The organism is Streptomyces olindensis, assembly GCF_040645895.1.
In the GTDB taxonomy this organism is placed as follows: Bacteria; Actinomycetota; Actinomycetes; order Streptomycetales; family Streptomycetaceae; genus Streptomyces; species Streptomyces olindensis.
Window position 1 is genome coordinate 115343 of record NZ_JBEYZD010000004.1, and the last position, 57671, is coordinate 173013.

Here is a 57671-nt window from a genome sequence, read left to right on the forward strand (position 1 = left end):
TGTCCTCACCGGTGCCCTCCCCGTCGTCGCCGCGCGGCGGGGAGCCGGTGACCAGGGCGTGCAGCGTGGCGGCCAGGCAGAACACGTCCGAGGCGGGCCGGGGCACGTTCCCCCGGGCCAGCTCGGGGGCCGCGTAGTCCGGGGTGAAGCTGTAGGGGCCGTTGGCCGTGATGGTCTCGGTGCCGCCGACCCGGTAGGCGGCCCCGAAGTCCAGCAGCTTCGCGCCGCCGCGCCCGGTGAGGCCGACGTTGGCGGGCTTGACGTCGCAGTGGACGATGCCCGCCCGGTGCAACGCGGCGAGCGCGTCGGCGAGTTGGGCACCGATCCGGGCCACCCGCCCGGGGCTCATGGGCGGTTGCCGGTCGAGACCGCCGCCGGGCACGTACTCCATGACGAACCAGTACGCCTCGCCGGCGCCCCCGCGCCCGTCTCCCTCTCCGTCCTCCTCCGGCGGCACGGTCAGGACATCGAACAGCGTCACGACATGGGGATGGTCCCGAAACTTGGCCAGGGCGCGCGGCTCGCCCAGCAGCCGCCGGACGGCGGTCTCCCGCTCGCCCTCGACCCGCTCGCGCTTCAGCGCGACGTCCTGCCCCACCACCGTGTCGTGGGCCCGCCACACCTCACCGCCCCGCCCTGCGCCGATGACCTCCTCGAGGACATAGCGGCCGGCGAACTCGTCTCCGGGACGCACGTTCTTCTCCCCCTCGCATCGGCCCAGAACGCGCGCGGGCACCGTACGCGCGCGTGGTCGAACCTACTGCGTACAGGAGACGTTACTCACAGTCTCCCCAGAGCCTCCATCAGCCGCACGCATGCGCCTCCCGTCCCAGGGGTACCCCGGGGAACCGGCACCGAGGACCCGGCGCCACTGATCCGGCCCCGGACGAGGAGGGACGTGGACTGGCACCCGCTGCGGCTCACCACCCCCGTGAAGCAGCACGTCTTCGGCGGGCGGGCCATCGCCGAGCGGCTGGGCCGCACCGGCCTGCCCGACGGCCCCGTCGCCGAGACCTGGGAGGTGAGCGACGTCGACGGCGACGCCTCGACCGTCCTCGACGGCCCCCTGGCCGGGCGCACCCTCCGGCAGATCATGGCGGAGCACCCCGAGGACCTGCTGGGGCCCGGCCTCACCCCCGGCCCCCGTTTCCCGCTCCTCACCAAGTTCATCGACGGCCACGGCCCGCTCCCGGTCCACCTGCACGCCGACGACCCCACCGCCCGGCGCCTGGAGGGCGAACCCCACGGCAAGACCGAGGCCTGGCACGTCCTGGACGCCGCCCCGGGAGCCACCGCCCTGGTGGGCGTCCGCCCCGGCGTCGACCGCGCCGGCCTGCACCGCGCGCTGCTCGCACAGGACTTCGACGCCGTCATGCGCCGCCTGCCGGTCCGGGCGGGCGAGACCGTCTACGTCCCCGGCGGCACCCTGCACAGCTTCGGTCCCGGCACCCTCGTCTACGAGATCGAGCAGACCTCCGACATCCAGCAGCACGCCATGCGCAGCCACATGGAGGACGGCTCGCCGGTCCCCGACGCGGAGTGGCACGCGAACCTGGCGAGCCTTCTCGACGAGTGGCGCCCCGAGCACCGCCCCGAGTTCCACCCGGGCCTGAGCGTCGGCGTCGACGACGGGGTACGGCGCACGGTCCTGAGCGCGGGCCCCTACTTCGCCCTGGAACGCTGGACGGCCGGCACCACGGCTCCTCTGGCGTACACCTTCTCCACGGCGCGGATCCTCACCAACGCGGGCGCCCCCGTGACCGTCACCTGCGGACCCTGGACCGGCCGCCTGGACCGCGCCCGCACCCTCCTCCTGCCCGCCGCCCTCGGCGAGGTCCGGGTCCAGGGCCCCGCCGACCTCCTGATCGGCTACGTCCCCGACCTGGACCGGGACATCCGCGCGCCGCTGCTGGCCGCGGGGCACGGCCCGGCCGCGATCGCCGCCCTCGGGGAGGGCCTCGACCCCCTGTAGCCGGCCGGTGACATTCGGGACGGATCCGTAGCAGGCGCACAGGGCAACGCATACGGGCGGTGACGGGTCGTACGACGTGCAGAGACCGAAACCGCGCCGACCCGCGCGTCGATCAGGGGGAAAACACCATGCACGCTCGTGCCCGAAGCACCCGAAGCACCCGAAGCACCCGAGGCATCCGTGCCACCGTCGCCGCGCTGGCCGCCGCGGCCGGTGTCGCCGCGTTCGCCGTCCCGGCCGCCGCCGCGACCACCGCGCCGGCCTCCGCCGAACCCCGGTTCCTGGAGCCGGCCGACCTGCCGCCGCACCCGGCCTCGTCCTGGTACGGCGGCCCCGTCACCGCCGGTCAGCCCGACCCGCTGCCCGTCTGCGTGGGCGAGGCGCTGCCGTCCATCGCCACGCACCGCTCGTACGGGACCGAGTTCGACACCAGCGCCCAGCAGATCACCGTCGTGGAGCGCAGCGAACGCCGGGCCGAGGAGTTCGCGGCCCTGCTCCGCCGCGACCTCGCCGGCTGCGCGAAGAAGCTCATGCAGAAGGACCCCGACCTGACGGCCACGGGGAAGCACTACGGCCGGCTGAACGTCGAGGAGGGCGCCCACGTCTACGGCCTCCACACCGACTCGGCGTGGGGCTCCTCCGACATCAACCTGTTCTCGGTCGGCCGTGACGGCACGACCGTGACGATCGTCCGGTGGAGCCAGATGGGCACCTTCCAGCACGCCCAGGTGGCCGACTTCAAGAAGACGACCGTGACGGCCGTGAACCGGCTGTACTGAGCCCTCAGCCGCCGTCCGGCCCGGTGCCGCCGCCGAGGTCGTCGTACACGAGGAGCCCGTCCTCCCGCAGGCGCGCGCCGGGCGTCGGCGTATGGGCGGCGAGACGCCCGTCGGGCATGAGGTGCCGAGCCGGTACGCCGCGGGCGAGCACCGCGAAGTCGGCGATCAGACGCCGGTGACAGCGCCACCAGACCGCCTCGCTGCACATCACGGCCGTACGGGCGTCCGCGGCCTCCCGCAGCAGGCGGTCCATCGCGGCGACGAAGCCGGGGGAGCGGGTGTGGGCGGCGTAGCCGCGGAAGGAGGCGTTGCGCCAGACGACGTCCGGGCTGTCCGGGGGCGGGGTGCGGAACCCGCCGAGGGCGGGCTCCCACCGGTAGGCGATGCCGCCGCCCGGCAGCCACTCGGCGAGCCGCCGCCGCGCCAGATCGGGGTCGCGGCGGCTGCCGGGAGCGGTGCGCACGTCGACGACGGCCGCGACACCGGCGTGCCGCAGCATCTCGACGATCCGCTCCCGGCCGGCGGTACTGTGCCCGAAGGTCAGCAGAAGCGCGTCCACAATGCCGGACTTTCCCGTTCCGGCGGACACACACCTGCACCCCCGACCGTCCTGGCCGGACCAAGACGATGCGCCGTCCGGCGGCGCCGCGCCTCCTACGGCCTGGGCCCGGGGCGCTCCCCCGAGCCCCGGACGATCAGCCGGGTGGGAACGGTGATGGTGCGGGCCCGGGAGCGGTCGCCGTCGAGCCGGGCCAGGGCGGTGGCAGCGGCGCTGCGGCCGATTTCCTCGGGGTCCTGGGCGACAACGGTCAGGGCCGGTTCCAGAGCCTCGGCGAGCGATACGTCGTCGAAGGCGACGACGGCCACGTCCTTGCGCTTGCTGCGGGCGAGTTCGACGACTATGCCGAGCGCCATGATGTTGTTGCCGGCGAACAACGCCGTGGGGGGATCGGCCAGTTCGAGGAGTCGCGAGGTCGCGGCCTCGGCCCCCTGCTGGTCGTGGGCGTCGGCGACGAGCGAGCGGTCGTAGGGGATGTCGGCTTCTCGCAGGGCCGCGCGGTATCCGGCGAGGCGTTCGCGGCGGGTGTACAGCTTGACGGGGAGGTCGCCGACGAATCCGATCCGGCGGTGCCCGTGGGCGACCAGGTGGGTGACACCGTCCTGGGCCCCCGTGCGGTTGGAGCTGACGATGCTGTCCGTGGGCAGGCCGGCGCCCGGCCGGTCGAGGAAGACGATGGGCAGCCCCGCCGTACGGTGGGCCTTGAGGTGGGAGTGGTGAGATCCGACGGAGGGCACGACGATCAGGATGCTGACGCGCCGGGCGAGGAATTCGGCTGTCAGGGCGCGTTCGCGGTCGGGGTCGTCCGCGGACGAGCCCATGAGCAGCATCAGTCCGCGTTCGCGGACGCCGTCCTCGATGCCCCGTGCCACGGCTGCGAAGAAGGGGTTGCCGAGATCGGGCACGACCAGCCCGACGGTGGTGTCCGGGCCGCCGACACGCATGTTGCGTGCCATGAGGTTCGGCTGGAAGCCCAGCTTGGCCACCGCGGCGAGTACCTGTTCCCTGGTCTGCGCCGAGACGGGCCCGTCTTCGTTGAGGACGCGCGAGACGGTCTTGGCGCTGACGCCGACCTCTCGCGCGACGTCGGCCAGTGTGGGGCGGCGGTTCGCTGCCATGGGAGGAAGCCGTCTCCTCAAGGCTCTCCGTTCCGGCCGCGGCCTTCGGCCGGAAACAGTGAGAGCGGTGTTGTGCTGTCAGGTGGCCTGTACTCCGGCGGCCTTCGCGGCCTCCGAATCCGCTACGACAGTAGCTCCCGCCGCGTCGACGGTGAGCGCGCCGGTCATGATGGCGACGACCTCCGCCATGGAGTAGTCGGACGGCTTGATCACGGCGGCACGCCGGCCCAGCCGGTGGACGTGGATCCGGTCGGCGATCTCGAAGACGTGCGGCATGTTGTGGCTGATCAGCACGACCGGCATGCCCCTGTCACGGACCCGGCGGATGAGGTCCAGCACCTGACCGGACTCCTTGACGCCGAGCGCGGCGGTGGGTTCGTCCATGACGACCACACTGCGCGCCCAGGCCACCGACCGGGCGACCGCCACGGCCTGCCGCTGCCCGCCCGAGAGCGTCTCGACCGACTGCGTCAGCGAGCGCAGACCGATCTTCAAATCCGCCATGTGCTCGGCGGCCTCCTGACGCATCCGCTTCTTGTCCAGCATGCGGAAGACACTGCCGAGCACCCCGGGCCGACGCAGTTCGCGGCCCAGGAACATGTTGGAGGCGATGTCCATGGAGGCGGCGACGGCGAGGTCCTGATACACCGTCTCGATCCCATGGGCGCGGGCGCTCTGGGGACCGGAGAAGGTGATGGGCTGCCCGTTGAGCCGGATCTCGCCCGCGTCGGGGACCAGCGCGCCGGTGAGGGCCTTGATCAGGCTGGTCTTGCCGGCGCCGTTGTCGCCGATGACGGCGAGCACCTCGCCGGGCATGAGGTCGAAGTCGGCGCCGTCGATGGCCGTGACGTGGCCGTATCGCTTGATCAGGCCGCGGGCCTGCAGGACAGGGGTGGGGGAGCCGGTGGCGGTCATCGGGCCTTCTTCCGGGAGATCTGGTCGACGGTCACCGCGAGGATCACCAGGACGCCGGTGATGAGGGTCTGGTAGATGGAGGCGACCCCCATCAGTTGCAGGCCGTTGCGGAAGACGCCGACGATGAGGACGCCGATGAACGTGCCGAGGACCGATCCGCGTCCGCCGAAGAGGCTGGTGCCGCCGAGGACCACGGCGGTGATGCTGTCGAGGTTGTCGGTCTGCCCCGCCTGCGGATCGCCCACCCCGGTACGGGAGATGAGCAGGAGAGCGGCGATGCCGTACAGCAGTCCCGCCACGGTGTAGACGCCGATGGTCAGTCGCGAGGTGCGGATGCCGTTCAGCCGCGCCGCCTCCGGGCTGTTGCCCAGCGCGTAGACGTGCCGGCCCCAGCCGGTGCTGCTCAGCGCGTAGGCGAGGAGGAGGAACAGGGCGATGGTGACCAGGGAGCCGTAGGTGACGTCGGTGTAGCCGAGCGGGAAGGTCTGCCCGAGCGCGGTCAGCGGACCGGGCAGATTGGTGACCGTCTGCTCCTCGGAGTAGATGTGGGTCAGCGCGAACGCCACGTTGAGCATGCCGAGGGTGACGATGAACGGCGGCAGCGGGATCTTCTGTACCAACGCCCCGTTGAGCAGGCCGAATCCACCACAGACGACCAGGCCCAGGGCGATGGCGACCAGCGGTGGCAGGCTGCCCTCGGCCGCCATCTTGGCGATCACGATGCTGCCGAAGGCCATCACGGCTCCGCAGGACAGGTCGATGCCCGCGGTGAGGATGATCAGGGTCTGTCCGATGGCGAGGGTGCCGACGACCATGACCTGCTGGATGATCAGTGAGAAGTTCCCGCCGGTGAGGAACTGGTCGGTGGACAGGGAGAAGAAGACGCAGGCCAGGAGGAGGGCGGCCAGAGGGCCCGTGGTCGGTGCCGTGAGCAGTCTGCGGGCCGTCGTCGGCGCTTTGAGCTCCGCGTACGGTGAGGATGTGCTCGGCGGTGTGGACGTGGCTGTCATGCGAAGTCCTTAGGACGGAGATCCCTTGTCGCCAGGACAAGGGAGGGAGCGGCCGTCCCCGCGGGTCGGGGAGGTGCCGGGCCGGCCGCCCCGCTGAGGGGAGTGGCTGTCTCGTACGGTCCTCAGGGCCGGCTCAGCCCCAGCAGTTCTCCAGGCCGTAGGCGGTGTCCTTCGAGGTGACCCCGTCCTGCGCCTTGTCGGTGATCAGGGTGACGCCGGTGTCGGTGTACCCGGACGCCTTCTTGCCGTCCTTGGCGTACGTCACCACGGCCTTGACGCCTTCGGCGGCCATCTTCAGCGGGTACTGCTGCGAGGTCGCGGCGATCTTGCCGTCCTTCACGGCCTGGGTGCCGGTGCAGCCGCCGTCGACGGAGACGATCAGGACGTCCTTCTCCCGGCCCTTGGCCTTGAGCGCGGTGTACGCGCCGAGCGCGGCGGGCTCGTTGATGGTGTAGACGACGTTGATGCCGGGCTCCTTCTGGAGGCAGTTCTCCATCGCCGTCTGGCCCTTGGCCTGGTCACCGGCGGTGTCCTGGGAGCAGACGATGGAGGGGTCGCCCTCCTCGACGCCGAAGCCCTTCAGGAAGCCGTTGTGCCGCTGGACGCCGACGGAGACGCCCGGCGCGAGGTCGAGGGTGGCTATCTTGGCCGACTTGCCCTTCATGGCGGCCTTGGCGTACTCGCCGATCAGCTCGCCCGCCTTGAGGTTGTCGGTGGCGAAGAGGGCGTCGACGGCGCTCTCCGGTTCGGTCGGGGTGTCCAGGGCGATGACCAGGACGCCCTTGGCCTTAGCCTTCTCGATCGCGGGCACGATCGCCTTGGAGTCGCTGGGAGTGATCAGGATGCCCTTCACACCGGCGGCGACCATGTTCTCGATGGCCGTGACCTGACCGGCGTTGTCGCCGTCGAACTTGCCGGCCGCGGTCATGAGCTTGACGCCCTCGGCCTTCGCCGACTTCTCCGCGCCCTCCTTCATCTTCACGAAGAACGGGTTGGTGTCGGTCTTGGTGATCAGACCTACCTTGACGTCGCCCGAACCGGCGCTGGCAGAACCCGATGCGGAACCGGCACCGGAACCGGGTCCGCAGGCCGTCAGAGCGAGGGTCACGACGCCCGTGGCCGCAGCGGCTCTGAGAAGGGAGGAGGACAGGTGAGCGGTGCGAGACATGATCACTCCTGAGGGATGACGAGCGGCACGGGGCCGGGAGTTCGGAGCATGCCGCCCCGAGGTGTCATCGCTGACTTATGTCATCGTTGACACTGCATGGCGAGGATGATGGACTCCGTGTCCGGGCAACGTCAATGCCTTGCGCCCGTCACAAATTGGCAACGCCCGGGACCGCCGCCCCCGCGCACTGGTCGGTGACTGTGTCACGAAGCGCCCGGTTTCCCCGTCCGTCCGGAGAGAAGAGCAGCCCATGAGCCCGCGCCAGATCACCGTGCTGGGAGAGTGCGTCGCGGACGCCTTCGCCGAATCCGCGACCGCCGCGAACGAACTCGCGCTGCGCGTGCTGCCGGGCGGGGGGCCCGCCAACACGGCGGTGGCCCTGGCCCGGCTGGGCACCCCGGCGCGCTTCCTCGCCCGCCTGTCCGGTGATGTGTTCGGCCGTCTCTTCCGGACCCACCTGGAGGCATCCGGCGTGGACCTGACGTACGCCGTGGCGGCGGCCGAGCCCAGCACGCTGGCTGTGGCGGAGCTGGATGCCCAGGGGCAGGCCGTGTTCTCCTTCCACGCCCAGAACACGGCCGACTGGCAGTGGGCTCCGGGGGAGCTGTCGCGGGTGGACCTGTCCGAGACGGCCTGTGTGCACACCGGGTCGCTCGCGCTGGTCCGCCGGCCCGGCGCGGCGGTGGTCGAGGAGTTCCTGGCGACTGCCGCGCCCCGGGCCACGATCAGCATCGATCCCAATGTCCGGCCGCTGCTGGTGAACCCCGGCGTCTACCGGGACCGGCTCGCGCACTGGTGCGGCCTCGCCGACATCCTGCGGCTGAGCGAAGACGACCTGGAGCTGCTTCTGCCGGGCACCCCGCCGGAGCAGGCGTGCGACCTCTGGCATGCCGCGGGGGTGCGGCTCGTCGTGATCACGCTCGGCGCCGACGGGGCCCTCGCCTCACTCGATGGTGAACGGCTGCGGGTGCCGGCGGTCGCGACGAGGGTGGTCGACACGGTGGGAGCGGGGGACTCCTTCACCGCCGGGCTGCTGCACCACCTCGCGGCACGCGGAGTCCTGGGCGGCCGGCTGGCCGGTCTTGGACTCGACGACGTGGCGGAAGCCTGCGGGTTCGCCGCCCGGGTCGCCGCCCTGACCTGCTCGGTCGTCGGCCCCAACCCGCCCTGGCGGGAGCAGTTGGCGCGGTCGGTGACCGCCGCCGACGCCTGACGGGACCGTACGCCGCCCGGCGCCTCGTCCCCACTCACCCGCATCCCCCCACCTGGCTCCACCCCCCGCATCCCCCACCTCAGTCCAACCACCCACGGACAAGGACACGGAACCATGACGAAGAAGACCCTGCTCGCCGAGTTCACCGCCCGAGAGGGAGCGGAACGCGAGGTCGCCCGCATGATCCAGGAGTACGCCCTGAAAGTGCGCGAAGAGGAAGGCAACCTGGCCTTCGACGTCTACACCAAGGCGGCCAGCCCGCGCGCCTTCTGGATCTTCGAGGTCTACCGGGACGAGGACGCCTTCAAGGCGCATCTGGCCGCCCCGTACGGCGCCCCGTTCAATGCCGCGCTCACCCCGCTGATCGAGGAGGACGCCTCCGTACTGACGTTTCTCGATCCGCTGGCCACGCAGCCGTGATGCGACCGACCGACGTGCAAGGGCCGGCCCCGCTCCGACGCGCCTGACCGGTGCGGCGGAGCGGGGCTCGGCGGCGGCCCCCGGAGGGCGTCACCGCCAGATGGACTTCAGCTGCCAGGCCTGCAGGTGGTCGAGGGTGGTGGTGCCGCCTTCGGCGAAGACCTCGACGCCGGTGCTGGAGGGGTCGGGGAAGATCTGGTCGGTGATCACGGCCTCGCCGTCGCCGCCGAAGACCTCGACGGACGACCAGTCCACGAGGACGCGCAGTTTGACCTTGCCGTCCTTGGCCTTCAGGGGAGCTGTCTGCACTCCGGGGAAGGTGCTGTTGAAGTCCCCGGCGCCGGAGCGGGTGCGGTCGACGTACAGCTCCTGGGTCGTGCTGTCGTAGCCGATGACGGTCTCCTCGCCGCCCGCGCCGGTGCGGACCTTCAGGCCCAGGCGGTCGGCGTCCCCGAGGGAGAAGGTCGCCTCGATGTCGAGTGCCTTGCCCTCGGCCCCGCGGCCGGTCAGGGACCTGGAGGTGTTCTCGACGGTGATGGCGGACGCGGTGGCCGGGCGGTTGCCCCGGAGGGACTCCAGGCTGCCCACCGGCTTGCTCGTCAGCCGGACCTGACCGTCGACGGTGCGCAGGGCCATCTCCCTCGGAACGCTCTGGGCGCCGCGCCAGGGGGAGGTGGGGATGGCGCCGCCATAGTCCCAGTTGTTCATCCAGCCGATCATGTACCGCCTGCCGCCCGGCGCGTTCTCCCAGGACACCGCCGCGTAGTAGTCCTTGCCGTAGTCGGCCCAGTCGGCGCGCTGCAGGACGGACTTGGCGGGCTTCTCGGCGGCGGTGAACCGGTCGGCCAGGACGTGGCCCCAGCCGCCGGTGTTCATGTCGACGACCTGGACGCGCGCCTTCTTGCCGATGTAAGGGCGCATGTCGAAGGACGCCCAGTCCAGGGTCTCGCTGTCGGCGCCGGTGGCGCTGCGGACGACCTGGCCGTCGACGATCAGGTTGACCGAAGTCTCCTGGGAGACGCGCTGGGCCTGTGTGTCGGACATGACGATGTGGTCGACGTTGAGGTGGCCCCAGCCGCCGGTGTTGTCGTCGACGATCTTGATCCGGGCCTTCTTGCCGGCGAGGTCGCTGACGTCCCAGGAGGCCCAGTTGAGCGCTTCGGTGTCCTTTCCGGTGGCGCTGCGGACGACCCGGCCGTCCACGACGAGTTCGACGACGGTGGGGGCGGGGGAGCCCGCGGGATGGTTGCCGCCGCCGATGAGGAAGTTGATGTGCTTCTTGTCGAGGGTGAACTCGGGCGAGGTGAGGGTGCCGGTGGTGGAGTCACCGTTCAGGAAGGTGTTGACCAGGCCGTTCCCCAGGAAGCCGGAAACACCCTGCTGGCCGGGGAGGGTGCCGGTGGCCGGAGCGGTGCCGAAGGCGTCCCCGGTCGCCGTCCAGTCGCCGTACGTTCCGCCTTCGAAGTCGGCGAGGACCGTGCCGTCGGGCGGAGTGCCGTTCAGAACGGTGCCGGCCTCGTGCGGATGCCGCCCGCCGCCGATCTTGAAGTTCAGGTAGGGGCTGTCCACGGTGAAGGCGGGGGAGGTGAGGGTGCCGGTGGTGCCGTCGCCTCCGTGGAAGCTGTTGGCGAGGCCCTTGCCCTCGAAGCCGGCGACGGCTCCCTGCCCGTCCACCGCCCCGGCTGCCGGTTCCTGGCCGAACGCGGTGCCGGTCGTCGTCCACTCACCGAAGTCGGTGCCCTCGAAGTCCTGCATCACCGTGCCGGTGGGCGGGGTGTAGGTGCCCTTGTCGTCGGCGGTGAACTTCTTGCCGTCGAAGTCGCCGACGAAGTACTGGGCGGCCGAACCGCCCGCGATGCCACCGGGGTTGATGTTGACGACCAGCACCCACTTGACGTTGTTCTTGTCGCCGTCGACCGCGAGGGGGAACAGATCCGGGCACTCCCACACGCCGCCTGTCGCACCGGCCGGCCCGAACTCGCTGAGCAGGTCCCAGTCCTTGAGGTTCTTCGACGAGTAGAACTGCACCTTGCGCTCGGCGGACAGCGACACGGTCATCAGCCAGCTCCTGGCCGGCGCGTACCACTGGACCTTGGGGTCGCGGAAGTCCTTGGAGCCGAGGTCGATGACCGGATTGCCCTGGTACTTGGTCCAGGTGCGTCCTCGGTCGGTGCTGTAGGCGAGCGACTGGGCCTGCTTGCCGCTGTCCTTGTAGGCGCTGGTGTAGATCGCCACCATGGGCGGGTTCTTCTTCGTGCCAAAACCGGTGGTGTTGTCCCAGTCGACGACCGCGCTGCCGGAGAACACCATCTCCTCGTCGTCGTGCGACAGGGCGAGCGGCAACTCGTCCCAGTGCACGAGGTCCTTGCTCACCGCGTGTCCCCAGGACATGTCGCCCCAGGAGTTGCCGTTGGGGTTGTACTGGTAGAACAGGTGGTATTCGCCCTTGTAGTAGACGAGGCCGTTGGGGTCGTTCATCCAGTTCTTCTGCGGAGTGAAGTGGAACTGGGGTCTGTAGGTCTCGGTGTGCGCCGGGGTGTCGGCGGCGACTGCCTGGGGGGCCGGCGGGGCTGCCGACAGGGCGCAGACGGTCGCCACCGCCGCCATCATCCGTATGCGGGCATGCCGGGATACGCGTGCAGAGCTCATGGTGTCTCCTAGTCCCGCGGCCCGTCGGCGCAGCACTGACTGCGGCCCGGCGCGGGCGGACCGAAAGTGACATCCCAGGCGGACGGCGACGTCCACGCCGCCGCCCTGGGGTGTCATCGTTGACTTGTGTCATCGATGACATCGGGTGCCCGATTATGAGGCGGAGCCCGGTCGGTGCGTCAATGGTCCGGACGCGATTGGTCTCGCCGTGGCGGGTCCGGACGGGCGAACTGGCAGGTCAGGGCGGAGACTTGGGTGGTGAACCGGCACCCGGGGGCTGGGCGCGGTGTAGGTCGGATCAAGCTGCCGCCGCACGCCGTCCAGACCCGCAGGCGTGCAGGTCGGGCGGCGTGCGGCAGCACCCGCCGGTCAGATGTCCCGGAACGTCTCGATCTGCGCCCCGATGGAGTTCAGCCGCTCCGCCAGGTCCTCGTAACCCCGGTTGATGACATACACGTTGCGCAGCACCGACGTGCCGTCGGCCGCCATCATCGCCAGCAGGACGACCACCGCGGGGCGCAGGGCCGGCGGGCACATCATCTCGGCGGCGCGCCAGCGGGTCGGGCCCTCCACCAGGACCCGGTGGGGGTCGAGGAGCTGGAGGCGGCCGCCGAGGCGGTTCAGGTCGGTGAGGTAGATCGCGCGGTTGTCGTAGACCCAGTCGTGGATGAGGGTCTTGCCCTGGGCGACGGCCGCGATGGCCGCGAAGAACGGGACGTTGTCGATGTTCAGGCCGGGGAACGGCATGGGGTGGATCTTGTCGATCGGCGCCTCCAGCTTGGAGGGCCGGACGGTGAGGTCCACCAGCCGCGTGCGGCCGTTGTCCGCGAAGTACTCGGGCGTGCGGTCGTGGTCGAGGCCCATCTCCTCCAGGACCGCCAGCTCGATCTCCAGGAACTCGATCGGCACCCGACGCACCGTCAGCTCCGACTCGGTGACCACCGCCGCCGCGACCAGGCTCATCGCCTCGACCGGGTCCTCGGAGGGGGAGTAGTCCACGTCGACGTCGATGGTCGGCACGCCGTGCACGGTGAGCGTGGTGGTGCCGATGCCATCGACCTTGACGCCGAGCGCCTCCAGGAAGAAACAGAGGTCCTGGACCATGTAGTTGGAGGAGGCGTTGCGGATGACCGTGATGCCGTCGTGCCGGGCGGCGGCGAGCAGCGCGTTCTCGGTGACCGTGTCGCCGCGCTCGGTCAGGACGATCGGGCGGTCGGGGCTGACCGAGCGGTCCACCTGGGCGTGGTACTGGCCCTCGGTGGCGGCGATGTCCAGGCCGAACCGGCGCAGCGCGATCATGTGCGGCTCGACGGTGCGCGTGCCGAGGTCGCAGCCGCCGGCGTAGGGCAGCTTGAAGTGGTCCATGCGGTGCAGCAGCGGGCCGAGGAACATGATGATCGAGCGGGTGCGGCGGGCCGCGTCCGCGTCGATCGCCGCGAGGTCCAGCTCGGCCGACGGCACGATCTCCAGGTCGACACCGTCGTTGATCCACCGGGTGCGCACGCCGATGGAGCCCAGCACCTCCAGGAGCCGGTACACCTCCTCGATGCGGGCGACGCGACGCAGCACCGTGCGCCCCTGGTTGAGCAGTGAGGCGCACAGCAGCGCCACGCACGCGTTCTTGCTCGTCTTCACGTCGATGGCACCGGACAGCCGGCGCCCGCCGACCACCCGCAGATGCATCGGACCGGCATAGCCGAGGGACACGATCTCGCTGTCGAGGGCCTCCCCGATGCGCGCGATCATCTCAAGGCTGATGTTCTGGTTGCCGCGCTCGATCCGGTTGACGGCGCTCTGGCTGGTACCGAGCGCCTCGGCCAGCTGCGACTGGGTCCAGCCCCGGTGCTGCCGGGCGTCGCGGATGAGCTTGCCGATGCGTACGAGGTAGTCGTCTGCCATGGGGTTGAGGTTATCTCAGATATGAGATGCCGCCCGACGGGGGGTCCGTTCGGGTGACGGGGTGTCAATGACGCCTGGCGGTACGCGTACGACGCCACCCGAAAGGTCCGGGCAAATCCATCGATGTCGTACGACGTCCCGTGCTGCTGCGGGTGTATCGCGGGCCGTTCTTTCCGCCGCCGGTGGTGATGGACCAGGAGCGCTTGTTGATGTTCAGCCGCACCCCCGGAAGGATCCGGAAACTCTTGCGGAACGTGAGCGGCATGCCTGCCTCCTCTCCGTCGTGCGTGGATATCTGGTTCGGATACCCGGGAGGCGGCGGCCGATGCTTCCGGGCATCAGTGCGGCAGGTCCCAGGGCAAAACTCAGTTGATCCGGAACCCGGCGCCTGAATACTGGCTGTCGTCTCAGATGATCTGGATCGCTTCCGCCGTTTCGGACTGGGCCGTCGGACTGGGCTAGTGGAAGGGCCTGCGAAATTGACCATGCACGATGACCAAGTGGACGTGACCACCGACATCGTTGCGGCCTTGATCCGGGAACAGTTCCCGCAGTGGAGCGGCATGCCGATCCGATTCCTGTCGTCGACGGGGACGGTCCACGCCATATTCCGCATCGGGGACGACCTCTCCGCGCGTTTCCCGCTGCGTCCGGCCGATGCCGCGGAGGCGCTGGCGGTCCTGGAACGGGAAGCCCGGGCGAGCGCGGAGCTGGCGCAGGTCTCCCGGTTCCCCGTGCCGGAACCCGTCGCCCTGGGAAAGCCCGGAGCGGGTTACCCCATGCCGTGGTCGGTCCAGACGTGGCTGCCGGGAACGGTCGCCTTCGACGCCGACCCGAGCGGTTCGGACGCCTTCGCCGAGGACCTCGCGGCCTTCATCGCGGCGCTGCGGCACGCCGAGACGCGGGGGCGGCGTTTCAGCGGCGACAACCGTGGCGGCGTTCTCGCTCACCACGACGACTGGATGGCGCAGTGCTTCGAGGAGAGCGAGGGGCTGCTCGACGTGCCCCGGCTGCGCCGGCTGTGGAGCCGGTTCCGGGAGCTGCCGCGCACGGCCGCCGACGTGATGAGCCACGGTGACCTGATTCCGGGCAACGTACTGGTCGCGGGAGGCCGGCTCAGCGGCGTACTCGACACCGGCGGCTTCGGCCCGGCCGACCCCGCGCTGGATCTGGTCAGCGCCTGGCACCTGTTGCAGCCGGGCCCGCGGGAGGTGCTCCGGCAGGCCCTGGCCTGCGACGATCTGGAGTGGGAGCGCGGCAAGGCCTGGGCCTTCGAGCAGGCGATGGGCCTCGTCTGGTACTACGCCGAGACCAATCCGGCGATGAGCGGTCTGGGGCGCCGGACACTCGACCGCATCCTGGAGTCGACGAAGTGATGCCGGTCCAAGACGGCGGACAACTGGGCGCCGGGGCATGACCAACCGCCGCGGGTGTACTAGAGTTATCTCGACATCGAGATATCTGCCGAGCAGCACCGCAGCCGCCACCCCGCTAAGGCTTACCTAACTTAGCCTTACCTTAGCGGATCGGTCGAGATGCCGTGGCGGCAGGATCGTGGTGGTACGCGCACATCAATGAAGGAGACTGTCGTGTCGGCGAACAGCTTCGACGCCCGCAGCACGCTGCAGGTGGGCGACGAGTCGTACGAGATCTTCCGGCTGGACAAGGTGGAGGGCTCGGCCCGCCTGCCGTACAGCCTCAAGGTCCTGCTGGAGAACCTGCTCCGCACCGAGGACGGCGCGAACATCACCGCCGACCACATCCGTGCCCTCGGCGGCTGGGACTCCCAGGCGCAGCCCAGCCAGGAGATCCAGTTCACGCCGGCCCGCGTGATCATGCAGGACTTCACCGGCGTCCCCTGCGTCGTGGACCTCGCGACCATGCGTGAGGCCGTCAAGGAGCTGGGCGGCGACCCGGCCAAGATCAACCCGCTGGCGCCGGCCGAGCTGGTCATCGACCACTCCGTCATCGCCGACAAGTTCGGCACGAACGACGCCTTCAAGCAGAACGTCGACCTGGAGTACGGCCGCAACAAGGAGCGCTACCAGTTCCTGCGCTGGGGCCAGACCGCCTTCGACGAGTTCAAGGTCGTCCCGCCCGGCACCGGCATCGTCCACCAGGTGAACATCGAGCACCTGGCCCGTGTCGTCATGGTCCGCGACGGCAAGGCGTACCCCGACACCCTGGTCGGCACCGACTCGCACACCACCATGGTCAACGGCCTCGGCGTCCTCGGCTGGGGCGTCGGCGGCATCGAGGCCGAGGCCGCCATGCTCGGCCAGCCGGTCTCCATGCTCATCCCGCGCGTCGTCGGCTTCAAGCTCACCGGCGAGCTCACGCCCGGCACCACCGCCACCGACCTGGTGCTCACCATCACCGAGATGCTCCGCAAGCACGGCGTCGTCGGCAAGTTCGTCGAGTTCTACGGCGAGGGCGTCGCCGCCACGAGCCTCGCCAACCGCGCCACCATCGGCAACATGTCGCCGGAGTTCGGCTCCACCGCCGCGATCTTCCCGATCGACGACGAAACGATCAACTACATGCGGCTCACCGGCCGCAGCGAGCAGCAGCTCGCGCTGGTCGAGGCGTACGCCAAGGAGCAGGGCCTCTGGCTGGACCCGAAGGCCGAGCCGGACTTCTCCGAGAAGCTGGAGCTCGACCTGTCGACGGTCGTCCCCTCCATCGCCGGCCCGAAGCGCCCGCAGGACCGCATCGTCCTCGCGAACGCCGCCGAGCAGTTCAAGCAGGACGTCCGCACGTACGTCAACGACGAGTACGAGGCCAGCAAGGAGTCCTTCCCGGGCTCCGACGCCCCGTCGACGATCCCGAACGGCGCCCCGTCCAACCCGGTCACCGTGACCGCCCCCGACGGCACCTCCTACGAGATCGACCACGGCGCGGTGACGGTCGCGGCCATCACCTCCTGCACCAACACCTCCAACCCGTACGTCATGGTCGCCGCCGCCCTGGTGGCCAAGAAGGCGGTGGAGAAGGGCCTGACCCGCAAGCCGTGGGTCAAGACCACCCTCGCCCCGGGCTCCAAGGTCGTCACCGACTACTTCGAGAAGGCGGGCCTGACCCCGTACCTCGACAAGGTCGGCTTCAACCTCGTCGGCTACGGCTGCACCACCTGCATCGGCAACTCCGGCCCGCTGCCGGAGGAGGTCTCCCAGGCCGTCAACGACCACGACCTCGCGGTCACCTCGGTCCTCTCCGGCAACCGGAACTTCGAGGGCCGCATCAACCCCGACGTCAAGATGAACTACCTGGCGTCCCCGCCGCTGGTCGTCGCGTACGCCATCGCGGGCTCCATGAAGGTGGACATCACCAAGGACGCCCTGGGCACCGACCAGGACGGCAACCCGGTCTTCCTGAAGGACATCTGGCCCTCCGAGGCCGAGGTCAACGACGTCGTCGCCAACGCCATCGGCGAGGACATGTTCTCCAAGTCCTACGCGGACGTCTTCGCGGGCGACGCCCAGTGGCAGGCCCTGCCTATCCCGACCGGCAACACCTTCGAGTGGGACGCCGAGTCGACCTACGTGCGCAAGCCCCCGTACTTCGAGGGCATGACGATGGAGACCACCCCGGTCTCCGACATCTCCGGCGCCCGGGTGCTCGCCAAGCTGGGCGACTCGGTCACCACGGACCACATCTCCCCGGCCGGTGCCATCAAGGCCGACACCCCGGCCGGCAAGTACCTCACGGAGCACGGCGTCGAGCGCCGCGACTTCAACAGCTACGGCTCGCGCCGCGGCAACCACGAGGTCATGATCCGCGGCACGTTCGCCAACATCCGCCTGCGCAACCAGATCGCGCCGGGCACCGAGGGCGGCTACACCCGCGACTTCACGCAGGACGGCGGCCCGGTCTCCTTCATCTACGACGCCTCGCAGAACTACCAGGCCGCCGGCATCCCGCTGGTCGTCCTGGCCGGCAAGGAGTACGGCTCCGGCTCGTCCCGCGACTGGGCCGCCAAGGGCACCGCGCTCCTCGGCGTCAAGGCCGTCATCGCCGAGTCGTACGAGCGCATCCACCGCTCGAACCTCATCGGCATGGGCGTCCTGCCGCTGCAGTTCCCGGAGGGCCAGTCCGCGGCGTCCCTCGGCCTGACCGGTGAGGAGACCTTCTCCATCTCCGGCGTCACCGAGCTCAACGACGGCACCACCCCGCGCACGGTGAAGGTCACCACCGACACCGGCGTCGAGTTCGACGCGGTCGTCCGCATCGACACCCCGGGTGAGGCGGACTACTACCGCAACGGCGGCATCATGCAGTACGTGCTGCGCAGCCTGATCCGCAAGTAAGCGGTCCGGCAGGGCAGTCACAGCAGTTCACGGCAGTTCGAGGGCCGCGTTCCCGGGTGACCGGGGGCGCGGCCCGCGCCGTTCCGGGCAGGTCATCGCCAGGGCTCAGGCAGAACACAGGGTTCCCCCAGCGGACGGGGATCCGGTCCCTGCCGGGGTGTGGGGGCTCACCGGGCGTCGGTGACGGGCGCTCGGCGGGGATGGTCGGGCCGGCGCGGGTTCACTCGCCGCGGTACTTCGCCGCCGCTGCCTGGGCGAGGTCCTGGGACTTGTCCAGGGCCGTGTCCACCGACTGATGGCCGGCGATGGCCGCGGCGATCTGCTGGGAGACCGCCGTGCCGAGCACGGCGAACTCGGGGATGCCCACGAAGCCGATGCCGGTGTAGGGGCGGGGCGCGACGCCGGGGTTCCTCGGGTCGGCGGAGTCCGTCGCCGCCGTGTACTCCTGCCGGTACCAGGCGGCCGCCGCCTGCTGGTACTCCGGGTTGGCGTAGAGCGACTTGCGGTTCCCGGCGGGCGCCGCCGTCCAGCCCAGCTCCTGGCCGACCTGCTCCTGGTACTCCTTGGAGGAGGCCCAGGAGATGAACTCCCAGGCGGCGTCCTTGTTTTCGGAGGCCTGCTGGATGCCCCACGCCCAGGTCCAGAGCCAGCCGGCCTTCTCGGTCCGGTCGTGCGGGGCCGGGACGTAGCCCACCTTGCCCTTGACCGCGGAACCGTCGGCCTCGACCGAAGAGGCCAGCGACGTGGCGTCGTACATCATGGCGCACTCGCCCGCGACGAAGCTGTCGAGGATCTCCAGCACGCCCATCCGCTCGGCGCCGGGCTGGCCGTGGGAGCGCAGCAGGTCGACGTAGAACGCGACGGCCCGCCTGAACTCCGGTGAGTCGAGGCGGGCGTTCCAGTCCATGTCGTACCAGGCGCCGCCGAAGGTGTTGACGACCGTGTTGATCGGGGCGAGGTTCTGCCCCCAGCCGGGCAGGCCGCGCAGGCAGATGCCGCTCGCGCCGTCGGTGCCGTCGACCCGGGCGGCGAGGTCGGCGACCTGCTGCCAGGTCGGGTTCGGCGGCATGGTCAGCCCGTCCTTGCGGAAGAGGTCCTTGCGGTACATCAGGAAGGAACCCTCGCCGTAGAAGGGCTCGGCGTAGAGCCTGCCGTCCTTCCCGGTCAGCGACGCCACCAGGTTGGGGAAGACGTCGCCCTGGTCGAAGTCCTCGTCCGCCTTCACATAGGAGTCCAGCGGGGCGAGCCAGCCCTGGTCCGAGTAGATCGGCACCTCGTACGCGCTGAGGCTCGCCACGTCGTAGTTCCCCGCCTGGGTCGCGAACTCGCGGTTCATCCGCTCCCGCGCCTCGTTCTCCGGCAGCAGCGTGTAGTCGACGGTGATGCCCGTCTCCGCCGTGAAGTGCTCCTTGGTGAGCTTCTTCAGGTTCTGCATCTGGGACGCGTCCATCGCGAGCACGCGGAGATCGGCCCGCTCCTCGCCACCGGGCGGATCGGTGTCACCGCACCCGGCGAGGGCCAGGCCCGCGGCGACCGTGGCGGCCACGGCCACCCTGACGAGGCGGCTCGGTTTCATGACACTCCGGCCCCTACCCACCTTTGCCATTTCTTAGGCATATCGGGAAAAAGGGGCAGAGCGGTGGGCGAGCGCGGCTCAGGGGCGGCCGCGCCGGGTCTCCACCCGTCTGGAGAGCGCGTCGGCCGCGACCGCGGCCAGCAGCACCCCACCCGTGATCATGAACTGCACGGCGTCCTCCACCCCGAGCAGGCCCATGCCGGAGGCGATCGACTGGATGACCAGCACCCCGAGCAGCACGGACCAGGGCGAACCCCGCCCGCCGAACAGACTCGTCCCGCCGATGACGGCCGCCGCGATCGCGTTGATCAGCAGCATCCCGGAACCGGCGGCACGGGCCGTCGTGGGGCTCGCCGAGGTCAGCCCCGAGGCCACGAACAGCCCGCCGACCGCCGCCAGTGTCCCCGACACCATGAACATCGCCACCCGCACCCGCTCCACCCCGATGCCCGCCCGCCGCGCCGCCTCGACCCCGCCGCCGAGCGCGTACACCCGCCGCCCGTAGCGGGTGCGGCGCAGCACGTAGTCCGAGACGACCAGGACCACCAGGAAGATCAGCAGCGCGAGCGGCAGCCCCTGGAACCGGTTCAGGGTGTGCGCCGCGGCGAAGGAGACGACCGCGAGGAGAGCGGTGCGCAGCCAGATCTCGCCCATCGGCCGGTACGGCATCCCGGCCGCCCGGTGACGGCTGCGCCGGCGGCGTACGGTCAGCAGGTACCCGGCCGTGCCCACCGCCGCGACCGCGTACGCCGCCACGTCGGCATCGAAGTGCCGGCTGGTCAGGGACGCGACCAGGCCCTCCTCGTCGATGTTGATCGTGCCGCTCGCGCCCAGCAGGTAGAGCGTCAGGCCGTTCCACACCAGCAGGCCCGCGAGCGTCACCACGAACGCGGGCACGCCGAGCCAGGCGAAGAAGAACCCGTGGAAGGCGCCCACGGCCGTCCCCGCGACGACCGCCACGATCACCGCGAGCCACTCCGGCACCCCGTGGTTCACGTTCAGCACGGCGAACGCCGCCCCCGCCAGTCCGCTCACGGAACCGACCGACAGGTCGATCTCCCGGATCAGCAGCACGAACACGATCCCGACGGCGACCAGCCCGGTCCCGACGATGTCCACGCCGAGGTTGGACAGGTTGCGCGGCGAGAGGAACTTGTCGTCCAGCGCCTGGAACACGACGCAGATCACGATCAGCCCCGCGACGACCAGCAGCGGCCCCCGCTCGCCGTCCCGGACGCTGCCGCGCACCTCCAGCGCGTACTCCCGCAGGTTCTCCTGCCAGGCCCGGGCGCGCGGTGTCCGGCCGGTCGCGACCGGTGCGCCGTCCCCGTGCGGCCCGCCGCCGCTCACGGCCACGCCTCCTCGTCGCCCCGCGTGCGATGGGCCACGGCGTTGTCCGCGGCGCCCGTGACGGAGGAGATGATCTGCTCCTGCGTCACCGTGCTCACGTCGAACAGGCCGTTGTTGCGGCCCAGCCGCAGCACCGCGACCCGGTCCGCGACCGCCTTGATGTCGCCCATGTTGTGACTGATGAGGATGATGCCCATGCCCCGGTCGCGGACGTGCTCGATGAGGTCGAGCAGATGGCTGGTCTGCTCCACGCCCAGGGCGGCGGTGGGCTCGTCGAGGAGCAGGACCTTGGGCGAGCCCATGAGCGAGCGCGAGATCGCGACGGCCTGCCGCTGGCCGGCGGAGAGCGCCGCGACCGGCATGCGCACGTCGGGAATGCGGATCGACAGGGCCCGCATCAGATCGCGGGCCCGGCGCTCCATCTCCACCTCGTCGAGGATGCCCACCCGGTCGATCTCCCGGCCGAGGAAGAGATTGCCGACGACGTCCAGGTTGTCGCACATCGCGAGGTCCTGGTAGACGGTCGCGATGCCCAGGGTGTGGGCGTCGTGCGGGCGTTTGATCTGCACGAGCCGCCCCTCCCACTCGATGACGCCCCGGTCGGCGGGGCTGACACCGGAGATCACCTTGACGAGCGTGGACTTGCCGGCGCCGTTGTCGCCCGCCAGGGCCACCACCTCGCCGGCCCGGACCTGGAGGTCCACGTCCACGAGCGCCTGGACGCCCCCGAACCGCTTGGTGATGCCGCGCAACGCCAGCACCGGCGGATGGGCCACGGGGACCACCTCCCTCACCCGGTGAGTCCGGCCCGGTCACAGTCCGGCCGGAGCTTCGGGGTGCAGATCTGGTCGACGGTGTAGACGCCGTCCTGGACGAGCGTCCGGCCGATGTTCTCCCGTGTCACGGAGATCGGGTCGAGCAGGACCGACGGGACGTCCTCGGTGGTGGGACTGTCCACGCTCGTCGTGACGAGGGCGTCGACGTCGTTGCCGCGCGCCAGGGCGACGGCCATCGCGGAGGCCGCGTCGGTCTCCAGCCGGAACGGCTTGTAGACGGTCATGTACTGCTCGCCCTCGACGATGCGCCGCACGGCGTCGAGGTCGGCGTCCTGGCCGGTGATCGCGGGCAGCGGCGAGACCCGGGCGCTCTTGAGCGCCGCGACGACACCGGCGGCGATCGAGTCGTTGGCCGCCAGCACCCCGTCGATCCGGTTCGGGCCGAGGACGCTGATCGCCGCGGACATCTGGTCGTGGGCGTTCTCCGTACGCCACCCGAGGGTGTCGTACGACCGGGCGATCCGCACCCGGTCCTCCAGGACGGACCGGGCCCCGCCCTCGTACCAGGCGGCGTTGGGGCTCGCCGGGTCGCCGTTCATCATCACCACGCTGCCGCCGTCGGCCCTGGCGCCCATGCCCCGCAGCAGCGCCTCGCCCTGGAGCCTGCCGACCTCGCGGCCGTCGAAGCTGACGAACCCCGCGATCGGGCCCTCGGCGAGCCGGTCGTAGGCGACGACCGGGATGCCCTCCCGCTCCGCCGCCCGGACCGAGGAACGCAGGGCCTTGGGGTCGACGACGTCCAGGATGAGGACCGACACCCCCCGGGTCATCATGGACTTCATCTGCTGCCGCTGGCTCGCCGCGTCGTTCTCGGCGTTGGCGTACACCACCGTGCACTCGGAGCACAGCTCCTTCACCCGCTTCTCGATCATGGGCTTGTCGGACTGCTCCCAGCGCGGCACCGCACGGCTCGGCAGCAGCAGCCCGACGGTCAGCCCGTCGTCCCCGCCGCCCGCGCCGTCGCCGGTGCACCCGGCCAGGGACACCGCCAGCACGACCGCCAGCAGCCCGGCGGACACCCGCCACCTCGGGGCTCTCATCGCGGTCCCCTCTCCTCGGACCGGCCCCGGCCCGGGCCCCGGCCTCTGTTCCGGTCACGGTTGCGGCCGATGCCCCAGCCCCGGTCCCGGCCCAGGCCCCAGCCCGACTGCCGCTCCCGCTCCGGCTCGGCCCGCGGTTCCGGCTCGGGTTCCTCCGGGAGGTCCGGCTCCGGCTGCGGACGGGACACGACGATCTCGCTCCACACCTGCTTGCCGCCGCCGACCGGTACCGAGCCCCAGGCCGCCGAGAGGGCCTCGACCAGGAAGAGCCCCCGGCCGCCCGTCGACTCCCAGTCCACGACCACCGGCTTGGCGGGGGAGCGGGGCGAGGAGTCGCTCACCGTCACCCTGAGCCGGTCCGCCGCCAGGGTCAGATCCACCCGGACCGGGCCCTGGGTGTGCACCAGCGCGTTGGTGACCAGCTCCGACACCACCAGCAGGACGGTGTCGGCGTCGGCCACGACGTCCCACGAGCGCAGCGTGCGGGCGCTGAACCGGCGGGCGTGCATGACCGCGTCCGGCAGCCGCCACACCACCCAGCCCGCCCGCACGGGCCGGACCCGCATCCCGTCGTAGCGCAGCAGCAGCAACGCCACGTCGTCCTCGCGGCGGCCGGCCTCGCCGAGCAGTTCGTCGGCCATCCGCCCCGGGTCGGCGGGGTCGGCGGCGGCGAGCGCCTCGCCCACCAGCCGCATGCCCTCGTCCAAGTGCAGATCGGCCGACTCCACCAGGCCGTCCGTCACCAGCGCGAGCACCGAGCCCGGGGCCAGGGCGAGCGCCGTCAGCGGGAAGTCCGCCTCCTCGAGGACGCCGAGCGGGAGGCCCCCCTCGACCGCGATCTCCTCGGTGTCCCCGTCGGGATGGCGCACCAGCGGCGACAGGTGCCCGGCCCGCACGAACAGCGCGTTGCCCTCCTCCATGTCCAGCTCGACGTAGCAGCAGGTGGCGAACAGGTCGGTCTCCATGCCGACGAGCAGCCGGTTGGCGTGCGCGACGACCACGTCCGGCGGATGGCCCTCGACGGCGTAGGCCCGGACCGCCGTACGCATCTGGCCCATGATCGTCGCGGCCCCGGCGCTGTGCCCCTGCACGTCCCCGATGACCAGGGCCACCTTCCCCTCCGACAGCGCGATGACGTCGTACCAGTCGCCGCCCACCTGGAGTCCGCGCCGGGCCGGCAGGTAGCGGGCCACGGCGGTGCCCCCGGGCAGCCGGGGGAGCCGGCGGGGCAGCAGACTGCGCTGGAGCATCGTGGCGAGTTCCTGCTCGGCGTCGTAGGCGTGCGCGCGCTTCAGTGCCTGCCCCACCAGACCCGCCGTCGCGGTGAGCAGGGCCCGCTCCTCCGGGGCGAACTCGTGCGGGGCGTCCCAGCCGACCAGGCACACCCCGGCCACCCTGCTCTTCGCGGGCAGCGGCAGGACCGCGAGCCCGCCCGGGCCGATCCCCGCGAGGCCCGGTTCCAGCACGGCACCGGCCGGCCACAGGCTCATCCGCCCGTCCCGCAGCGCCGCCTGCAGCGTGGGCAGCGCGCCGACCGGCGCGTCGGGCCACTCCGAGCGCCACTCCGAACGCCACAGCTCCGGCCAGGCGGTGGCGGCCGGGGGATCGAGCACGGTGACCGCGAGCCGGTCCTCCAGCAGCTCGGCGAGCGCGACCCGGTCGGCGCCCAGCGGCTCGCGCAGCGCGGCGACCACCACACGGCTGACGTCCCGCACCGTCGTCGCGTCGTCGAGCGCGGCCGTCAGCCACTGGATGCGGGCGACGTCGCTGGCGCCGCGCCGCAGCACGGGGGCCGCGGTGACGACGCCCAGCACGCGCTGGGGAGCGCCGTCGGGGCCCTTCAGCACGCGGCTGCCCAGGCGCAGCCAGCACAGTTCACCGGTGGGTCGGCGGATACGGAACTCCAGTTCCCGGCGCCCCGGGGTCTGCGCGGACGGTTCGATGACCGACATCAGGGCCGGGACGTCCTCCGGGACGCTGTAGGAGAGCAGCGTGTCGGTCTTGCCGTCGAAACCGTCCTCGGGGATGCCGACGAGTTCCAGCAGGGCCGGGTCCGTCTCCACCAGGCCGGTGCCCGGCGTCAGGGCGAACGAGCCCACGCCCATGGCCCGCAGGGCGGAATCCAGCAGGGGGGAGGGCGCCGACCGGTCGGCCTCGCCCCGCAGCCGCCCGGCGACCGCGTCGGCGTACCGCTCCAGGAACTCCCGCTGCTCGCCCCCGAACCCCTCCCCGGGCTCGCCCACGACGACCAGGCATCCCAGCCATCCACCCGGCGCCCCCAGGGGCAGCGCCCCGAGCGGCGCGGAGACGACAGTGCCGCCCTCCCGACCGTCGACCACGGCACCCCGGAGCCACACGGCCCGACCACTCCGATAGGCCTCGCCGACGGCACCGCCATTTCCTGTGCCTGCGGTCTGAGGTGGGGGTGGAGGTGGGGGCGCGGGTGGGGGTGGGGCAGGGGGTGCGACCCGCTCCGCTTCCCGCCCAGCCGTCGTGTCGCGCTCCCGCCCGGCCGTCGTGTCGCCGCCCCCAGCCACCGGCGAGCCCGCCGAGACCCGCACGCTCCCCGTCAGCCCGTACCGCTCGGGTTCCAGCCCGGCCGCCTCCACCCGCCGGAGTTCCGCGCCGTCCTCGCTCCGTACGTACACCGCCGCCAGCACCACCCCGGCGAACGCCAGGACCCGCTCCCGCGCGGCCGGTTCCGGCGTGGGACGAGGCGGGCCGGTGTTCCCGCTCCGGGGCGCCCGCAGACCGGGGGCCGCGGCCCGGGCATCGCCGTCATGGGGCATGTCCGCGTCCACCTCCCGTCCACGCCGCAGCCACCGGCAGGTGGGAGTCCCCGGAACCCAGGCGACGACGACGCGGGCACGAGTCGGCGGTACCGGGTCACGCCTCCCATGGCGAAGCCACGCCGCACATGAGCGGCAGGGCACCCACACAACAGAATCGCACACCTGGATAACAGCGACATATGGGGCGTACGGGCTGACTCGGTCAATGTGTCGGGGCACCTGCTGCGCGACCAGAACCCCCACCCGGCCGGCCGCCCGGCTGCCCACCCTCGCCGGGCGCCTCCCCCTGCTGATGCGCGGAGTGGGAGCGGCTCGTGGGCGGGTTCCGGTCCACCGTTATGGGAGCGCTCCCACCCCGCTGCTGCGAAAGTTAGCGCCGGGCGGCGCACTTGTAAACGGTCGCCGCGCGGGGCGCCGGAATCCGATCGGGTGACGGCCGCCGCGCGCTTTGCCCGGGCTCCCACCAGACTTCGGGTGAGCGGACGGCCCGCCGACCCGGAATCCAGGAGACGGTCATGACGTGCATGCCGAGTGAAGACGCGGAGTTCCACAAGGCGATCAAGGAAGTCTTCCTCAGGTATCCGGAGGCGCAGGGCAAATACGCGCTGTCGAGCCTCGCGCTGGAAAATGAGATGGGAATCGACTGGGAGAACGAGGTCGGAGTGTCCCGGGTCGAGGACAGGGCGATCATCACCGAGTTCGTGGACCGGAAATCGGTGATCCGGATGCAGCTCTGCCTGAAGTGGAATTTCGACTACACCGAATGCCTCCACTGGATGGAGGCGAAGGAGTGACACCACTCGTCCCCCGGGTGGGCGGCGCGGCCACCGCCGTGGGCGAGCCGTGCCGGGACCCGAGGTGAGGGAACTGGCCGCTCTCGTATCGAAGTTGACTTTGCCTTCCCTTTGGGCTTGGCTGCGGCTCTGACCATTCACGATCCGGGGGGATCTCTTGAACCGCACCATCCGTGCTGCCGTCTGCGCCGTCGCCGTCACCGGTCTCGCGTTCGGCCTCAGCTCCTGTTCCGAGGCGGTCGACCAGGTCGACAAGGCGGTGGACGAGACGTACGAAGTGACCTACGAGGTCACGGGGAAGAACGTCGACTCGATCGAGTTCCACGGTGGCGGTGGCAAGGCCCTGGAGCCGAAGATCGAGTCGGTGTCGAAGCCCGAGCTGCCGTGGAAGAAGACGGTCACGCTGCGCGGCATCATGCCCGCGGCGGTCATGCCGGTCGCCGCGGATCCCGAGGGCGCCCAGGTGACCTGCAAGATCATCCACAAGGGCAAGGTGCTGGAGGAGCAGAGCGCCAAGGGCCTGGTGACCGCCGGGGGCTGCACCGCGGAGTCTCCGATCGGCAAGTGACGACGGGCCGCCCGGCGGATGGGGCGTAGTCGCCGGGCGGCACCGGGCTGCCGATCCAGCCCCAGCCCTCGATCACCACAGGCCGCCCGCGCAGCGCCGCGAACGTCCGCCTGGGCGGGCGGGCCTGGTGGACGTTCACGGGACCGGCGGCGGACCCGGTGGATGGCCCTCGCGGCCGGTCTCAGGCCGACGCGCCCCCGGCCCCCGCGCGGTCATCGCGCCGGACGTCCAACACCTGCGCCAACCATGCCAGTTGCCGGCGCACCTGCACCGCGTCACCGCCCTCGTGGCCGTTGAACGGATAGGCGTGGATCTCCTTGTCCGGGTCGGCGCCGGTCAGTTCGGCGTAACGGTTGAACGCCGCGTACGCCCCGCTCGGCGGGCACACCGTGTCGCGCAGGCCGACACCGAAGTGGGCCGGGGCCTGCGCCCGGCGGGCGAAGGAGACGCCCTCGACGTAGGACAGGGTGCGGTAGGCGGCGTGCTCGGCGCCCCGGTGGACGGAGAGGTAGGCGGCGATCTCGCCGTACGGGCCCGTGTCGGTGAGGTCCAGCGCGCGGCGGATCCCGCACAGCAGCGGCGCCGTGACCAGGAGCGCCGCCAGATCGGGGACGAGCCCCGCGACCGCCAGGGCCAGCCCGCCCCCCTGGCTGTTGCCGACGGCCACGGTCCGCGCGGGATCGACGCCGGGCAGCGCCCGCACCGCCGCGACCGCGCGCACCGCGTCCGTGATCAGGCGCCGGTAGTGGTAGTCCTCGGGAGCGAGCAGCCCCCGCACCGCCGGCCCCGGACCGCCCGGCGCGGTGCCGTACGGGTCGGGCGTGTCACCGCCGCAGCCGTACTGGTCGCCCTGGCCGCGGTTGTCCATGAGCAGATGCGCGTACCCGGCGTTGACCCAGGTCAGGCGCTCGTGCGGCAGACCCCGGCCGCGCCCGTACCCGGCGAACTCCACGACGGCGGGCAGCAGTTCACCACTACCGGCCGGCCTGCTGAACCAGGCGCGCACCGGGTCGCCCCCGAAACCCCGGAACGTCACGTCCCAACTCCGCGTCAGCCGCAGGCCCGTCTCCACCGGCCGCACCGACACCAGCGGGTCCGCCTGCCCGGCCTCCTTCAGCGTGCCCAGCCAGAACGCGTCGAAGTCGGCGGGCTCCCCGACGTCCGGGCGATGGCGCTCCAGTTCCGTCAACGGCAGGTCGAACGCGGGCACGCGGCACCTCGCAGGAGTCGGTGGTCATCCAGAAACTTGCGACGAGCAAAGGGGGGTGGGCCCCAGGGGTCTACCCAGGTGCGACAGGTTTCCAACGCGGCACAGGCGCCCCGGCCGACTACCGCAGCACCCATTGACAGCGCTTTCCCCTGCCCTTAGGTTGCCGCGAAGTTACCGGTAAGCGCTCGAAAGTTTCGGTTCCGCGTCCCATGCCCACGGGAGGCCCGAGCAATGAGCACGTCCACCACGTCGGCCCCGCCGGGCACCGAGGACCCCCCTCCGGCCCGGGCCGCCCCCCGACGACGCGGCGGCCGGACGCCCGCCCGGACCGGCTGGCGGCGGGCGCTGCGCCGCGACTGGCAGCTGTACTCGCTGGCGATCCTGCCGCTGCTGTTCTTCCTGGTCTTCCGCTATCTGCCGATGATCGGCAACGTGATCGCCTTCCGGCGCTTCGAGCCCGGGGGATCGATCTTCGGCGAGGAGTGGGTGGGCCTGCGCTATGTGCAGATGTTCCTCAGCGACCCCACCTTCTGGCAGGTCTTCCGCAACACCCTGTGGATCGGCGGGCTCACGCTGCTGTTCTGCTTCCCGATTCCGATCGTGCTGGCGCTGCTGCTGAACGAGGTTCGCCGGCGCTCCCTGAAGCGGTTCGTGCAGTCCGTGTCGTACCTCCCGCACTTCCTGTCGATCGTGATCGTCGCGGGCATCACCCTGCAGATGCTGGCCAGCGACGGCCCGGTCAACCACGTCCTCGGCTGGTTCGGCCACGAACCGATCCGCTTCATCCAGGAACCCGAGTGGTTCCGCACGATCTACGTCGGCTCGGAGATCTGGCAGACGGCCGGCTGGGGCACGATCCTCTACCTCGCCGCGCTCACCACCATCGACGAGGACCTCTACGAGGCCGCGCGCATCGACGGGGCCAACCGCTGGCAGCAGATCTGGCACGTCACCCTGCCCGGCATCCGCCCCACCATGGTCACGCTGCTGATCCTCAACATCGGCACGTTCATGGCGGTCGGCTTCGAGAAGGTCCTGCTGCTGTACAACCCGCTGACGTACCCCACCGCCGACGTCATCTCGACCTACGTCTACCGGGCCGGCGTCGAGTCCAACAGCTTCAGCTACGCCGCCGCCATCGGGCTGTTCGAGGCGATCATCGGCCTGGTCCTCATCACGTCCGCCAACCAGCTCTCACGCCGCACAGTGGGGACCAGCCTGTGGTGAAGCCGAGCCGCTCCTACCGGGTCTTCCAGGGCGTCAACGGGGTGGTCCTCACGCTCGTCGTGCTGGTGACCCTGTACCCCTTCGTCAACATCCTCGCGCGGTCCTTCAGCGGGGAGCGCCAGATCCGCGCGGGTGAGGTGACCCTGCTGCCCAAGGGGTTCAACCTCACCACGTACGAGATCGTGTTCCAGGACGCGATGTTCTGGCGGAACTACGGCAACACCGTGCTGTACACGGTCGTGGCGACGGCCGTGGCCATGGTGCTGACGACGTGTTACGCCTACGTCCTGTCGAAGAAGCACCTCAAGGGCCGTGGTGTCCTCGTCGGCATCGCTGTGTTCACCATGTTCTTCACCGGCGGGCTGATCCCGAACTACATCCTGGTCACCAGCCTCGGCCTGAAGAACAGCGTGTGGGCGATCGCCCTGCCGAACGCGATCAGCGTGTTCAACCTGCTGGTGATGAAGGCGTTCTTCGAGAACCTGCCGACGGAACTGGAGGAGGCCGCGCAGATCGACGGCCTGAGCACGTACGGCATCCTGCTCAGGATCGTGCTGCCGCTGTCCAAGGCGGTCGTGGCGACGATGGTCCTCTTCTACTCGGTGTCCTTCTGGAACTCCTGGTTCAGCGCCTTCCTCTACATGGACCGGACGGATCTGATGCCCGTCACCGTCTACCTCCGCAACCTCATCCAGGGCGCCACCGGCGGCGGCAACGCGGGCGCCGGCACCGAGCAGCTCAGCCAGGTCGGCGCGAACATCCAGTCGGTCACCATCGTCCTGACCGCCCTGCCGATCCTCTGCGTGTACCCGTTCGTCCAGCGCTACTTCGTCTCGGGCGTGATGCTCGGCGCGGTCAAGGGCTGACGCCGCCTCCTCCCTCGCCTACGGAACAAAGGAGTCTCCGTGCAGAACGCAGGACAGCTGTCGCGGCGCCAGATACTCGCCGCCGCCGGGTTCGTCGGACTCGCCACGGTCGCCGGCTGCGGCAGCGGGGACGACGGCGGCGACACGAAGGACCTGTCGAAGAAACAGAACGGCGCGATGAAGAACTACCGGGCCGGACAGCAGTTCAAGGCGTCCGAGCCGCTCGCCTTCTCCGTGCTGCACAACAACAACCCCGTGTATCCGATGAAGAGCGGCTGGCGGTTCTGGAAGGAGGTCACCAAGCGCACCGGCGTCACCCTCAAGCCGGTCGACGTCCCGCTCGCCGACTACGAGAAGAAGCGCAGCGTCCTCATCGGCGCCGGGGACGCCCCGTTCATCATCCCCAAGACGTACCACCCCTCCGAGGTCGCCTTCGTCTCCTCCGGCGCCATCCTCGCCGTCAGCGACTACGTCGACCTCATGCCCAACTTCCGCGACAAGGTCCGCAAGTGGAAGCTGGAGCCCGAACTCGACTCCATCCGCCAGTCCGACGGCAAGTACTACCTGCTGCCCGGCCTGCACGAGAGGCCCAAGCCCGGCTACTCGCTGTCCTTCCGCACGGACGTCCTCGACCGGCACGGCCTCGGCCTGCCCACCACCTGGGACGAGGTGTACGACGTCCTCAAGGCGCTCAAGGAGGAGTACCCCGGCAAGTACCCCCTCTCCGACCGCTGGAGCACCAACACCCCGTTCCCCTGCGGCGCCCTGTTCAGCTACCTCGGCCAGGCCTTCGGCGTCAGAGCCGGCTGGACCTACGACAACATCGACTTCGACCACAAGGCGCAGAAGTACGTCTTCACCGGCGCCCAGGACGCCTACCGCCAGATGGTCGAGTACCTCCGCAGGCTCGTCGCCGAGAAGCTCATGGACCCCGAGAGCTTCAGCCAGACCGACGACCAGGCCGTGCAGAAACTGCTCGCCGAGAAGTGCTACGCGATGAGCGCCAACCCGCAGGAGCTGGTGCAGAACTACCGCTACAACCTGGAGAAGCAGGTCAAGGGCGCGAAGATCGAGATGGTCCCGGTGCCGATCGGGCCCGCCGGGCCGGTCGTGCTGGGCGGCAGCCGGCTGGAGAACGGCGTGATGATCTCCAGCAAGGCACTCAAGAGCGACAGCTTCGTCGCCATGATGCAGTTCGTGGACTGGCTCTGGTACTCCGACGAGGGCCAGCGGCTGGCCCGCTGGGGCGTCGAGGGCGTCACCTACACCCGCTCGGGAAGCCGGTACGAGCTGAAGCCCGGCATCAGCCTCATGGGCTCCGACCCGGACGCGCCGAAGGACATGCAGAAGGACTTCGGCTTCTACAACGGCGTCTTCGCCTACGGCGGCAGCTGGGAGCTGGTCTCCTCGATGTTCAGCCCGGACGAGCAGAAGTTCCAGGACGCCATGGCCCAGCGCAGGCAGCTGCCCATCGGCCCGGCCCACCCGCTGCAGTCCTTCGAACAGGAGCAGGCGACCCTCTGGGAGACCCCGCTGAAGGACACCGTCATCCAGAACACCCTCCGGTTCGTCCTCGGCAAGCGGCCGCTGTCTGAGTGGGACGACTACGTCTCCGAGCTGAAGTCGAAGAACATGCAGCAGTTCGTCGACCTGCACAACAAGGCGTACGAGCGGTTCAAGAAGGAGAACGGGTGATCCGCGTCCCCGACTCGCCGAGCGGCCGGCTCACCGACGCCTGGCACCAGCGCGCCGGCACCGGCCGCCCCGGCCCCGCCCCCCGCCGCGACCACCAGGACCCGGGACGGCTCGACACCCCGCGCGAGGCCGCCGAGCCCGCGCGCACCCACCGGCGGCCGACCGCCGAGGACAGCCGGGCCGACCGGCCCCTCACCCTGAGCCGCCACGAGGTCCCGCTCGTCGAGCCCACCCCGGTCGACGAGGACCCCCCGCCCCGGTGGGACGACCGGCGCCCGCTCGGCCGGGAGACGGCGGCATGAGCACCGTGCGGGCCTCCGACTTCGGCACCGGGACCCTCTCCCGCGCCTCCGCCCTGGTCCACACCGTCCTGACCGTCGAGGCGCTGCTGCTCCTGACCGCCTCCCCGGGCCTGGCCGGACTGCTCCTGCTCGGCCCCGACCCGGCCAACCTCCCCCTCGCGGCCCTGTGCCTGCTGCCCCTCGGACCGGCCCTGTCCGCCGCCCTCTACGCCCTCCACCACCGCAGCCGCGACCTCACCGAGCTGCGCCCGGCCCGCGCCTACCTGCGCGGCTGGCGGCTCAACGCCCTGCCGGCGCTGAAACTGTGGACCCCCCTGCTCGCCTGGCTGACGGTCATCGCCTTCACCCTCACCCACTTCGCCGCCACCGGCCTGCCCGGCTGGTGGGCGGTCCTGCTCGCGGCGATCGGCGCCGGTTCCCTCCTCTGGGGCGCGCACGCCCTCGTCCTCACCTCGCTCTTCGCCTTCCGTGCCCGGGACACCGCCCGCCTCGCCGGGTACTTCCTGCTCCGGCACGGCCGCGCCACCCTCGCCGCCGCCTCCCTGCTCGTCCTGACGGCCGCGCTGACCGCCCTGCTGACGGAGGCCCTGCCCGCCCTGCTGGCCGCTCCGCTGCTGCTGTCCCTGCTGCACGGCAGCCGCTCGGTGATCACCGAGACCCAGGAGGAGTTCACCGCATGACCGCGCCACGCACCCCGAAGATCCCGTACGGCGGCGACTACAACCCGGAGCAGTGGCCCGAGGAGGTCTGGGACGACGACCACCGCCTGTTCACCCGGGCCGGCATCGACACCCTCACCGTCGGCGTCTTCATCTGGTCCCTCACCCAACCTGCCCCCGACACCTACGACTTCACCGTGCTGGACCGCATCCTCGACCGGGCGGCCGCCGAGGGCCGCCGGGTCTGCCTGGCCACCGGCACCGCCGCCCTCCCGCCCTGGCTGGCCAAGCGCCACCCCGAGGTCAACCGCACAGACTTCGAGGGCCGCCGCCACCGCTACGGCCAGCGCCACAACTTCTGCCCCAGCTCCCCGGCGTACCGCGAACACGCCACCGCGCTCGCCTCCCGCCTCGCCGAACGGTACGCGCACCACCCGGCCCTGCTCGCCTGGCACATCAACAACGAGTACGGCGGCGCCTGCTACTGCGACCTGTGCGCCGAGGCGTTCCGGACGTGGCTGCGGGACCGGCACGGCACCCTCGACGCCCTGAACGACGCCTGGTGGACCACCTTCTGGTCGCACCGCTACACCGACTGGGACCAGATCGAGCCGCCGAACGCCCTCACCGAGCACTGGCGCGGCCCGGACCACACCGCCTTCCAGGGCATCACCCTCGACTACTTCCGGTTCACCACCGACGCCCTCCTCGGCTGCTTCCTGGCCGAGAAGGAGGTGATCCGCGCCCACGACCCGGACACGCCCGTCACCACCAACTTCATGGGCACCTTTCGCCCCCTCGACTACCACCGCTGGGCGCCGCACCTCGACTTCGCCTCCTGGGACAACTACCCGCCCCTGGACGCCCCGCCGACCCGGCCCGCCCTCGCCCACGACCTGATGCGCGGCCTGAAGGACGGCGCCCCCTTCTGGCTGATGGAGCAGACCCCGTCCACCACCGCGTGCCGGGACGTCAACCCGCTCCGGCGCCCCGGCGAACTCCGCCTCGCCACCTTCCAGGCGATCGCCCACGGCGCGGACGCCGCCCTCTACTTCCAGATGCGGGCCTCACGCGGCGCCTGCGAGAAGTACCACGGGGCGGTCATCGGCCACGCGGGCCGCGACGACACCCGGGTCTTCCGCGAGGCGGCCGAACTGGGGCGCGAGCTGGAGGCGCTGGGGGACCGGACCCTGGGCGCCCGCACCCCGGCCCGCACCGCCCTGCTCTTCGACTGGGACAGCTGGTGGGCCCTGGAGATCTCCGACGGCCCGTCCCGGCTGGTCAAGTACCCGGACGTGGTCCACGCCTACTACCGGGCCGCCCGCGCGGCCGGCGCCGACGTGGACGTCGTCCCGCAGACCGCCGACCTCACCCCCTACGACGTCGTCCTCGCCCCCGCCCTCCACCTGGTCAAGGGCGACCTCGCCACCCGGCTCGAAGCCGTGGCCGCACGCGGCGGCACGGTCCTCGCCACCTTCCTCTCCGGCCGCGTCGACGCACACGACCGCGCCTTCCCCACCGACGTCCCCGGCCCGCTCGCGCCCCTCATGGGCGTCCGCGTGGACGAATGGGACGCCCGCCCGCCGGAGTTCACCCAGCCCGTTCCCGAACTGGGGAGCGAGGCCCGGCTCGTCTTCGAGATCGTGCTGCCGCGCGGCGCCGAACCGGTCGCCACCTACGGCACCGACTTCTACGCCGGCACCCCGGCCGTGACCCGCAACCCGTTCGGCGCGGGCGAGGCCTGGTACGTCGCCACCGCCCTCGACCAGCCGGGCGTCGACCAGGTCGTACGCCGGATCCTGACCCGCCACGACCTCCTCGGCCCCTACGCCGGACACCCGGCGGTGGAGACCGCCACCCGGGTCGCCCCCGACGGCACCCGCCTGCTCTTCCTCCTCAACCACGCTTCCGAACCGGCCCGCCTGACCGCCCACGCCACCGCCACCGACCTGCTCACCGGCAAGCGGGTGGACCGCGGCGAACCCCTGGTCCTCGACCCCTTGGGCGTCGCGGTCCTTCAGTAGATGCGCCGCCCATGTGCGTCGGGCACACCCGACTTCCGGAAGAAGTAGCTGTTGATCTGATCGCGCCACTCGCGGGCGCTGCGGAGCTGCTCCTCGAAGAGCTCCGTCACCCGCCTGTGGCGCGCGGGGTCGACGAGGCCCCCGAGCCCGGCCCACACCTCCCGGGCCGCCTCCACCTCCTCGACCCCTTCGAAGTGCGTGTCGTAGATGTGCTGGATCACCGTCTTCCCGCTCGTCAGCCGGTGTGCGTACGACACGTGGTGGAAGAACAGCAGCAACTCGTCGGGGCAGCTGTCCGCGGACTCGTACACCTCGGCCCACGGCTTGCCGTACTGCCCGGCGTACCCTGTGCCGGTCGCCACGCTGCGGTCGACACCGACCCCGTCCCGGTCGGCGAAGTGGTACGTCCCCCACGGGCTGTACTCGTACCCGTCCACGCTCGGCCCGTAGTGGTGCCCCGGCTGCACCATGAACCCCACGCCCAGGGGAGCGGTGTACTTCTCGTACGTCCGCCACGAACCGTCCAGGACCGCGTGCAGCCCGGCCGCCGGTCCCGGCCCGAAGGTGAGCCGGATCCACTCGTCGAGGACCGCGCCCGGATCGGCGTCCGGCTGCCAGGCCAGCCGGCCGAAGGTGTACAGGTTGGCCTGGGCGAGAGGGTGCCCGGTCCAGAACGGGTCGTCGCCGGCGTTGGACACGGCGACCAGCCCGCCCCGCGCCGACTCCCCGACCGACGCGCCCGGTTCGACCGGGAAGCCCAGCACTTCGCCCCACATCGGCCCCAGCCAGCACACGTGCCGCTGCTGCCCGGTGTACTCCTGGGTGACCTGCAGCTCCACCGCGAGCCGGGTGCGCGGCATGGCCCCGATCAGCGGCGAGACGGGTTCCCGCACCTGGAAGTCCATCGGCCCGTGCTTCACCTGGAGCACCGCGTTCCGGGCGAACCGCCCGTCCAGCGGCACGAAGTGGTCGTACGCGGCGCGCGCCCGGTCGGTCGTGCGGTCCCGCCAGTCCTGGCGGTGGTCGTAGACGAACGCCCGCCAGTGCACCGTGCCGCCGAACGGCTCCAGCGCCGCCGCCAGCAGGTTGGCGCCGTCGGCGTGGCTGCGGCCGTACGCGAACGGCCCCGGCTGCCCCTCCGAGTCGGCCTTCACCACGTACCCGCCGAAGTCCGGGATCGCCTCGTACACCCGCCGTGTCGCCTCGGTCCACCAGGAGCGCACGGCCCCGTCCAGCGGATCGGCCGTGGGCAGCCCGCCGAGCAGGAGCGGCGCGGCGAAGGAGACCGACAGGTGGGTGCGGATGCCGTACGGCCGCAACGCCCCGGCGATCGCGGCCACGTCACCGATCCGGTCGGTCAGCAGCCGCGCCTCGGCCGCGTGCACGTTGACGTTGTTCACGGAGACCGCGTTGATCCCGCACGCCGCCAGCAGCCTGCCGTACGCCCGCACCCGCTCCAGGTCGCCGCGCGCCCGGCCGTCCTCCCAGAACAGCGAGCCACCCGCGTACCCGCGCTCCACCTGCCCCATGACCGGGTGCACGGCCACGTTGTCCCAGTGGTCGAGCATGCGCAGGGCGAGCGCCGGGCGGTGCGTGTGCCGCGGCCGCTCACCGGTGAAGGCCGCCTCCCCGAGCCGCACGACGTGGAACAGCCCGTACAGCAGCCCCCGCCCACCGGAGGCGGTCACGGTCGTCGTGCCGCCCTCGCAGGCGACCGTGAAGCCCTCGTCGCCGAGGCCGTCCGCGCCGAGGCCGAGGACCAGGTCGTACGGGCCGTCGTCCGACGCGTCCCGCACCACCCGGCCCCCGAACCGCCGGCAGGCCTCGGCCACCTCCCCGTGCACCGTCTCCACCAGCGGACCCGATCCCCGGATCAGCGTCCGCCGGCCGCCAACCGCCCGGAAGGCGCCGGGCGGCAGCCAGGCCGGGTCGACACCCTCGGGCAGGACGGGCACGGGAAGCGGCATGAGACCCCCAACTCACTTGTTCAGCCGAGCAGTTCGACCTCCGCCAGGGTCGCCTCACCGTCGAGGACCAGGCGGTACCTCTCGTACGTACCCGGCGACCTCACGGAGAACGCGCGGGTCTGCCGGTCCCAGGCGAAGGACTCCCCGGAGCGCCGGTCCAGCGTCCGCCAGGTCTCACCGTCGAAGGAGCCCTGGAGCGTCCAGCCGCCCGGTGCCTTCGCCCGGTCCGCCGACGACGTCAGGGTGTACTGGACGGCCTCGGCGCCCTCGCCGGCCGGCAGGTCCACGGACGTCACCGCCGCGTCCGTGGCCGACGTGTCGTCGAACAGGGCGCCCTCACCCTCCAGCACGTCCGCGCGCGGCGAGGGCACCTCGTCGTCCCGGGTGATCGACACGGGCGCGGCGTCCTTGCCCGTGCCCCAGGACGACGGCCTCGGACCCATGTCGAATTCCAGGACACCGCCCTTGGCGACCACCGAGTGCGGCAGCGAAGTCTTCGACCACGTACGGCCGTTGACCTTCAGCCCCTGCACGTAGACGTTCTCCGCGCTGTTGCGCGGCGCCTTCACCACCAGCTCGCGCCCGTTCTCCAGGTGCACGGTCGCCTTCTCGAACAGGGGCGAGCCGATCGCGTACTCGCCGCTGCCCATCACCAGCGGATAGAAACCGAGCGCGGAGAACAGGAACCAGGCCGACTGCTCGCCGTTGTCCTCGTCGCCGTGGTAGCCCTGCCCGATCTCACTGCCGGTGTACAGCCGGGACAGCACCTCGCGGACGTTCTTCTGCGTCTTCCAGGGCTGCCCGGCCGCGTCGTACATGTAGAGGGCGTGGTGGGCGACCTGGTTGGAGTGCCCGTACATGCCCATCCGCACGTCGCGCGCCTCGGTCATCTCGTGGATGACACCGCCGTAGGAGCCGACGAACTCGGGGGAGGCGGTCTCCGGGGTGGAGAGGTACTCGTCGAGCTTGTCGGCGAGGCCCTTGCGCCCGCCGTACAGGTTGGCCAGGCCCCGGCTGTCCTGCGGGGCGGTGAAGGCGTAGCCCCACCCGTTGGTCTCGGTGTAGTCGTGGCCCCAGACCCGCGGGTCGTACTTCGCGGACTCGACCCGCCAGTCGCCCTTCGCGTCACGGCCCTGGAAGAACCCGGCCTTCTCGTCGAAGAGGTTCACGTAGTCGCGGGCCCGGTCCAGGAAGTACTCCGACTCCTCCTTGTAGCGCCGCTCACCGGTCTCCTCGTACAGCTTCCGGCCCATGCGGGAGATGCCGTAGTCGTTGAGGTAGCCCTCCAGCGCCCAGGACAGGCCCTCGTGGGTCTCGGTGCTCGTGTAGCCGAGGAACGGGGAGGTGGCCATGCCCTTGCGGCCGACGCCCGAGTTCGGCGGGACGACCGTCGCGTTCTTCACGGCCGCGTCGTACGCCGCCTTCGCGTCGAAGTCGACGCCCTTGACGTACGCGTCCGCGAACGCCACGTCCGACGAGGTGCCCGTCATCAGGTCCGCGTAGCCCGGGGAGGACCAGCGGGAGGTCCAGCCGCCGTCCTTGTACTGCTGCACGAACCCGTCGACCAGCTCGCCCGCCCGGGACGGCGTCAGGAACGAGTACGCGGGCCAGGTGGTCCGGTAGGTGTCCCAGAACCCGTTGTTGACGTACACCTTGCCGTCGACGATCTTCGCGCCGGTGTGCGTCGGGGTGTCCGGCTTCGGCATGGGGGAGAAGGGCGAGGCGTACCGGTACGTCCCGTCGACCTTCTCGAACCCCGAGTTCGGGTACAGGTAGAGCCGGTACAGGCTGGAGTACAGCGTCGTCAGCTGGTCGGGAGTCGCCCCCTCGACCTCCACCTTGCCGAGCAGCCGGTCCCACTGCCGCTGGGCGCTCTTCTTCACCGCCTCGAAGGACCGGCCCTCCGGGATCTCCTGGCGCAGGTTGTCCTCGGCCTGGTCGACGCTGATCAGCGAGGTCGCCAGCCGCAGGGTGACGGTCCGGTCCTCGCCGGCCTTGAAGCGCAGATAGCCCTTCACACCGCTGGAGTCGCCCTCGGCCACCGGCTTGTCGAACTCGCCGTAGACGAACAGCCGGGTCGCGCCCGTCGACAGCCCGGACTTCACGTCCGAGTAGCCGGTGACGATCCCGTTCTCCTCGTCGAGGGTCAGCCCCGCCTGGTCGGTCACATTGTCGAAGAGGACGCTCGCCTCGTCGCCCGGGTAGGTGAAGCGCAGCGCCGCCGCGTGGTCCGTCGGCGCCATCTCGGCCTTCAGCCCGTTCTCGAACCGCACCCCGTAGTAGTAGGGCCGCGCGATCTCGTTCTCGTGCCGGAAGGCCAGCTCCCGCGCCTCCCGCCCGTACTCCGGGGTCCCGCCGGCCACGGACGGCATCACCTGGAAGGTCTGCCGGTCGCCCATCCAGGGGCTCGGCTCGTGGCTCGCGCTGAACGCCTGGATCGTCGGCAGGTTGTCCGCGTTGTTCGCACGTGCGTAGTCGTACAGCCAGCTCAGCGAACCCGCGTTGGTCACCGGCGTCCAGAAGTTGAAGCCGTGCGGGACCGCCGTCGCCGGGAAGTTGTTGCCGCGCGAGAAGCCGCCGCTGGAGTTCGTGCCGCGGGTCGTCACCGCGTAGTCCGACAGATGCGCCTTCGGCCGCTCGGGCGCGACGGAGTCGATGCTCACGTCGTCCAGCCAGCCGCGGAACCTCGCCGGGCCCTTGGGGGAGTCGTACGCCACCAGGATCCGGTCCACGGTCTTCCCGGCCGCCACCGACCCGATCCGCGCGACCACGTTGTTCCACTGGTTGACGTAGAGGATCTTCGCCGCACCCTGCCCCCGCGGGGTCAGCGGGAAGCCGTGCTGGTCGGTGGCGCGCAGCTCGCTCAGATGGGTGCCGTCGGTGAAGGCCAGGTCGACGGAGACGTTCGTCGCGTCGTAGTCGAGGTCGCCGTCCGCCATCGACGGGAAGATCCGGTACGACAGCCGCGTGTTCCGGCCGACGGCCACGTTCACGTCGAAGACCTTGTTGTACGAGTACGCCCGCCCGTCGGCGGTGTGGCGGCCGGCGTAACGCAGGGCCCGCTTTCCGGTGAACCCGGCGCCCGCCTTGGCGGTGGGGGAGCCGCTCGGGCCGCGGTCGACGAGGGAGAGCATGTCCTGCGGGACGGGCCCGTCATCGCCGCCCGTGGACAGCTGGAGGTCGGCGATCTGAAGGATCTCGCCGCCGTTGTTGCCGGTGACCTCCAGCCGGAAGTGCCGGTACTCGGCGGGTTCCGCCAGGTCGTACGTCTTGGTCAGGAACCGCTCCGGGAACGACTCGCCCGAGCGGGTGTCGAGGGTCTTCCAGTCCGTGCCGTCGGCGGAGCCCTTCAGGGTCCAGTCCTTCGGGTCGCGCTCGTCGTGGTCGTTGGCCGACGTCACTGCGTAACGCACCACTTTGGCTGGTTTGTCCAGGTCTAACTCGGCCCAGCCGGTGGGTTCGAAGGTGAGCCACTTGGTGCTGGGCTCGCCGTCGACGAGGTTCTCCTTCACCTCGCCGCCGCCGGTGTTCTCGGCGCTGGCCCGGACGTCGGTGACGTGGTCGGTGACGTTGCCCGGTATGCCGCTGCTGTAGCCGCCGTCCACGCCCGAGGCCCGCTTGCCGCCGTCCGGTGCCGTGTCGACGGTGTTCTGCCAGTCTGGAACCGGGTCATCCGCCTCGAAGGAGGACATGAACTTCCGGTCGGGGGTCTCGGGGGCTCCGGGCAGTGCGACCGCGACGCCCTGTGAGCCCAGGGCCAAAGCGAAGGCGGTCGCCGACACGACCGCCGTGCCCCATCTGTGCCGAGCTTTCCGCTGCATCAACGGGTACCCTCCCTGCGCAGTGGACAACGTTGTCAACTTCGATGCGCAAGGACCAGTAGTTGCCCAAGTCATGAGGAGTGTCAAGGGTGTTGCCTGTGGCATTCGGGGGCCATGACCGGGATATTTCCACCGGAGAACACACAGGCCGCTCATACTTCCGCGAGGTCTCAACTCGGATAAGACCCACGGCCAACCTTGTGTTCGATCTTGATCCGCCGGCGGGAAGTGGACTATACCTGTCGGACGCTTCACACGATCCGCACGTCAGCGCCCGCACGTCAGCACCCGCACTTTCCTGCACGACCCAGCTTGACCCGATCGCGGTGCCGGGAAGGATCCGGTTCACCGCCTGAGTCCTGGAGAAGGCGAGGACTTGAGCATGGGATCCACTTCCGCCGAGAACCACGGCACCGAGGGTGTCGGCCGCCGTGATCTGATCAAAAGGTCCGCCGCGCTCGGGCTGATCTCCGTCCCCACGATGAGTTTCCTGTCCGCCTGCGCCAGCAGCGGCGGCGGCGACAGCGGTGACAAGGCCAAGGCCGGCAAGAAGACCGCGAAGAACCCGCTCGGCGTCAATGACACCGCGGGCATGGAATTCGTCCTGTTCGACGGCGGTTTCGGCAAGGAGTACGCCGAGGACGCCGTGAAGATCTACGAGAAGAACTTCCCCGAGGCGAAGGTGAAGTTCTCCGCCACCCAGAAGATCCAGTCCACCCTCCAGCCCCGCTTCAACCAGGGCACTCCGCCCGACCTCGTCGACAACTCCGGCGCCGAGCAGATGGACATGGGCATCCTCTCCAGCAAGAACCAGCTCACCGACCTCACCCCGCTGCTGGACGCGCCCTCCTACGACGACCCGGGCAAGAAGGTCCGCGACACGCTGCGCCCCGGCATCGTGGAGATGGGCCAGCTGGACGGCGACCCGGTCTGGATCCTTTACTACGCCTACACCGTCTACGGCGTCTGGTACTCGCAGAAGGCCCTGGACTCGCTCGACGAGCAGTACCCCGAGACCTGGGACCAGATGCTCGCGGTCTGCGAGAAGGCCAAGAAGAAGGGCATGGCGGGCTGGACGTACGCGGGCAAGTACCCGTACTACCTGCCCTTCTCCCTCTACCCCATGATCGGCAAGGTCGGCGGCCGAGAGGTCCTCGACGCCATCGACAACCTGGAGCCGAACGCCTGGAAGCACCCGGCCGTCAAGGCCTGCTTCGACGCGTACTACGAGCTCTACAAGAAGGGCTACGTGCTCAAGGGCACCCCCGGCCTGGACCACATCCAGTCGCAGACCGCCTGGGCCGAGGGCAAGGCGCTGTTCATCCCGAACGGCTCCTGGGTGGAGAACGAGTCGGCCAACGTCATCCCGAAGGACTTCGACCTGGCCGTCTCCGCGCCCACCGGCATCGACTCCTCCGACAAGATGCCCTTCGGCACCATCTGGGCCTCCGGCGGTGAGCCCTTCATCGTCCCGGCCAAGGCGAAGAACGCCGAGGGCGGCATGGAGCAGCTGCGCATCATGCTCAGCGAGGCGTCCTCGAAGAACTTCACCAGCAAGGTGAAGTCGCTGACCGCGTACAACGGCGGCACCGACGGAATCGCCCTCACCCCCGGTCTCAAGTCGGGCGTCGCGGCCCTGGAGAAGGCGGGCGAGAACGTGGTGAACCCGCGTATGCAGGACTGGTACGTCCAGTTGCAGAAGGAGAAGATCGGCGTCTCCGGCCTCGGCGAGATGATGGCCGGCCGCCTCACTCCCGCCGAGGCCATCAAGAAGATCCAGGCTTTCGCCGACGAGACCGCCAAGGACACCTCGATCAAGCACTACAAGCACCAGTAACAGCACCGGAAACCCAATTTCCGCAACGGCACCGGAGTGGCGATGCAGCACGGCAAGTACCGGTTCATCGTGGGCTTCCTCGCGCTGCCCCTGGGACTGTACGCGCTCTTCGTGGTCTGGCCGTTCATCCAGTCCATCTACTACTCGTTCACGGACTGGACCGGCCTGAGCCCCGAATTCAAGATGGTCGGTTTCGACAATTACAGCCGGATGCTCGACGACGAGATCTTCTGGAAGTCGTTGCAGCACAGCTTGCTGTTCGCCCTCCTGCTGCCGGTGGTGACGATCGGCCTCGCGCTGTTCTTCGCCTTCATGATCAACGTGGGCGGCAGAAAGAGAAAGAACGGCCCGGTGATCACCGGTGTCCGCGGCTCCTCCTTCTACAAGATCGTCTATTTCTTCCCGCAGGTCCTCTCGATCGCCATCGTCGCGCTGCTGTTCGCGTTCGCGTACAACCCGGACAGCGGCGCGATCAACTCGATCCTGCGCGGCATCGGCCTCGACAACGTCCAGCCGTTGTGGCTCGGCGACCCGGACCTGGCGCTCTGGGCCGTGATGGCGGTCCTCGTCTGGTCCACCGTCGGCTTCTTCGTGGTCCTCTTCTCCGCCGGCATGGCCTCCATCCCGGCGGAGATGTACGAGGCGGCGCTGCTGGACGGCGCGAACCGCTTCACCACGTTCTTCCGCGTCACCCTGCCGCTGCTGTGGGACACCGTGCAGTCCGGCTGGGTCTACATGGGCATCCTCGCCCTGGGCGCCGAGTCGTTCGCGGTCGTGCAGATCATGACGACCGGGCCGGGCGGTCCCGACTACTCGACCACCGTCATGGTCCTGTACGTGTACCAGAAGGCGTTCCGGGACGGGCAGGCCGCCTACGCCACCACCATCGGTGTCGCCCTGCTCGTCGTCACGCTGGCCTTCGCCGCCGTGGTGATGCGGCTGGGCCGTCGCGAGCGGCTGGAGTACTGACCGATGAAGACGACCGAAACCCCCGCGCCGCTCCCGGCCGAGTCCGGAGCCCCGATCACCAAGACGGACATCAAGCCGCCCCCTCCCCTGAAGGAGAAGAAGGAGGGCACGGTCCTCAACGTCTTCTCCCACGGCGTCCTGGTCATCTGGGCGTTCATGGTGGTCATGCCGCTGCTGTGGGCGGTCATGACGTCCTTCAAGGACGACCGTTCCATCTTCAGCTCGCCCTGGTCGCTCCCGGACTCCCTGCACTTCGACAACTGGTCGCGGGCGTGGACCCAGGCCAACATGAGCGACTACTTCCTCAACACGGTCCTCGTGGTGGGCGGTTCGCTCATCGGCACGCTCGTCCTCGGCTCGATGGCGGCCTATGTCCTGGCCCGCTTCGACTTCCCGGGCAACCGGTTCATCTACTACCTGTTCATCGGCGGCATGAGCTTCCCGATCATGCTCGCGCTGGTCCCGCTGTTCTACGTCGTGAACAACATGGGCCTGCTGAACACCATCCACGGCCTGATCCTGGTCTACATCGCCTACTCGCTGCCGTTCACGGTGTTCTTCCTGACGGCGTTCTTCCGCACGTTGCCGACGTCGATCGCCGAGGCGGCCTTCGTCGACGGCGCGTCCCACAGCCGCACGTTCTTCCAGATCATGCTGCCCATGGCCAAGCCGGGCCTGATCAGCGTCGGCATCTTCAACTTCCTGGGCCAGTGGAACCAGTACATGCTGCCCACGGTCCTCAACACGGACCCCGATAAGCGGGTTCTCACCCAGGGCCTGGTCCAGCTGGCCGTCAGCCAGGGTTACAAGGGCGACTGGTCGGGTCTCTTCGCGGGTCTGGTGATGGCGATGCTGCCGGTTCTCGCCGCGTACGTCATTTTTCAGCGGCAGGTGGTGCAGGGTCTCACGGCAGGGGCGCTCAAGTAGCACGGGCCGCCGCAGCCGCTGCCGGGTGGGTCCGCAGCCCGGCGCAGCGGGGTGCCGCTTCTTTGGGACGGGTGCCGCCCTCAGCGGCACGATTGCCCGCAGCTAGGCGGGGCGGGCGGCCCGCAGCCAGGCGGGACGGGCGGCCCGCAGCCAGGCGGCGGGCCCCGCGGCGACGGGTCTGCGGCGGCAGCCGAGACGCGCCCGCACCCGCGAGACGGCGCAAGGGGCCGTGTCGGGGGGTGTCCGCCCGCAGCGGTTGGCGCGTCAACGGACAGCGAGTCGGTACGCAACCCCATCGCGCCGTTCCGAGGACGGACACCCCCCGGCGCGGCCCCGCCCCTCCACCCGGCGTAGGCGAAAGACGCGCACCCTCACCGCCGGAAGCCCCCGTAGCCGTCCGCGACGGTATGCGTACACCCCGGAATCAGTTCAACCTCTTGACGGGAGGCAACCCGAACGGCTCAGCTTAGAGTTCACTAGTTGGACATAGACGGGGTCTCATCGAAGCGGCCCCGTGCGCAGGAGGTCGTCGTGGAGACTCCGGGGTCGCAGTCGTCACTGCACCGAGCCAACCTGGAGCGGGTCGTACGAGCCGTGCGCCTGGCGGGCTCCCTCACCCAGGCCGAGATCGCGCGGACGACAGGCCTGTCCGCGGCGACGGTGTCCAACATCGTCCGCGAGCTCAAGGACAGCGGAACCGTCGAGGTCACCCCCACCTCGGCCGGCGGCCGCAGGGCCCGCAGCGTGTCGCTGAGCGGCGCCGCCGGCATCGTCATAGGCGTGGACTTCGGCCACACCCACCTCCGCGTCGCCATCGGCAACCTCGCCCACCAGGTCCTGGCCGAGGAGTCCGAGCCCCTCGACGTCGACGCCTCGTCGACCCAGGGCTTCGACCGCGCGGAACAGCTGGTCACCCGCCTGATCGAGGCCACCGGCGTCGACCGCACCAAGATCGCCGGCGTCGGCCTCGGCGTCCCCGGCCCGATCGACGTGGAGTCGGGCACCCTCGGCTCGACCGCCATCCTCCCCGGCTGGACCGGCACCAAGCCCGCCGAGGAGCTCCGCGGCCGCCTCGGCGTCCCCGTGCACGTCGACAACGACGCCAACCTCGGCGCCCTCGGCGAGATGGTCTGGGGCAGCGGCCGGGGCGTCCGCGACCTGGCGTACATCAAGGTCGCCAGCGGTGTCGGCGCCGGCCTGGTGATCAACGGAAAGATCTACCGGGGCCCCGGCGGCACCGCCGGAGAAATCGGACATATTACACTCGACGAATCCGGCCCCGTCTGCCGCTGCGGAAACCGCGGCTGCCTGGAGACCTTCGCGGCCGCGCGCTACGTGCTCCCGCTCCTCCAGTCCAGTCACGGCACCGACCTGACCATGGAAGGCGTCGTACGGCTCGCGCGGGACGGAGACCCGGGCTGCCGTCGGGTGATCGCCGACGTCGGCCGCCACATCGGCAGTGGAGTGGCCAATCTCTGCAACCTTCTGAACCCGAGCCGGGTGGTCCTCGGCGGTGATCTCGCCGAGGCCGGTGAACTGGTGCTCGGGCCGATCCGGGAGTCCGTCGGCCGCTACGCCATCCCCAGTGCGGCGCGCCAGCTGTCCGTTCTCCCCGGGGCACTCGGCGGACGTGCGGAGGTGCTCGGAGCGCTCGCCCTCGCGCTCAGCGAGATGGGCGATTCAACACTTTTGGACGGGACTGCCGTTGGGGCGCTGCGGGCGGCGACCCCTGCCTTCACTTAGAGAACGGATGGCACCGTTGCCATCTCGTTAAGGATTTACTTCTTGACGTCGCACGTGTGGCCGAGTTGACTTCCAGCCACCTCGGCCGCAATGTCGCGGCCTCGTCAGGGAGGTTTCTGAAGTGAACACGCGTATGCGTCGCGCCGCTGTTGCGATTGCCGCCGGTGCGATGGCCGTTTCGCTTGCTGCCTGTGGCAGCGCCAAGGAGTCCGGCGACAAGGCCGACTCCACCGGGTCCGCCAAGAAGGGCGACGACATCAAGGTCGGCCTGCTCCTTCCGGAGAACGCGACCGCCCGTTACGAGAAGTTCGACCGTCCGCTCATCGAGGCGAAGGTCAAGGAGCTCACCAACGGCAAGGGCGAGGTCGTCTACGCCAACGCCAAGCAGGACGCCAGCACGCAGAACCAGCAGGTCGACACGATGGTGACCAACAAGGTCGACGTGCTGATCGTGGACGCCGTCGACTCCAAGGCGATCGCCGGCTCGGTGAAGAAGGCCAAGGACGCGGGCATCCCCGTCGTCGCCTACGACCGCCTGGCCGAGGGCCCGATCGACGCCTACACCTCGTTCGACAACGAGACCGTCGGCAAGACCCAGGGCGAGGCCCTGCTGAAGGCCCTGGGCGACAAGGCCAAGGACGGCCAGATCGTCATGATGAACGGGTCCTCCACCGACCCGAACGCCGCCCAGTTCAAGAAGGGCGCGCACTCCGTGCTCGACGGCAAGGTGAAGATCGGCCGCGAGTACGACACCAAGGAGTGGAAGCCGGAGAACGCCAACTCCAACATGGAGGGCGCCATCTCCGCCCTCGGCAAGGACAAGATCGTCGGCGTCTACTCCGCCAACGACGGCATGGCGGGCGGCATCATCACCGCCCTGAAGGCCGCCGGCATCGCCGACATCCCCGTCACCGGCCAGGACGCCGAACTCGCGGGTGTGCAGCGCATCGTCACCGGTGAGCAGTACATGAGCGTCTACAAGCCCTACCCGCAGGAGGCGGACGTCGCGGCCGAGATGGCCGTCGCCCTCGCCCAGGGCAAGTCGCTCGACTCGATCGCCAAGGACAAGGTCGACAGCCCGACCACCAAGGCCATCCCCTCCGTCCTCGTCCCGGTCGTCTCGCTGACCAAGGACAACATCAAGGACACCGTCATCAAGGACGGCATCTACACCGTCGGCGAGATCTGCACCGGCAAGTACAAGGCCGCCTGCGACAAGATCGGTCTCGAGTAAGCAGCCGTCAGGTCCCCTGAGGGGTACGGGAGTCCGCGTCCGGGCTCCCGTACCTCCCGTGCGGGACAGGCTGTCCCGAGTCTCCTCCGGCGCCCCGCCCTACCAGCCCCGCAAGCTCCGCGGGGCGCCGGACGGATCACTCCTCCCACACTTCTGCACAACCTCCCGCCGGGTCAGGCGGCGAAGGAGATGGTTCACGTGTCCGCTACGCCCGTGCTGGCGTTGCGCGGGGTCTCCAAGCGGTTCGGTGCCGTTCAGGCGCTCACCGACGTAGAGCTTGAGGTCCACGCCGGTGAGGTGGTCGCCCTGGTGGGCGACAACGGCGCCGGAAAGTCCACGCTGGTCAAGACGATCGCCGGCGTGCACCCCATCGATGAGGGCGTCATCGAATGGGACGGCAGGTCCGTCCAGATCAACAAGCCGCACGACGCCCAGAACCTGGGCATCGCGACCGTCTACCAGGACCTCGCGCTCTGCGACAACATCGACGTCGTCGGCAACCTCTACCTGGGCCGGGAGATCCGCAAGCGCGGCGTCCTGGACGAGGTGGAGATGGAGCGCCGCTCCCGCGAGCTCCTCGACACGCTGTCGATCCGCATCCCCAGCGTGCGCATCCCGATCGCCTCGCTCTCCGGCGGCCAGCGCCAGACCGTGGCCATCGCCCGGTCCATGCTCGGCGAGCCGAAGCTGGTCATCCTCGACGAGCCCACCGCCGCCCTCGGCGTCGAGCAGACCGCGCAGGTCCTCGACCTGGTCGAGCGGCTGCGCGAGCGCGGTCACGCGGTGATCCTCATCAGCCACAACATGGCCGACGTCAAGGCCGTCGCCGACAAGGTCGCCGTGCTGCGCCTCGGGCGCAACAACGGCGTCTTCGAGGTCAAGTCGACCTCGCAGGAAGAGATCATCTCCGCCATCACCGGCGCCACCGACAACGCCGTGACCCGCCGTGCGGCGCGCACGAACGGGGAGGTTTCCAAGTGAGCATCGACAAGACCTCCGCGGCTCCGGAAGAACACGTCGTGGAGAACCCCGAGGCGGCCAAGGCCGCCGTCACGGTCGTCGACCCCCGGCTGCTGGTGCGCGAGCAGGGCCTCGCCGGATACGTCACCGAGTTCAAGCGGAAGATGAAGTCCGGTGACCTGGGATCGATGCCGGTCGTCATCGGCCTCGCGGTCATCTGGATCATCTTCACGAGCCTGAACTCCAACTTCCTCACCGCGGGCAACCTGTCGGACATGTCCGTCGCCATGGTCGGCACGGGCATGATCGCCGTCGGCATCGTGTTCGTGCTGCTGCTCGGCGAGATCGACCTGTCGGTCGGTTCGGTCAGCGGTGTCGCGGGCGCGAGCTTCGCCGTGCTGAACGTCACCAACGGCATGAACGAGTGGCTGGCCTTCGTGCTGGCCATCCTCACCGGCACGGTCGCCGGCGCGGTGCACGGCTTCTTCTTCGCGAAGATCGGCGTCCCCGCGTTCGCCGTCACCCTGGCCGGTCTGCTGTTCTGGAACGGCTTCATGCTCCAGATCCTGGGCGACAACGGCACGATCAACCTCGACCCGGACGGGGTCGTGGCCCAGCTGACCAGCTACTACTTCTCGGACGTGGCCGCCGCGTACGGACTGGCCGCCGTGGTGACCGCCGGGTACTTCCTCAGCTCCTTCCTCGGCAACCGGCGCCGTGAGGCCGCGGGTGTGCCGTCGCGGCCGCTGAGCGAGACCGTGCTGCGCACGGTGCTGCTGGCGATCGTGGCCTTCGCCGTCGCGATCGTCTTCAACCAGTACAAGGGCCTGCCGCTGGCCGTGGTGATCTTCATCGTGGTGCTGCTGGTCACGGACTTCGTGCTGCGGCGCACCGCGTACGGCCGGAAGGTGTTCGCGCTCGGCGGCAGCGTCGAGGCGTCGCGGCGTGCCGGCATCAACGTGGAGCTGGTCCGGATCTCGGTGTTCGCGATCTCCGGGACCTTCGCCGCGGTGGGCGGTCTGTTCATCGCGTCGAAGATCGCGGCGGCGAACCAGGGCGCCGGTGGCGGTGACCTGCTGATGAACGCGATCGCCGCGGCGGTGATCGGCGGTACGTCGCTGTTCGGCGGGCGCGGGCGGACGTGGAACGCGCTGCTCGGTGTCCTGGTGATCGTGTCGATCCAGTACGGGCTCGCGCTGGAGGGCATCGCCTCTCCGGTGCAGTACATGATCACCGGTGGTGTGCTGTTGGCCACGGTGGTCATCGACGCGGTGACCCGCAAGACGCAGAAGACGGCGGGACGCGCGTAGGACGGAACGAACTGCTGCCCGGTGCCTCTCGAGGTGCCGGGCACAGTTGTGTCGTAGGTGGGGCACAAGTTGGGTACAGCCGAATGCGTGACGTATGACGCACGGCCTCGGCACGGTCCGCAGGGGCGGAACATTAGACTCGACACGCCCGGCAACAGCTCGAACAGCTCTACTGCAAGGAGGCACGGGTGCCGCTGCTGACCCGCATCACGGGACCGCGCGATCTGGACCGGCTCAGCCTGGAGGAGCTGAACCAGCTGGCGGAGGAGATCCGGACCTTCCTCGTCGAAGCGGTCTCCAAGACCGGCGGTCACCTGGGCCCCAACCTCGGCGTGGTGGAACTCACCATCGCCCTGCACCGGGTCTTCGAATCGCCCAAGGACAAGGTGCTCTGGGACACCGGCCACCAGTCCTACGTGCACAAGCTGCTCACCGGCCGTCAGGACTTCTCGAAGCTGAAGATGAAGGGCGGCCTGTCCGGCTACCCCTCGCAGGCCGAGTCCGAGCACGACGTCATCGAGAACTCGCACGCCTCGACGGTCCTCGGCTGGGCCGACGGCATCGCCAAGGCCAACGAGCTGATGAAGCGCGACGACCACGTCGTGGCCGTCATCGGCGACGGCGCCCTGACCGGCGGCATGGCCTGGGAGGCGCTGAACAACATCGCCGACGCCAAGGACCGCCCGCTCGTCATCGTCGTCAACGACAACGAGCGCTCCTACGCGCCGACCATCGGCGGCCTCGCCAACCACCTGGCGACCCTGCGCACCACCGACGGCTACGAGCGCTTCCTGGCCCGCACCAAGGAGGTCCTGGAGCGCACCCCGGTCGTCGGCCGCCCGCTCTACGACACCCTGCACGGCGCCAAGAAGGGCCTGAAGGACTTCATCGCCCCGCAGGGCATGTTCGAGGACCTCGGCCTGAAGTACGTCGGCCCGATCGACGGCCACGACATCGAGGCCCTGGAGTCCGCCCTGGCCCGGGCCAAGCGCTTCGGCGGCCCGGTCATCGTGCACTGCCTCACCGAGAAGGGCCGCGGCTACCAGCCCGCCCTCCAGGACGAGGCCGACCGCTTCCACGCCGTCGGCAAGATCCACCCCGACACCGGCCTGCCGATCGCCACCAGCGGCGCCGACTGGACGTCCGTCTTCGGCGACGAGATGGTCAAGCTCGGCGAGGAGCGCGAGGACATCGTCGCCATCACGGCCGCCATGCTCCAGCCGGTGGGCCTGGACCGGTTCGCCAAGCGCTTCCCCGAGCGGGTCTACGACGTCGGCATCGCCGAGCAGCACGGCGCCGTCTCCGCGGCCGGCCTGGCGACGGCCGGTGTGCACCCGGTGTTCGCGGTGTACGCCACCTTCCTCAACCGGGCCTTCGACCAGGTGCTGATGGACGTGGCCCTGCACAAGTGCGGCGTCACCTTCGTCCTGGACCGGGCCGGTGTCACCGGCACCGACGGCGCCTCGCACAACGGCATGTGGGACATGTCGATCCTCCAGGTCGTGCCCGGGCTGCGCCTCGCCGCGCCGCGCGACGCCGACCAGGTGCGCGCCCAGCTGCGCGAGGCCGTCGCCGTCGACGACGCGCCGACCGTGGTCCGCTTCTCCAAGGGCGCCGTCGGCCCCGCCGTGCCCGCCGTGGGCCGCGTCGGCGGCATGGACGTGCTGCGTGAGCCCGGCTCGGACCGGCCGGACGTGCTGCTGGTCTCGGTCGGCGCCCTCGCGCCGATGTGCCTGGAGATCGCCGGCCTCCTCGACAGGCAGGGCATCTCCACCACCGTCGTCGACCCGCGCTGGGTCAAACCCGTCGACGAGGCCATGGCCCCGCTCGCCGAGCGGCACCGCGTGGTCGTCACCGTCGAGGACAACAGCCGGGTCGGCGGCGTCGGGTCGGCGATCGCGCAGGCGCTGCGCGACGCGGGCGTGGACGTGCCGCTGCGCGACTTCGGCATCCCGCCGCGCTTCCTCGACCACGCCTCGCGCGCCGAGGTCCTCGCCGAGATCGGACTCACCGCGCCGGACATCGCCCGGCAGGTGACCGGGCTGGTCGCCAAGCTGGACGGGCGCTACGAGCGCAGCACCGCGGACGCCGTGGACGCCGTGGAGCCCGCGCGCGACTGACGCCCGCGGCCGCTGGGCCGACCGAACCGCCGAATGGGCCGGTTTCACCACCGTGAGGGTGGTGAAACCGGCCCATTGGCGTGAATCCATCCCCGCCGGGGCATACGAACGGTGCCCCCTCTCGATCATGTCGAGGACGACAAGCGTGGGAGGTACCCCGTGAGCAGCACCCTCTTCCGGACGAAGAAGGTCGAGCAGTCCATCCTCGATACCGAGGAGCCAGAGCACGCGCTCAGAAAGTCCTTGTCCGCGCTGGACCTGACCGTCTTCGGCGTCGGCGTGATCATCGGCACCGGCATCTTCGTTCTCACCGGCACCGTCGCCAAGAACAACGCCGGACCCGCGGTGGCCCTGGCGTTCGTGGCGGCCGGCGTCGCCTGCGCGCTGGCCGCGCTCTGTTACGCCGAGTTCGCCTCCACGGTCCCGGTCGCCGGGTCCGCCTACACGTTCTCCTACGCCTCGCTCGGCGAACTGCCCGCCTGGATCATCGGCTGGGACCTGGTCCTGGAGTTCGCCCTCGGAACGGCGGTGGTGGCCGTCGGCTGGTCCGGGTACATCCAGTCGCTCATGGACAACGCGGGCTGGGAGATGCCCGTGGCCCTCGGCAGCCGGGAGGGCGCCGACGCCTTCGGCTTCGACATCCTCGCCGCCGCGCTCGTCCTGGTCCTCACGGGCATCCTCGTGCTCGGCATGAAGCTCTCCGCGCGGATCACCTCCCTGGTCGTCGCGATCAAGGTGACGGTCGTCCTCGTCGTCATCATCGCGGGCGCGTTCCTCATCAAGGGCGACAACTACGACCCCTTCATCCCGAAGGAGAAGGCCGTGGACGCCGGGGAGAGTCTCCAGGCCCCGCTGATCCAGCTCATGTTCGGCTGGGCTCCCTCCAACTTCGGCGTGATGGGCATCTTCACCGCCGCCTCGGTCGTGTTCTTCGCCTTCATCGGCTTCGACGTCGTGGCGACCGCCGCGGAGGAGACCAGGAACCCGCAGCGCGACATGCCACGCGGCATCCTCGGCTCCCTCCTGATCTGCACCACGCTGTACGTCCTCGTGTCGATCGTCGTCACGGGCATGCAGCACTACAGCCGGTTGTCCGTGGACGCCCCGCTCGCCGACGCGTTCAAGGCGACCGGGCATCCCTGGTTCGCGGGCTTCATCAGCTTCGGCGCCGCCGTCGGCCTGACGACGGTCTGCATGATCCTGCTGCTCGGCCAGACCCGTGTCTTCTTCGCGATGAGCCGCGACGGACTGCTGCCGCGGTTCTTCTCCCACGTCCACCCGCGGTTCAAGACCCCGCACCGGCCGACCATCCTGCTCGGCGTGATCATCGCGATCCTCGCCGGCTTCACGCCGCTGACCGAGCTGGCCGCGCTGGTGAACATCGGCACGCTGTTCGCGTTCGTGGTCGTCGCGATCGGCGTGATCATCCTGCGCCGGACCCGGCCCGACCTGCCCCGGGCGTTCCGCACCCCGTGGGTCCCGGTCATCCCGATCCTGTCGGTGTGCGCCTCCCTGTGGCTGATGATCAACCTGCCCGCGGAGACCTGGGTGCGGTTCGGGATCTGGATGGCCGCGGGGTTCATCGTCTACTTCCTGTACGGCCGCACACACAGCCGCCTGGGCAAGGAGGAGCAGACGAGGACGGGAGATACACCGGGAGCCTAGCTGCGGGCAGTCGTGCCGCTGGGGCGGCGCCCGAAACGCAGAGCGGCGCAGAGACCCGGCCCGGCCCCCTACGGCCGCACCGTACGCGGCCCCGCCACCTCCGCCCCCAGCTCCACGACCCGCCTCCGCAGCTCCCGGTCCGCCGTCACCACCCGCACGGCACGGTCGCCGGCCGCGGCGACCACCTCCACGATGTGATCGTCGCCACTGCCCGGCGCCGACGAGACCCGCACCCCGGGCACGGACTCCACCCCGCGCGCCGCCCCCTCCACCACGAGCACGATCTCCACCGGCCCGTCCACCCCCGGCACCCCGTCCGCCGCCAGCCGGTCCCGCAACCGCTCCGCGGCTCCCCGCCGGTCCCGCCACCACCCGTCGGGCACCGACCCGACGACGTTCGCGGCGTCGACGACGACGAGGAGAGGCGCGGGGCCGGTCATGTGGTCAGGCATGTGGCCAGGGTCGCACGCGGGATGACGCCCCGGCAGGGGCGGGCGGCGCGCCGAGCGGTCCGGCCCGCATAAAGTGAACTGGTGAACGGCGACTGGCTCATCCGCGGCCGCGACGGCCGCCTCACCGTCTATCTGCCCTCCGGCGACGCCGTCCTGTGCCGTGCGGAGCGCGGCCCCGCCGGCCCCTGGGAGGACACCCCCCGCAGGGTCGGCGGCGACCAGAAGCTGCACCCGGGCCCGGCGGTCGGCCAGGGCGCCGACGGGTACGCCCACCTGGCCGCCTGGCGGCCCACCGTGCCGGGGGAGTCGGGGCTCGTGCACTCCACGCACTTCCGGCCCGGTCTCGCGCCCCTGGACTGGATCCCGATCGGCCACCCGGACAAGAAGGGCGACCGGACGGGGCCGCCGGCCGTCGCCGTCGACGGCGCGGGGCGCGGCTACGTCTTCGTCCGGAACCAGGGCGGCGGGGTGAGCCTGCGCAACCAGAAGGTCAAGGGCGGCTGGGGAGGCTGGCTGGACCTCGAAGGGCGCGACGTCGAGGGGGAGTTGGCCGCCGTGACGGGGGAGTCGGGGCTCGTGGAGCTGTACGCCTGCGTGTCCGGCGGGATCCTGCACTGGCGGCAGGAGGGGGACGGGAAGAAGCCGGAGCGCACCGAGGGCGTCGACGTCCCCGCCCGTCCGGGGACCCTGCGCGCGCTCGCCACGTCCGCCGAGCACACCACCGTCTTCTTCACGGACCTGTCCGGGGACCTGTGCGCCTGGCGGCCCGGCGAGAAGCCGGTGACCCTCCTCGCCTCCGCCGGCCCGGGCCCGGTCTCCGCCGTGCGCTGCGACATCGAGGGGCACGACTGCACGGTGCTCGCCCAGCGGTCGGCCAGCGGCCGGGTCGCCTTCGCCGCCTATCCCACCGAACAGGAGTCGGCCGGTGCCTGGTGGACCGAGTCCGGCCCTCCGCTGCCCGCCGACGCCCTGGTGTCGCTGGCGCTCGACGAGCGCGACGAGGTCGTCGCGGCCTCCCTGTCCCCGTCGACCGGCACGCTGTTGTTCACCCGCCGCAAGGACGAGCCGGGGCTCGCGCTGGAGGCCTGGCGGGAAATCTGACCCCGCTCCGCGTTCTGACACCCGTTCCTCGTGAGGCTCCCGTCGCTCCAGACACACGAAGTGTGTCAAGGGTTGTACGGATGTGTGCGTGACAAGGCGCACCTCGGGTGAACGTGGTCAAAAAGTGAAGGTCTTGTTAACCTCCTCGGACTTGTTCGAATTTGCTCGGGGGGCCGGTTGCTGTGCGTCTGGCCGGGGCCGTGGCAACGGGGTTGGGAATAATGTCGTGAGCAGATCCTCCACGGTGGATCTTGTCGTTGTCGGACTCGGTTACGTCGGCCTGCCGTTGGCCAGGTCCGCGGCCGCCGCCGGCCTGAAGGTGGTCGGTCTCGACCGCAGCCGACGGGTCGTCGACGGGCTGAACGCCGGCCGTTCGCATGTGGACGACATCAGCGACGCCGATGTGCGCGCCATGCGGGAGCGGGGCTTCGAGGCCACCGACCGGCCGGGGGTCATCGCCGACGCCGCCGCGGTGGTCGTGTGCGTTCCGACGCCGCTCACCGAGCACGGGGCCCCCGACCTCGGCGCGGTGCACGCCGCCGTCGACGACATCGCCGCCCACCTGAGGGCCGGCACGCTCGTCGTGCTGGAGTCCACGACCTACCCGGGCACGACCGACGAGGTCGTCCGTCCCCGTCTGGAGGCCGGCGGGCTGCGCGTCGGTGCCGACTTCCACCTCGCCTTCTCCCCCGAGCGCATCGACCCGGGCAACGCCTCCTTCGGCCTGGAGAACACGCCCAAGGTCGTCGGCGGCATCACGGCCGACTGCACCAAGGCCGCCCGCGCCCTCTACGAGCGTTTCGTGAACCGGGTCGTCGAGGCCAAGGGCACCCGCGAGGCCGAGATGGCCAAGCTGCTGGAGAACACCTACCGGCACGTCAACATCGCCCTCGTCAACGAGATGTCGATGTTCTGCCGCGAGATCGGCGTCGACCTCTGGGACGCCATCCGGTGCGCCTCGACCAAGCCGTTCGGCTTCGCGCCGTTCTACCCCGGCCCCGGCGTCGGCGGGCACTGCATCCCGATCGACCCCAACTACCTGTCGTACAAGGTGCGTTCGCTGGGCATCCCGTTCCGGTTCGTGGAGCTGGCGCAGGAGATCAACCAGCGGATGCCCGTGCACGTGGTGAACCGCGCGGCCGACCTGCTGAACGACCAGGGCAAGGCCGTGCGCGGCTCCCGGGTGCTGCTGCTCGGCGTCACGTACAAGCCGGACATCTCCGACCAGCGGGAGAGCCCCGCCATGGCCGTCGCCGAGAACCTCCTCGCGCGCGGTGCCGAGCTCGTCTACTTCGACCCGCGGGTCGAGGAGTGGCAGGTCGGCGGCGCGCCCGTCGAGCGGGCCGGGGACTACCTCGCCGCCGCCGAGGCCGCCGACCTCACCATCCTGCTCCAGCCGCACCGCGAGATCGACCTGGAGGAGCTCGCCGACCGGGCCCGAGCGCTGTTCGACACCCGGGGCAAGTCGGCCGACCACCCGCGGGTGGTCAAGCTGTGACTTCCGAAGACACGTACATACCCGGGGCCGTCGATTCCGGCGGCCGCCGCGCGCACCGCAAGCGGCGGCACCTGAAGGTCTCGTACTTCGTCTTCCTGGGCCTGGCCGCGCTGATCGCCACCCGGCTCGACGCCGGCTCCCTGCACCTGTACTCGATGGGTGCCATGGGTCTGCTGTCCCTGAAGATGTTCGGCGCCCTCTTCTACCGCCCGGCCAAGGCCGGCCGGGAGGAGCTGGAGTACCTGGAGAACGCCTGGGTCACCGCGGTCATCCCGATCTACAACGAGGACCCGGTGATGTTCGAGCAGGGCATGCGCAGTCTCCTCGCGCAGAGCCGCCTGCCGAACGAGATCCACATCATCGACGACGCCAGTGCCAACGACTCCGGCATCAAGGCCGCGAAGAAGCTGCGCCGCGAGTTCGAGGCCAAGGGCGTCAAGTACACCGTCAGCGTGCAGCCCGAGAACAAGGGCAAGCGCGAGGCGCTGGCGCTGGGCTTCGAGGCGGCGCCGTACTCCGACATCTTCCTCTGCGTCGACTCGGACACCGTGCTGTCCCGGGACACCGTGCGCGAGCTGCTGCTGCCGCTGGCCGACGAGAAGATCATGGCCTCCACGGGCATGGTGCTGGCGCTCAACCACGACAGCAACATCTTCACCCGGCTCCAGGACCTGCGCTACGGCAACTCGTTCCTCTTCGAGCGGGCCGCCTACTCGCGGCTGAAGTCGGTCCTGTGCTGCTGCGGCGCGCTGTCGGCGTACCGCGGCACGCTGGTGCGCAAGTACCTGCCGGACTTCCTCAACCAGCAGTTCCTGGGCAAGCCGGCCGTCTTCGGCGACGACCGGCGCATGACCAACTACTGCCTGATGGAAGGCCAGGTCGTCTTCCAGGAGACGGCCGTCGGCTACACCGCCGTCCCCGAGAAGCTGCCGCACTTCCTGCGCCAGCAGGTCCGCTGGAACAAGTCCTTCTTCCGCGAGTCCCTCTGGGCGTTCCGCCACCAGAAGAAGTACCGCCCGGCCTTCTGGCTGACCTGCATGGAGCTCGCGCTCTGGCTGGTCTTCGGCTCGGCGATGTTCTACTCGATGGTCATCCTGCCCATCATCAAGCCGCAGCAGT

General features: G+C 70.3%; 44 protein-coding genes (2 of these 44 running past the window's edge). 26 read left to right on the plus strand and 18 right to left on the minus strand.

The genetic code is table 11. From position 1 onward, the window contains the following. A protein-coding gene (locus ABZ948_RS03605; RefSeq protein WP_359756871.1) for a serine/threonine-protein kinase crosses the window boundary here: on the minus strand, positions 1-694 show its beginning. The gene continues 1256 nt to the left of window position 1, outside the view; only the first 694 of its 1950 coding nucleotides appear in the window; its start codon is at positions 692-694; its stop codon lies beyond the left edge, outside the window. A 204-nt stretch (positions 695-898) separates the two neighbouring features. On the opposite strand from ABZ948_RS03605, the gene ABZ948_RS03610 reads away from it, so the two are divergent. Both ABZ948_RS03610 and ABZ948_RS03615 read left to right on the plus strand, forming a co-directional pair. After that, positions 899-1972: a type I phosphomannose isomerase catalytic subunit gene (locus ABZ948_RS03610; protein WP_359756873.1), complete on the plus strand. Its 1074-nt coding sequence runs from the start codon at positions 899-901 to the stop codon at positions 1970-1972. Between the two features lie 128 nt (positions 1973-2100). Continuing rightward, on the plus strand, positions 2101-2751 hold the full coding sequence (locus ABZ948_RS03615; protein ID WP_359756875.1) for a hypothetical protein: 651 nt from the start codon (positions 2101-2103) through the stop codon (positions 2749-2751). 4 nt (positions 2752-2755) lie between these two features. Here the strand turns inward: ABZ948_RS03615 and ABZ948_RS03620 are convergent, their stop codons facing one another. The 5 genes from ABZ948_RS03620 to ABZ948_RS03640 all read right to left on the minus strand — a co-directional run bounded on the left by ABZ948_RS03620 (position 2756) and on the right by ABZ948_RS03640 (position 7521). After that, on the minus strand, positions 2756-3310 hold the full coding sequence (locus ABZ948_RS03620) for a DUF488 domain-containing protein (protein ID WP_359756876.1): 555 nt from the start codon (positions 3308-3310) through the stop codon (positions 2756-2758). Between the two features lie 95 nt (positions 3311-3405). Next, positions 3406-4428 carry a LacI family DNA-binding transcriptional regulator gene (locus ABZ948_RS03625; protein WP_359756877.1) on the minus strand — a complete coding sequence of 341 codons (1023 nt, stop codon included), beginning with the start codon at positions 4426-4428 and terminating at the stop codon, positions 3406-3408. Between the two features lie 78 nt (positions 4429-4506). Beyond that, complete coding sequence (locus tag ABZ948_RS03630; protein WP_359756878.1) at positions 4507-5343, minus strand: ATP-binding cassette domain-containing protein; 837 nt, start codon at positions 5341-5343, stop codon at positions 4507-4509. Continuing rightward, positions 5340-6353 (minus strand): ABC transporter permease, encoded by a 1014-nt coding sequence (locus tag ABZ948_RS03635; RefSeq protein ID WP_359756880.1) that lies wholly within the window; start codon positions 6351-6353, stop codon positions 5340-5342. The genes ABZ948_RS03630 and ABZ948_RS03635 overlap by 4 nt, the downstream gene beginning before the upstream one ends. Before the next feature lie 133 nt (positions 6354-6486). Further along, positions 6487-7521 carry a sugar ABC transporter substrate-binding protein gene (locus tag ABZ948_RS03640; RefSeq protein WP_359756882.1) on the minus strand — a complete coding sequence of 345 codons (1035 nt, stop codon included), beginning with the start codon at positions 7519-7521 and terminating at the stop codon, positions 6487-6489. A gap of 250 nt (positions 7522-7771) precedes the next feature. Here ABZ948_RS03640 and ABZ948_RS03645 point away from each other — a divergent pair, with 250 nt between their 5' ends. Continuing rightward, on the plus strand, positions 7772-8734 hold the full coding sequence (locus ABZ948_RS03645) for a carbohydrate kinase family protein (protein WP_359756884.1): 963 nt from the start codon (positions 7772-7774) through the stop codon (positions 8732-8734). A gap of 114 nt (positions 8735-8848) precedes the next feature. After that, positions 8849-9154, plus strand: a complete 306-nt coding sequence (locus ABZ948_RS03650) for a putative quinol monooxygenase (protein ID WP_359756886.1) — start codon at positions 8849-8851, stop codon at positions 9152-9154. Positions 9155-9244: 90 nt separating this feature from the next. Here ABZ948_RS03650 and ABZ948_RS03655 read toward each other — a convergent pair whose 3' ends face one another. The 3 genes from ABZ948_RS03655 to ABZ948_RS03665 form a co-directional block, all read right to left on the minus strand. Continuing rightward, on the minus strand, positions 9245-11803 hold the full coding sequence (locus ABZ948_RS03655) for a GH32 C-terminal domain-containing protein (RefSeq protein WP_359756887.1): 2559 nt from the start codon (positions 11801-11803) through the stop codon (positions 9245-9247). Between the two features lie 369 nt (positions 11804-12172). Continuing rightward, entirely contained in the window at positions 12173-13702 is a 1530-nt protein-coding gene (locus ABZ948_RS03660; protein ID WP_359756889.1) for a helix-turn-helix domain-containing protein, read from the minus strand. A gap of 64 nt (positions 13703-13766) precedes the next feature. Further along, positions 13767-13967 (minus strand): DUF4236 domain-containing protein, encoded by a 201-nt coding sequence (locus ABZ948_RS03665; protein ID WP_078650671.1) that lies wholly within the window; start codon positions 13965-13967, stop codon positions 13767-13769. A gap of 220 nt (positions 13968-14187) precedes the next feature. Between ABZ948_RS03665 and ABZ948_RS03670 the strand changes: the two genes are divergently transcribed. Further along, complete coding sequence (locus tag ABZ948_RS03670) at positions 14188-15078, plus strand: aminoglycoside phosphotransferase family protein (RefSeq protein ID WP_359756890.1); 891 nt, start codon at positions 14188-14190, stop codon at positions 15076-15078. 213 nt (positions 15079-15291) lie between these two features. After that, positions 15292-18009 carry an aconitate hydratase AcnA gene (gene acnA, locus ABZ948_RS03675; protein WP_359756891.1) on the plus strand — a complete coding sequence of 906 codons (2718 nt, stop codon included), beginning with the start codon at positions 15292-15294 and terminating at the stop codon, positions 18007-18009. A gap of 220 nt (positions 18010-18229) precedes the next feature. Here the strand turns inward: acnA and ABZ948_RS03680 are convergent, their stop codons facing one another. The 5 genes from ABZ948_RS03680 to ABZ948_RS03700 form a co-directional block, all read right to left on the minus strand. Next, entirely contained in the window at positions 18230-19585 is a 1356-nt protein-coding gene (locus tag ABZ948_RS03680; protein ID WP_359756893.1) for an ABC transporter substrate-binding protein, read from the minus strand. Positions 19586-19663: 78 nt separating this feature from the next. Beyond that, a complete protein-coding gene (locus ABZ948_RS03685; protein ID WP_359756895.1) occupies positions 19664-20941 on the minus strand; it encodes a sugar ABC transporter permease in 1278 nt (425 codons plus the stop codon). Beyond that, the gene (locus tag ABZ948_RS03690; protein ID WP_359756897.1) at positions 20932-21711 is read right to left on the minus strand and encodes an ATP-binding cassette domain-containing protein; all 780 of its coding nucleotides are present in this window, start codon (positions 21709-21711) and stop codon (positions 20932-20934) included. The genes ABZ948_RS03685 and ABZ948_RS03690 overlap by 10 nt, the downstream gene beginning before the upstream one ends. A gap of 14 nt (positions 21712-21725) precedes the next feature. Beyond that, positions 21726-22811 (minus strand): sugar ABC transporter substrate-binding protein, encoded by a 1086-nt coding sequence (locus ABZ948_RS03695; RefSeq protein WP_359756899.1) that lies wholly within the window; start codon positions 22809-22811, stop codon positions 21726-21728. Beyond that, complete coding sequence (locus tag ABZ948_RS03700; RefSeq protein ID WP_359756901.1) at positions 22808-25600, minus strand: SpoIIE family protein phosphatase; 2793 nt, start codon at positions 25598-25600, stop codon at positions 22808-22810. The genes ABZ948_RS03695 and ABZ948_RS03700 overlap by 4 nt, the downstream gene beginning before the upstream one ends. 527 nt (positions 25601-26127) lie before the next feature. Here ABZ948_RS03700 and ABZ948_RS03705 point away from each other — a divergent pair. After that, on the plus strand, positions 26128-26397 hold the full coding sequence (locus ABZ948_RS03705) for a hypothetical protein (protein WP_359756903.1): 270 nt from the start codon (positions 26128-26130) through the stop codon (positions 26395-26397). A 157-nt stretch (positions 26398-26554) separates the two neighbouring features. Beyond that, positions 26555-26965 (plus strand): MmpS family transport accessory protein, encoded by a 411-nt coding sequence (locus ABZ948_RS03710; protein WP_359756905.1) that lies wholly within the window; start codon positions 26555-26557, stop codon positions 26963-26965. Positions 26966-27146: 181 nt separating this feature from the next. On the opposite strand, the gene ABZ948_RS03715 is transcribed toward ABZ948_RS03710, so the two are convergent. After that, positions 27147-28175, minus strand: a complete 1029-nt coding sequence (locus tag ABZ948_RS03715; protein ID WP_359756907.1) for an acetylxylan esterase — start codon at positions 28173-28175, stop codon at positions 27147-27149. Between the two features lie 231 nt (positions 28176-28406). Between ABZ948_RS03715 and ABZ948_RS03720 the strand changes: the two genes are divergently transcribed. Genes ABZ948_RS03720 through ABZ948_RS03745 form a run of 6 tightly spaced genes read left to right on the plus strand, consistent with a single transcriptional unit; the run spans position 28407 to position 34948 of the window. Further along, entirely contained in the window at positions 28407-29402 is a 996-nt protein-coding gene (locus ABZ948_RS03720; RefSeq protein ID WP_359756909.1) for an ABC transporter permease, read from the plus strand. After that, the gene (locus tag ABZ948_RS03725; RefSeq protein WP_031119081.1) at positions 29396-30268 is read left to right on the plus strand and encodes a carbohydrate ABC transporter permease; all 873 of its coding nucleotides are present in this window, start codon (positions 29396-29398) and stop codon (positions 30266-30268) included. The genes ABZ948_RS03720 and ABZ948_RS03725 overlap by 7 nt, the downstream gene beginning before the upstream one ends. 39 nt (positions 30269-30307) lie before the next feature. After that, positions 30308-31963, plus strand: a complete 1656-nt coding sequence (locus tag ABZ948_RS03730) for an ABC transporter substrate-binding protein (RefSeq protein ID WP_359756910.1) — start codon at positions 30308-30310, stop codon at positions 31961-31963. Next, positions 31960-32265: a hypothetical protein gene (locus tag ABZ948_RS03735; RefSeq protein ID WP_359756912.1), complete on the plus strand. Its 306-nt coding sequence runs from the start codon at positions 31960-31962 to the stop codon at positions 32263-32265. Before ABZ948_RS03730 ends, ABZ948_RS03735 begins: the two co-directional genes overlap by 4 nt. Next, a complete protein-coding gene (locus ABZ948_RS03740; protein ID WP_359756914.1) occupies positions 32262-32945 on the plus strand; it encodes a hypothetical protein in 684 nt (227 codons plus the stop codon). The genes ABZ948_RS03735 and ABZ948_RS03740 overlap by 4 nt, the downstream gene beginning before the upstream one ends. Further along, on the plus strand, positions 32942-34948 hold the full coding sequence (locus tag ABZ948_RS03745; RefSeq protein ID WP_359756916.1) for a beta-galactosidase: 2007 nt from the start codon (positions 32942-32944) through the stop codon (positions 34946-34948). The genes ABZ948_RS03740 and ABZ948_RS03745 overlap by 4 nt, the downstream gene beginning before the upstream one ends. Here the strand turns inward: ABZ948_RS03745 and ABZ948_RS03750 are convergent. Both ABZ948_RS03750 and ABZ948_RS03755 read right to left on the minus strand, forming a co-directional pair. Then, positions 34942-36915, minus strand: a complete 1974-nt coding sequence (locus tag ABZ948_RS03750) for an alpha-glucuronidase (RefSeq protein ID WP_359756917.1) — start codon at positions 36913-36915, stop codon at positions 34942-34944. The two genes, ABZ948_RS03745 and ABZ948_RS03750, sit on opposite strands and share 7 nt — an antisense overlap. 20 nt (positions 36916-36935) lie before the next feature. Next, entirely contained in the window at positions 36936-40736 is a 3801-nt protein-coding gene (locus tag ABZ948_RS03755) for a GH92 family glycosyl hydrolase (RefSeq protein WP_359756919.1), read from the minus strand. Positions 40737-41118: 382 nt separating this feature from the next. Here ABZ948_RS03755 and ngcE point away from each other — a divergent pair, with 382 nt between their 5' ends. From ngcE to ABZ948_RS03800, 9 genes are all read left to right on the plus strand, one after another. Beyond that, positions 41119-42573: an N-acetylglucosamine/diacetylchitobiose ABC transporter substrate-binding protein gene (ngcE, locus tag ABZ948_RS03760; protein WP_359756921.1), complete on the plus strand. Its 1455-nt coding sequence runs from the start codon at positions 41119-41121 to the stop codon at positions 42571-42573. 42 nt (positions 42574-42615) lie between these two features. Further along, positions 42616-43542, plus strand: coding sequence for a carbohydrate ABC transporter permease (locus tag ABZ948_RS03765; protein ID WP_359756922.1), 927 nt, complete (start codon positions 42616-42618; stop codon positions 43540-43542). Positions 43543-43545: 3 nt separating this feature from the next. Further along, entirely contained in the window at positions 43546-44469 is a 924-nt protein-coding gene (locus ABZ948_RS03770; protein WP_359756924.1) for a carbohydrate ABC transporter permease, read from the plus strand. 531 nt (positions 44470-45000) lie between these two features. Further along, on the plus strand, positions 45001-46212 hold the full coding sequence (locus tag ABZ948_RS03775; RefSeq protein ID WP_359756926.1) for an ROK family transcriptional regulator: 1212 nt from the start codon (positions 45001-45003) through the stop codon (positions 46210-46212). Between the two features lie 133 nt (positions 46213-46345). Next, a complete protein-coding gene (locus tag ABZ948_RS03780; RefSeq protein ID WP_359756999.1) occupies positions 46346-47446 on the plus strand; it encodes an ABC transporter substrate-binding protein in 1101 nt (366 codons plus the stop codon). A gap of 189 nt (positions 47447-47635) precedes the next feature. Further along, positions 47636-48427: an ATP-binding cassette domain-containing protein gene (locus ABZ948_RS03785; protein WP_010033972.1), complete on the plus strand. Its 792-nt coding sequence runs from the start codon at positions 47636-47638 to the stop codon at positions 48425-48427. Beyond that, positions 48424-49716, plus strand: a complete 1293-nt coding sequence (locus ABZ948_RS03790) for a sugar ABC transporter permease (RefSeq protein ID WP_359756927.1) — start codon at positions 48424-48426, stop codon at positions 49714-49716. The genes ABZ948_RS03785 and ABZ948_RS03790 overlap by 4 nt, the downstream gene beginning before the upstream one ends. A 188-nt stretch (positions 49717-49904) precedes the next feature. Then, positions 49905-51836, plus strand: coding sequence for a 1-deoxy-D-xylulose-5-phosphate synthase (gene dxs, locus ABZ948_RS03795; RefSeq protein ID WP_359756928.1), 1932 nt, complete (start codon positions 49905-49907; stop codon positions 51834-51836). A gap of 159 nt (positions 51837-51995) precedes the next feature. Further along, positions 51996-53501 carry an amino acid permease gene (locus ABZ948_RS03800; protein ID WP_359756930.1) on the plus strand — a complete coding sequence of 502 codons (1506 nt, stop codon included), beginning with the start codon at positions 51996-51998 and terminating at the stop codon, positions 53499-53501. Between the two features lie 68 nt (positions 53502-53569). On the opposite strand, the gene ABZ948_RS03805 is transcribed toward ABZ948_RS03800, so the two are convergent. Further along, on the minus strand, positions 53570-53941 hold the full coding sequence (locus ABZ948_RS03805) for a PIN domain-containing protein (RefSeq protein WP_359757001.1): 372 nt from the start codon (positions 53939-53941) through the stop codon (positions 53570-53572). Positions 53942-54034: 93 nt separating this feature from the next. Between ABZ948_RS03805 and ABZ948_RS03810 the strand changes: the two genes are divergently transcribed. From ABZ948_RS03810 to ABZ948_RS03820, 3 genes are all read left to right on the plus strand, one after another. Then, positions 54035-55054: a PLL family lectin gene (locus tag ABZ948_RS03810; protein ID WP_359756932.1), complete on the plus strand. Its 1020-nt coding sequence runs from the start codon at positions 54035-54037 to the stop codon at positions 55052-55054. Positions 55055-55280: 226 nt separating this feature from the next. Then, positions 55281-56552, plus strand: coding sequence for a nucleotide sugar dehydrogenase (locus ABZ948_RS03815; RefSeq protein ID WP_359756934.1), 1272 nt, complete (start codon positions 55281-55283; stop codon positions 56550-56552). Continuing rightward, positions 56549-57671 carry the 5' portion of a glycosyltransferase gene (locus ABZ948_RS03820; RefSeq protein WP_359756936.1) on the plus strand. The gene runs 605 nt beyond the window's last position, so the window shows 1123 of its 1728 coding nt (coding positions 1-1123); it begins with the start codon at positions 56549-56551; the stop codon falls past the right edge of the window. Before ABZ948_RS03815 ends, ABZ948_RS03820 begins: the two co-directional genes overlap by 4 nt.

Coding starts and splice junctions, on each gene's coding strand:
- ABZ948_RS03700 (WP_359756901.1), bottom strand. CDS start 25,600: ATGCCCCATGACGGCGATGCCCGGGCCGCGGCCCCCGGTCTGCGGGCG.
- ABZ948_RS03805 (WP_359757001.1), bottom strand. CDS start 53,941: ATGACCGGCCCCGCGCCTCTCCTCGTCGTCGTCGACGCCGCGAACGTC.
- ABZ948_RS03720 (WP_359756909.1), top strand. CDS start 28,407: ATGAGCACGTCCACCACGTCGGCCCCGCCGGGCACCGAGGACCCCCCT.
- ABZ948_RS03655 (WP_359756887.1), bottom strand. CDS start 11,803: ATGAGCTCTGCACGCGTATCCCGGCATGCCCGCATACGGATGATGGCG.
- ABZ948_RS03635 (WP_359756880.1), bottom strand. CDS start 6,353: ATGACAGCCACGTCCACACCGCCGAGCACATCCTCACCGTACGCGGAG.
- ABZ948_RS03745 (WP_359756916.1), top strand. CDS start 32,942: ATGACCGCGCCACGCACCCCGAAGATCCCGTACGGCGGCGACTACAAC.
- ABZ948_RS03780 (WP_359756999.1), top strand. CDS start 46,346: ATGCGTCGCGCCGCTGTTGCGATTGCCGCCGGTGCGATGGCCGTTTCG.
- ABZ948_RS03755 (WP_359756919.1), bottom strand. CDS start 40,736: ATGCAGCGGAAAGCTCGGCACAGATGGGGCACGGCGGTCGTGTCGGCG.
- ABZ948_RS03630 (WP_359756878.1), bottom strand. CDS start 5,343: ATGACCGCCACCGGCTCCCCCACCCCTGTCCTGCAGGCCCGCGGCCTG.
- ABZ948_RS03705 (WP_359756903.1), top strand. CDS start 26,128: ATGCCGAGTGAAGACGCGGAGTTCCACAAGGCGATCAAGGAAGTCTTC.
- ABZ948_RS03695 (WP_359756899.1), bottom strand. CDS start 22,811: ATGAGAGCCCCGAGGTGGCGGGTGTCCGCCGGGCTGCTGGCGGTCGTG.
- ABZ948_RS03670 (WP_359756890.1), top strand. CDS start 14,188: ATGCACGATGACCAAGTGGACGTGACCACCGACATCGTTGCGGCCTTG.
- ABZ948_RS03625 (WP_359756877.1), bottom strand. CDS start 4,428: ATGGCAGCGAACCGCCGCCCCACACTGGCCGACGTCGCGCGAGAGGTC.
- ABZ948_RS03740 (WP_359756914.1), top strand. CDS start 32,262: ATGAGCACCGTGCGGGCCTCCGACTTCGGCACCGGGACCCTCTCCCGC.
- ABZ948_RS03680 (WP_359756893.1), bottom strand. CDS start 19,585: ATGAAACCGAGCCGCCTCGTCAGGGTGGCCGTGGCCGCCACGGTCGCC.
- ABZ948_RS03650 (WP_359756886.1), top strand. CDS start 8,849: ATGACGAAGAAGACCCTGCTCGCCGAGTTCACCGCCCGAGAGGGAGCG.
- ABZ948_RS03665 (WP_078650671.1), bottom strand. CDS start 13,967: ATGCCGCTCACGTTCCGCAAGAGTTTCCGGATCCTTCCGGGGGTGCGG.
- ABZ948_RS03660 (WP_359756889.1), bottom strand. CDS start 13,702: ATGGCAGACGACTACCTCGTACGCATCGGCAAGCTCATCCGCGACGCC.
- ABZ948_RS03640 (WP_359756882.1), bottom strand. CDS start 7,521: ATGTCTCGCACCGCTCACCTGTCCTCCTCCCTTCTCAGAGCCGCTGCG.
- ABZ948_RS03615 (WP_359756875.1), top strand. CDS start 2,101: ATGCACGCTCGTGCCCGAAGCACCCGAAGCACCCGAAGCACCCGAGGC.
- ABZ948_RS03750 (WP_359756917.1), bottom strand. CDS start 36,915: ATGCCGCTTCCCGTGCCCGTCCTGCCCGAGGGTGTCGACCCGGCCTGG.
- ngcE (WP_359756921.1), top strand. CDS start 41,119: ATGGGATCCACTTCCGCCGAGAACCACGGCACCGAGGGTGTCGGCCGC.
- ABZ948_RS03765 (WP_359756922.1), top strand. CDS start 42,616: ATGCAGCACGGCAAGTACCGGTTCATCGTGGGCTTCCTCGCGCTGCCC.
- ABZ948_RS03645 (WP_359756884.1), top strand. CDS start 7,772: ATGAGCCCGCGCCAGATCACCGTGCTGGGAGAGTGCGTCGCGGACGCC.
- ABZ948_RS03770 (WP_359756924.1), top strand. CDS start 43,546: ATGAAGACGACCGAAACCCCCGCGCCGCTCCCGGCCGAGTCCGGAGCC.
- ABZ948_RS03785 (WP_010033972.1), top strand. CDS start 47,636: ATGGTTCACGTGTCCGCTACGCCCGTGCTGGCGTTGCGCGGGGTCTCC.